This window comes from Streptomyces sp. NPDC107581, assembly GCF_055657175.1.
The window spans coordinates 228,548-279,553 of record NZ_JBVKBH010000013.1 but is presented as its reverse complement, the minus strand read 5'-3'; the positions used below and the strand labels follow the sequence as shown (position 1 = coordinate 279,553).

Sequence of the window (51,006 nt, the reverse complement as noted above, 5' to 3'; positions counted from 1 at the left end):
GGTGTTTCCGACTCTATCAGATCTTTTCTCGATCCGATTTCCTCGGTGCTTTCCAGGTTCTCGCTCTCGCGTTTCCCTTTCCGGCGGTTCCGACTTTATCAGAAGTTCTGAGCCGGATTTCCCACCCGGTCCAGGCACCCCGTGTGTCCATCAGATGAAGGACTGGGGTTCCCAACTGGGCAGGGACGTAAACGTACTGGAGCGGGGCGCCCCGATGCAAATCGAGACGCCCCGCTCCTGGTTCACCCGGACGAGGTGTCAGACCTCCACCACGACCGGCAGGATCATCGGCCTGCGGCGATACGTGTCCGAGACCCACTTGCCGAGGGTGCGACGCACGAGCTGCTGGAGCTGGTGGGGCTCCACGACGCCGTCCTGCGCGGACCGCTCCAGGGACTCCGTGATCTTCGGAAGGACGTCGGTGAAGGCCGCGTCGTCGATGCCGGAACCGCGCGCCTGGATGTGCGGGCCCCCGGTGATCTTGCCGGTGGAGGAGTCCACGACCACGAAGACCGAGATGATGCCCTCGTCGCCGAGGATCTTGCGGTCCTTCAGCGCCGGCTCTCCGACGCCGCCGACGGAGAGCCCGTCGACGTAGACGTAACCGGCCTGGACCTTGCCGGAGATCTTCGCCTTGCCCTCGATCAGGTCGACCACCACGCCGTCCTCGGCGATGACGATCCGGTCGTGCGGGACGCCCGTCAGTGCGCCCAGCTCGGCGTTGGCGCGCAGGTGGCGCCACTCGCCATGGACCGGCATCAGGTTCTTCGGGCGGCAGATGTTGTAGAAGTACAGCAGCTCGCCCGCCGACGCATGGCCGGAAACATGCACCTTGGCGTTGCCCTTGTGGACGACGTTGGCGCCCCAGCGGGTCAGCCCGTTGATCACGCGGTAGACCGCGTTCTCGTTCCCGGGGATGAGGGACGAGGCCAGGATGACCGTGTCGCCGTCGACGATGCGGATCTGGTGATCCCTGTTCGCCATCCGCGACAGCGCCGCCATCGGCTCGCCCTGGGAACCCGTGCAGACCAGGACCACCTCGTGGTCCGGCAGGTCGTCGAGGGTCTTGACGTCCACGACCAGGCCCGGCGGGACCTTGAGGTACCCCAGGTCCCTCGCGATGCCCATGTTGCGGACCATGGAGCGGCCGACGAAGGCGACCCGGCGGCCGTACTCGTGTGCCGCGTCCAGGATCTGCTGGATGCGGTGGACGTGGCTGGCGAAGCTGGCCACGATGATCCGCTTGCGCGCGCCGGCGAAGACCTGGCGCAGGACGTTGGAGATGTCGCGCTCGGGCGGGACGAAGCCCGGTACCTCGGCGTTCGTCGAGTCGGCGAGGAGGAGGTCGATGCCCTCCTCGCTCAGCCGCGCGAACGCGTGCAGGTCGGTGAGGCGGTTGTCCAGCGGGAGCTGGTCCATCTTGAAGTCGCCGGTGTGCACCGCCATGCCGGCGGGGGTACGGATGGCGACCGCGAGGGCGTCCGGGATGGAGTGGTTGACCGCGACGAACTCGCAGTCGAAGGGGCCGATGCGCTCGCGGTTCCCCTCCGCCACCTCGAGGGTGTACGGGCGGATCCGGTGCTCCTGGAGCTTGGCCTCGATCAGCGCGAGGGTCAGCTTGGAGCCGATCAGCGGGATGTCGGGCTTCTCGCGGAGCAGGAAGGGGACCCCGCCGATGTGGTCCTCGTGGCCGTGCGTGAGGACGATGCCCTCGACGTCGTCGAGACGGTCACGGATGGACGAGAAGTCGGGCAGGATCAGGTCGATTCCGGGCTGCTCCTCCTCGGGGAAGAGCACTCCGCAGTCGACGATCAGCAGACGGCCGCCGTACTCGAAGACCGTCATGTTCCGGCCGATCTCGCCGAGACCGCCGAGCGGGGTGACCCGGAGGCCTCCGGCCGGGAGCGGCGGGGGCGGGCCGAGTTCAGGATGCGGATGACTCAAAAGACTCTCCTCACCACGCGCGCCACGTACCGGTCGGGCACGTGGCGCGCATGACGTTCGTGCAGAAGCAGTTGTCGTTGTGGAGTGCAGGCACCGGTGGCCTGCGTATGCGGTTGTCGATTCGGTTGTCTCTTCAGTTGTGAAGCTCGGGTGGTGCCAAGTCTGTTGTCAGAGCTGTACCCCGCCGGCGCCAAGATCGATCTTGAGCTGAGCGATCTCCTCGGGCGAACACTCGACCATGGGGGCGCGCAGGGGCCCGGCGGGCAGGCCCTGGAGGGCGAGCGCGGCCTTGGTGGTCATGACGCCCTGGGTGCGGAACATGCCGGTGTAGACCGGGAGCAGCTTCTGGTGGATCTCGGTGGCCTTGACGACGTCGCCCGAGGTGTACGCGTCGACGAGGGCGCGCAGATCGGGGGTGACGAGGTGGCCGACGACCGAGACGAAGCCGACCGCACCCACGGAGAGCAGGGGGAGGTTGAGCATGTCGTCGCCGGAGTACCAGGCGAGACCGGACCGGGCGATGGCCCAGCTGGCTCGGCCGAGGTCGCCCTTGGCGTCCTTGTTGGCGACGATCCGGGGGTGCTCGGCGAGGCGGACGAGCGTCTCGGTGCTGATCGGGACGCCGCTGCGGCCGGGGATGTCGTAGAGCATGACCGGCAGCCCGGTGGCGTCCGCGACGGCCGTGAAGTGGCGGTACAGGCCCTCCTGCGGGGGCTTGTTGTAGTACGGCGTGACGACCAGGAGGCCGTGGGCGCCGATGCGCTCGGCCTCGCGGGCCAGCTCGAGGCTGTGGTGGGTGTCGTTGGTGCCGACGCCGGCCACGATGTGGGCGCGGTCGCCGACCGCCTCCAGTACGGCTCGTACCAGGTCCGATTTCTCCGCGTCGGTCGTGGTGGGGGACTCGCCGGTGGTGCCGTTGATGATCAGGCCGTCGTTGCCTGCGTCCACCAGGTGGGCGGCGAGCCGCTGCGCGCCGTCGAGGTCGAGTGCGCCGTCCGCCGTGAAGGGCGTGACCATGGCGGTGAGGACCCGCCCGAAGGGGGTCTGCGGAGTCGAGGTCGGAGCCATGGGTAACACGCTACTCGGTGCTCAATGCGTGGTCTGCCCTCGGGGTGTCGGGAAAGTCCGGACAAATATGGAGCCCGGCACTGCCTGCTCGGGGGTTCAAGCAGTGCCGGGTCCGTTTGATCAGGCTAGATGAACTTCTCTAAATGCCGCAATACGGACACTTCGCGACGCCGGTGCGTACATCCGTTCCGCGCGGGGAGGCAGGCTTCGTTACGGGGCCACACGGCCGTTCGTATTGAAGGCGGCGTAGGTGAGCGGCATGAGCCCGGCCCATGCCGCCTCCATCTTCTCGCCGACCATCTCGATCTCCCGCTGCGGGAAGGACGGCACCTTGGCCAGCTCGTGCTGGGTGCGCAGGCCGAGGAAGTGCATCAGCGAGCGGGCGTTGCAGGTGGCGTACATCGAGGAGTACAGGCCGACGGGGAGGGCGGCGCGGGCCACCTCGCGGGCGACGCCCTCGGCCAGCAGCTTCTGGTACGCGGCGTACGCCTGCTCGTAGGACTCGGTGAGGGTGCTGCGCACGGTCTCGTGCTGGGCCGCAGTGCCCTCGACGAAGACGTACTTGCCCGGGCGGCCCTCCTGCACGAGCTTGCGGGACTCGCCGGGGACGTAGAAGACGGGCTCAAGCTCCCGGTAGCGCCCCGACTCCTCGTTGTAGGACCAGCCGACCCGGTGCCGCATGAACTCGCGGAAGACGAAGATCGGGGCGCTGATGAAGAAGGTCATCGAGTTGTGCTCGAACGGGCTGCCGTGCCGGTCGCGCATCAGGTAGTTGATCAGGCCCTTGGAGCGCTCGGGGTCCTTCTTCAGCTCGTCCAGGGACTGCTCGCCGAGCGTCGAGACTCGGGCGGCGAAGAGGACGTCGGCATCCGACGCGCTGGACTTCACGAGCTCGACGGTGACGTCACTGCGCAGGGTGAGCGACTCGGGGGTGGTCACGGGGGTCCTTCCCATCACTTCTTCAGGTTCGCGCCCACTGTACGGGGGACCTCTGACAGACCCGAACCGTGACCTTGCCGAGGATTTTTTCGGACATGGGCACCTTTTGTGTCACCAGAGCGTCTGTATCGGTGAGGACCATACGTTCGATCCACAAGTCCACCCCCGAGAGGAGAGGTGCTCCCCCATGTTCCGTCGGCGTGAGCCCGTGCCCTTCGCCTTCCTGGCCGAGGCGGACAGGTTCCGCAGCAATGTCGCTCCCCCGCCCCGTCAGCGGGCCTCCTTCGGACAGATAGCCGGGCGCTGGCTGCTGGGCCTCACCATCGTCGCCGGTCTGGTCGGCTCGGTGATCCTCGGCATGCCCGCGCTGTCCACGCCGTCCGAGACGCCGGCCCAGCAGTCACAGGCCTCGCAGGGGCACTGACTCTTCCGGCCGCCCTAGGGTGGTGGGCCGGAATCCGGCCGGATAGCCTCACCGGGCACAGCCCAAGCAAGGATTGAGTGAGGACCAGCCGTGCCCCTGCCCTTCCTGACGGCCGACCGCACCTTCGACGCGGCATCCGAGAGCCCGCTGCCCCACGACGACCGGGAGCGCTGGCGGCGCCCCTACCGGCCCGGTCCCTGGCGGGTGGCCGGGTCCGCCCTGAGTCTGCTGCTCTCCTCGTTCGTGCTGTTCGCGGCGGTCCTCATCGCACTGACCGGTTCGGCGACCTCCGCCGGCGTGGTCCTCGTCGTGGCACTCACGGTCATCGCGAGCGCGCTGCGGATGCTGCGCATGGGCGTGTGGGTGAGCTCGCGCGGGCTGCGCCAGGTGGGCTTCCTGCTGACCCGCACGGTGGCCTGGCAGCGGGTGGTCTCGGTGCGGACGGCGCAGCAGCCGGTGCGCTGGCTGGCCCTGCCGCGCACGGTCCAGGGGCAGGCCCTGACGCTCGTCCGCAAGGACCGGGCCGCCGAGGACACTCCGCCGCTGCTCACCACGCACAGCCTGGACTTCCTGAACCGTCCCGCCGCCTTCGACCGCGCGGCGGACACGGTGGAGGCGTGGGCCGCGGAGTACCGGCACGGCTGACCCTCGCAGACATGCAGAAGGGGCCGGTCCGCAGCATCGCGGACGGGCCCCTTCTGCGTCCCGGCCGCAGGGCCTGCGCAGGCCTGGGGCGCGGGTTGGGCCGGGATGGCAGACCTCAGGCAGGGAACGCAGGGATCGGGCTTGGACGGCAGGGCTGAGGTCCGGACGGCAGACCTCAGGCAGGGAACGCAGGGCCCAGGCCTGGAAGGCAGACCTCAGGCCTGGACCGGTCTGCCGTCGTGCAGCGCGATGGCCCGCTGCATCGCCTTGCGGGCGCGCGGGGTGTCCCGGGCGTCGTGGTAGGCGACGGCGAGCCGGAACCAGCTGCGCCAGTCGTCCGGGGCCGCCTCCGTCTCGGCCTTGCGCCTGGCGAACACCTCGTCGGCCGAGTCGCGGTCGATACGGCCGCCCGCGGTGCGCTTCAGCTCGTCGACGGGCAGGCCGCCCTCGGCGTCGAGTTCGGCGGCGAGCTGGTTGGCCTTGCGGACGAACTGGGTGTTCTTCCACAGGAACCACAGCCCGATGACCGGCAGGATCAGCACCGCCACCCCGAAGGTGACGGTCAGGAGCGTGCCGGACTGGATGAGCATGATGCCGCGGCTGCCGACCAGGACGAAGTAGAACAGCAGGACGGCGGCCGTGACGAGGTAAGTGATCTTCGCGCGCATGAGGTCTTCGGGCTCGGCTCGGTTCTCGGCTCGGTTCTGAAGGCGGTTCTGGGCTCGGTTCTGGGCCCGATGCTCGGCTCAGGTCTCAGCTCAGGTCCAGGAAGTGCTCCAGGCCGAAGGTCAGGCCCGGAGTCGACACCACGCGGCGGGCGCCGAGCAGGATGCCCGGCATGAAGCTGCTGTGGTGCAGGGAGTCGTGGCGGACGGTGAGGGTCTCGCCCTCGGCGCCGAGCAGCACCTCCTGGTGGGCCAGGAGGCCGCGCAGACGCACGGCGTGGACGGGGACGCCGTCCACGTCCGCCCCGCGGGCACCGTCCAGGGCGGTGACCGTGGCGTCCGGCGCCGGGGCCGTACCGGCCAGGCGGCGGGCCTCGGCGATGAGCTGGGCCGTGCGGGTGGCGGTGCCCGAGGGGGCGTCCACCTTGTTCGGGTGGTGCAGCTCGACGACCTCGACCGACTCGAAGTACGGCGCGGCGATCTGCGCGAACTTCATGGTCAGCACGGCCCCGATGGAGAAGTTCGGCGCGATGAGCACACCGGTCTCCGGGGACTGGGCGAGCCAGCCCTTCAGCTGCGCGAGGCGCTCGTCGGTCCAGCCCGTCGTGCCGACGACCGCGTGGATGCCGTGGCGCACGCAGAAGTCGAGGTTGCCCATGACGGAGGCGGGGGTCGTCAGCTCGACGGCGACCTGGGCGCCGGTCTCCGCCAGTGTCTCCAGCTTGTCGCCGCGGCCGAGGGCGGCCACCAGCTCCATGTCCTCGGCGGCCTCGACCGCCCGCACCGCCTCTGACCCGATCCGGCCCCTGGCGCCGAGGACCGCCACGCGCAGCTTGCTCATCTGTTGCTTCCTTACCGAAGGTGATGGACCGAAGGTGATGGACCGATGGGGGACGGACCGAAGGGCGGTCAGGCGACGGCGTCGTGCAGCCGTGCGGCCTGCTTGTCCTTCAGCGGACCGATGACCGACAGCGACGGGCGCTGTCCCAGGATGTCGCGGGCGACCGAGCGGACCTCGTCCGGGGTGACCGCTGCTATCCGGGCCAGCATGTCGTCGACGGACATCTGCTCGCCCCAGCACAGCTCGCTCTTGCCGATACGGTTCATCAGCGCGCCGGTGTCCTCCAGGCCCAGGACGGTGGAGCCCTGGAGCTGACCGACGGCGCGGCTGATCTCGTCGTCGGACAGGCCGTTCTGTGCGACGTGGTCGAGTTCGTCGCGGCAGATCTTCAGCACGTCGTGCACCTGGCTCGGACGGCAGCCGGCGTACACGCCGAAGAGGCCACAGTCGGCGAAGCCGGAGGTGTACGAGTACACGCTGTAGGCGAGGCCGCGCTTCTCCCGGACCTCCTGGAAGAGACGGGACGACATACCGCCGCCGAGGGCGGTGTTCAGCACGCCCATGGCCCAGCGCCGGTCGTCCGTGCGGGCCAGGCCCGGCATCCCGAGGACGACGTGCGCCTGCTCGGTCTTGCGGCCGAGCAGCTCCACCTTGCCGGTCGTGCGGATCGTACGGCGGCCGTCGCGCGGGGCGATGGGCTGCGCGTCGATGTTCTTGAAGGCGCCCGCCTTCTCGAAGGCCGCGCGGACCTGTCGTACGACCTTGTTGTGGTCGATGTTGCCGGCGCAGGCGACGACCAGATGGGTCGGGTCGTAGTGCTTCTTGTAGAAGCGGCGGATGCGGTCGGCGGTGAGGGAGTTGACCGTGTCGACGGTGCCGAGGACGGGGCGGCCGAGGGCGTTGTCGCCGAACATGGTGTGCGCGAACAGGTCGTGCACACAGTCGCCCGGGTCGTCCTCGGTCATCGCGATCTCTTCGAGGATCGCGCCGCGCTCGACGTTGACGTCCTCTTCGAGGATGAGCGAGCCGGTCAGCATGTCGCAGACGACGTCGATGGCGAGCGGCAGGTCGGTGTCGAGCACGCGCGCGTAGTAGCACGTGTACTCCTTGGCCGTGAACGCGTTCATCTCGCCGCCGACGGCGTCGATGGCGGAGGAGATGTCCAGGGCGGACCTGCGGTCGGTGCCCTTGAAGAGCAGGTGCTCCAGGTAGTGCGTCGCACCGTTCAGGGCCGGGGTCTCGTCGCGCGAGCCCACGTGCGCCCAGATGCCGAAGGTCGCCGAGCGCACGGAGGGCAGGGTCTCGGTGACGATGCGCAGTCCGCCCGGGAGGGTGGTCTTGCGGACCGTGCCGATGCCGTTCACGCCCTTGATGAGGGTTTGGGTACGGGCGACGGCCCGCGCCTCCGAAGAGGTGCGGGCCGTCGCCTTGGAGCTACGGGACGTCACTGGTCGGCGTCGTCCTTCTTCGTCTCGTCGCTTTCCTCGCCCTCGATCACGGGGATGAGGGAGAGCTTGCCGCGGGAGTCGATCTCGGCGATCTCGACCTGGACCTTCTGGCCCACGCCGACGACGTCCTCGACGTTCTCCACGCGCTTGCCGCCGGCGAGCTTGCGGATCTGCGAGATGTGCAGCAGTCCGTCCTTGCCGGGCAGCAGGGAGACGAACGCACCGAAGGTGGTCGTCTTCACGACCGTACCCAGGTAGCGCTCGCCGACCTCGGGCATCGTCGGGTTGGCGATGGCGTTGATCGTGGCGCGGGCGGCCTCGGCGGCCGGGCCGCCGGAGGCGCCGATGTAGATCGTGCCGTCGTCCTCGATCGTGATCTCGGCGCCGGTGTCCTCCTGGATCTGGTTGATCATCTTGCCCTTGGGGCCGATGACCTCACCGATCTTGTCCACCGGGATCTTGACGGTGATGATCCGCGGGGCGTTCGGGGACATCTCGTCGGGCCGGTCGATGGCCTCCATCATCACGTCGAGGATGTGGAGACGGGCGTCACGGGCCTGCTTGAGGGCCGCGGCCAGGACGGAGGCCGGGATGCCGTCCAGCTTGGTGTCGAGCTGGAGGGCGGTCACGAAGTCCTTCGTGCCGGCGACCTTGAAGTCCATGTCACCGAAGGCGTCCTCCGCACCGAGGATGTCGGTGAGGGAGACGTAGTGCGTCTCGCCCTCGATCTCCTGGGAGATCAGGCCCATGGCGATACCGGCGACGGGGGCCTTCAGCGGCACACCGGCGTTCAGCAGCGACATGGTGGAGGCGCAGACCGAGCCCATGGACGTCGAGCCGTTGGAGCCGAGGGCCTCGGACACCTGGCGGATCGCGTAGGGGAACTCCTCGCGCGTCGGCAGCACCGGCACGAGGGCGCGCTCGGCGAGGGCGCCGTGGCCGATCTCGCGGCGCTTGGGGGCGCCCACGCGGCCGGTCTCACCGACGGAGTACGGCGGGAAGATGTAGTTGTGCATGTAGCGCTTGCGGGTCACCGGGGAGAGGGTGTCCAGCTGCTGCTCCATACGGAGCATGTTGAGGGTGGTGATGCCCAGGATCTGGGTCTCGCCACGCTCGAACAGCGCGGAACCGTGCACCCGCGGGATGGCCTCGACCTCGGCGGCCAGCGTGCGGATGTCGGTGACACCGCGGCCGTCGATGCGCGTCTTCTCCTTGATCACGCGCTCGCGGACCAGCTGCTTGGTCAGCGAGCGGTACGCGGCGGAGATCTCCTTCTCGCGGCCCTCGAACTCCGGCAGGAGCTTCTCGGCGGCCAGACCCTTGACGCGGTCCAGCTCGGCCTCGCGCTCCTGCTTGCCGGCGATGGTGAGCGCCTGGGCCAGCTCGGGGCGGACGGCGGCCGTCAGGGCCTGGAAGACGTCGTCCTGGTAGTCCAGGAAGATCGGGAACTCACCGGTCGGCTTGGCGGCCTTCGCGGCGAGGTCGGCCTGGGCCTTGCAGAGCACCTTGATGAAGGGCTTCGCGGCGTCCAGACCGGAGGCGACGACCTCCTCGGTGGGCGCCTCGGCGCCGCCCTCGACCAGCGTGATGGTCTTGTCGGTGGCCTCGGCCTCGACCATCATGATCGCGACGTCGCCGTCCTCCAGGACGCGGCCGGCGACCACCATGTCGAAGACGGCGTCCTCGAGCTCGGTGTGCGTCGGGAACGCCACCCACTGGCCGCGGATCAGCGCGACGCGGACGCCGCCGATCGGGCCGGAGAAGGGCAGACCGGCCAGCTGCGTGGACGCGGACGCGGCGTTGATCGCGACGACGTCGTACAGGTGGTCGGGGTTGAGCGCCATGACCGTGGCGACGACCTGGATCTCGTTGCGCAGGCCCTTCTTGAAGGACGGGCGCAGCGGGCGGTCGATCAGGCGGCAGGTGAGGATCGCGTCCTCGGACGGCCGGCCCTCACGGCGGAAGAAGCTGCCGGGGATCTTGCCGGCGGCGTACATCCGCTCCTCGACATCCACCGTCAGCGGGAAGAAGTCGAGCTGGTCCTTGGGGTTCTTGGAGGCGGTGGTGGCCGACATCACCATGGTGTCGTCGTCCAGGTACGCCACGGCGGAACCGCCGGCCTGCTTGGCCAGGCGGCCCGTCTCGAAGCGGATCGTGCGGGTGCCGAAGGGACCGTTGTCGATGACGGCCTCGGCGTAGTGGGTCTCGTTCTCCACTAGCGTTTTCTCCTCGTCTTCGTCCGTCGCTGCCCGTGTGGCAGGGGGACGGTTACGGAGAAGCGCGCCGTGCTGTGCGGGCCGGTCTTCGATCGAAGCTCCCGGGGCTCGCTTCCCCCCGGGGGCCACTACCGAGGACCGGCGGCGGCTAGGTGCGCTTCTCCTTGTTCGTTGTCGTGCTGTGTCGTCCGTATTGCGTTGTGCTACCACACTACAAAGCGTGAGTGACACTCCGCATGTTTCCGCACGTACGACGGAAGTTTCCGTACGCGGGGCGACGCCGCGCATACGGCAGCCGCGCATACGGCAAAGGGAGCGGCCCCCGAATCCTTTCGGGAACCGCTCCCTCCACGGCGTCCTACTTGGCGCCCGCCGCACCGCGGCGGATGCCCAGGCGGTCGACCAGCGCACGGAAGCGCTGGATGTCCTTCTTGGCCAGGTACTGCAGCAGGCGACGGCGCTGACCGACCAGGATCAGCAGACCACGGCGGGAGTGGTGGTCGTGCTTGTGCGTCTTGAGGTGCTCGGTCAGGTCCGAGATGCGGCGCGAGAGCATGGCGACCTGGACCTCGGGGGAGCCGGTGTCGCCCTCCTTGGTACCGAACTCGGTGATGATCTGCTTCTTCGTAGCGGCGTCGAGCGACACGCGTACTCCTCAATAGTCTGTGAGTGCCACCGAGTGCCCCCGGTCCACTTCTCGGGGGAGCTTCCGTAACTCGGGAGGCGGGGATCCGCTGAGCGCGGCCTCCAGGGCCTTCGAAAGGGCTCCGGGGGTGCGTACACAAACGGCCGTCGACCAGGGTACCAGGCGGTGGCGGGCACCCTCTCCCGCCTTCCGGAACGGCCCGGGTCCGGCGGGAGCGGCCACTAGGGTGAACGTGCTGATCGTACGTACGTCGGGAAGGGGTCGCTTCGGGATGGCGGAGACGGAAGCGGAGATCAAGGCGCGCAAGGAGCGGGAGCGCGACGAGCTGTACGCGCTCGACATCTCGGACGTCGAGTGGCACTGCGCGCCGGGCACGGAGGAGCACGAGGAGCGGGTCGAGATCGCGTACCTGCCCGAGGGGGCGGTCGCCATGCGGTCCTCCCTCGATCCGGACACCGTGCTGCGGTACACGGAGGCGGAGTGGCACGCGTTCGTCCTGGGTGCGCGGGACGGGGAGTTCGATCTGACGCCGATGCCGCACAACGGGGGGCTCGCGGCGGAGTGAGCGCCCCGCCGTGAAGGACACCGTCGTGAAGGGGCGGCACGCGTGCGTGCCGCCCCTTGGCGTGTCAGTGCTTGAGCCCGGCGCTGCCCACACCGATCACTGACAGGACCGGGCTCTTGGGATGGCTGTCGTCGCGTTCCAGCTGGCGGCGGGCGAAGAAGGCACAGCCCTGTTCGTAGCGGATGTCCGACTGCTCGGGGTCGCTGAGTTCGCCCTCGTCGTCCTCCGGGAGCTGGAACAGGAGGTACGGGGTCTCCTCGTCGGTCCGCGGGTTCCAGTCGACCATGGCCGCGGGCTGGACGTCGTCCATGCTGCGGCGGTAGACGATCAGGTCGTCGCCGTTCGTGCGGACGGGGACGACGAGCTGGAAGGGGCGGCCCTCGAATTCGCCGGCCTTCGTGCCCTTTCCGGCGTCGAAGGCCGTGATCCGGTCGGCGGGCTTGTCGAGGTCGCTGTTGTTCTCCTTGCTCATGACGAAGACCCGGTCGCGGCCGACCACCATTCCGTCGCACTTGTCGATGACGCCGAAGAAGGGCCCGGGGTACACCTCCTCGTCGCACTTGGGGTCGTAGCCGGCCATCGAGATGGTGGACAGCCGCCGGCCGTTGTCCGGATCGAGGGTGAGCAGGTCCGTGACCATGGTGTCCCCCGCCTCGACGGCGAGCACCGGCGGGTCGGCGGAGGGCAGGTAGACGCCCTGGACGCCGCGGCTGACCGCGTACTTCCACACGACCTTGCCGGTCCGGGGGGCGAGCTTCTCCACCCGGTACGTGGTGTTGCCGTACCCGCCGCAGGTGACGAGGGCGAGCAGAGCCCGGCCGCCCGCGTAGCCCGAGTCATGGCACTGCGAGGTGGCGAGGGTGGTGTTCCACAGCCGCTTGCCGCTGTCCATGTCGTACGCCGCCGATCCGTGGTTCCAGGCGATGGCCACGACGCCCTGGGTCAGCGCGATGTTCGTGTTGGTGACGTAGGCGGATTCGGCCGCCGGCATCTTCTTCTGCCAGAGCTTCTTGCCGGTGTCGAGGTCGACGAGGAGCACCTCGTCGCAGATGCCCTTGTCGGCGGGGTCCGGGGGCTGGACGACCACCGCGGTCCTGCCGTCGGCGGTGACGTCGCGGCTGACCGCGCAGACGTGACCGTCGAGCCGGAGCTTCCAGGCGGTCTCGTCGTAGCCGGGCTCGATCCTGTAGCCCTCGATCCGGTGGCCGACGGCCCGCGCGAGGATCTTGCCCGTGGCCCAGGTGCCGGGGGCGTACAGCGGCTTGTCGGTGAGGTCGCCCTCGTTGTGCTGGACGACGACCTGCCCCTCCGGTGAGGCGGGGGCCTTCTCCACGGTCGCGCGTATGGCGTCCGGGGCCTGCTCGACGGCCGTGGTGCCGGTCCGCCCCTTGGTGCGGCCGTCCGAGTGGTACCAGAGCAGGCCCGCGCCGACGAGCAGAACGCCGGCCACCACCGCGGCGACCACACCGATGACGCGTCTGCGGCGTCCGGCCCGCGACCGGTCCGCTGCCGGGGGTGGCTGGGTGACCATGGGCGGAGGGGGGCCGAAGCTCACGCTGACAGGTTCCTTTCGGTGGCGGCGACACGGATCGCGGGTGGCTACGGGTGTCGGCGATGCCGGCAGTGCCGGCGGTCACCGCAGTGTCGGCGGTCACCGCGGGTGCGGACGCGGACGCGAGGGCGGACGCGGACGCGAGGCCGGGTGCGGACGCGGTGTCACATCGGTGCCCGGCCACGCAGGGTGTCCGGCCCGCAGCCGTGGGCGCGCAGCGGCGGACCCGGCGCGCAGAGAGCGGTCCGCCTTCGGACAGGCCGCCGGGGCCTGGCGTTCCCGGCGGCCCGGTGCTCATTTGCTGGTCATCGCCCGCGCGGTCGCGTAGACGTCGAAGACGGCCAGGGTGAGCGGGATCAGCGTCAGGAGGACGAAGCCCTCGCAGATCTCCAGGAAGCGGCCCCAGAACGGGGTCAGCCCGCCGCGCGGCAGGATCAGGCCCAGCGCCGTCACCAGCGCCGCGGCGGCACCGATGGCCGCGAGCAGCCAGATCGTGCGGACTTCCAGGTCGGTGCGGTTGCCGCTCAGCGCCTCGATCATCACATGGCGCGGCGGGTTGAGGGCGAGTCCGAGGCCGAGCAGGACCAGGGAGCCGAGGCCGGCGGCGAGGACGGGCGCGACCTGGGCGGTGTACCGGAAGAGGCCGGCGCGCATCAGCATCGCGACGCCGGTGGCGAGCGCCAGCAGTTGGGCCCAGACGTCGTCGGAGAAGCCCAGGACCGCCGAGGCGCCGACGGCGAGGACGGCGCAGCCGCCGACGAGGCCGACGAGGAGCTCGTGGCCGCGCCGGGCCTGTGCCTCGATGCGCTCGGTGTCCACGGGCTCCGCAGCGGCGGCCTCGGTGCCGTAACCGGGGCGGGCGGGGCCGCTGCTGGGGTTCTCGAAGCCGATCGGCAGCCGGGCGAAGCGCATGGACATACCGGGCAGGAAGGCGAGCGCGCCCACGGCGATGGGCGCGCACACGCCGGCCGTCTCGGTCGGCGACCAGTTGGCCAGGGTCGCGGCGAAGACGGCGACCAGGGCGATCGCCGAGGCGAACACGAAGGCCACGAACGGCCCGTCGCCGTGCGGGGAGCACAGGGCGAGGATCAGGGCCGCGACGAGAACGGCGGCGCACGCCAGCAGGAACTGGAGTCTGCCGATGCCCTCCCCGTGGGTGAGCGGCAGCAGTCCGCTGCCCGCGACGCCGATGTTGGGCAGCGCGCCGAGGCCCAGGGCGACGGCCGAGCCGCGGTCGTCGTAGACGCGGGCGCGGACCGCGGAGAGCACGACCAGGAGGATGCCGGTGACGGCGGCGAGGATGCCGGCCAGCCCGTGCATGTCATGGCGCGGGTCGGCGGTCCAGGCGACGAACGCGAGCAGCGTCGGCAGCACCCCGCCGCCGACGAGGCCCGCGGCCCGGGTGAGGTCACCGCTCCACAGCTTGTGCTGCTTGGTGACGGCGGAGGCGACGGCCTCGGCGACGTCGTCGAAGACGGCCGGCGGCAGGGAGTCCGCGAACGGGCGCAGCGTGAGGAGCTCGCCGTCGAGAATGCGCTGGGCGGCGAAGGATCGGGCACTGTCCAGCACGGTGCCGTCGGTGCGGACGAGGTGGTAACCGACCGGAGCGCCCGCGTCGGGGCTCTGCTGGGACAGCCGGAGGATCTCCGGACAGAGGTCGGCGACCGGGACGTCGTCGGGCAGTGCCACGTCGATACGGCTGTCGGGCGCGACGATGGTGACCCGGCAGAATCCGAGTCCCGTGCCGGACCCGGCGGGGGCTCCCGTCCCGGGTCCGCCGGTGGCGGCGGCCGTCATGCTCACCTGCTGCTCCCCCTCAGTGGTGGTGGTGCGTCTGCTTCGTGAAGGTCTCGTGGCGGTTGGCCCTGTGCATGTCGGCACGGGTGCCGCACGGCAGGATTTCGGGGCCTTCCCGCCTGAGAATCAAGGGGTTTGTCCCGGTCTTTCCTGCCTGCTCGGCGTGTGCTCACGCGAACATCCGGCACCCTACCGCTCACCCGTGTGGCGTGAACTCAGTAGGATCACGCGGCGGCCTGCGCTCGCCGGACACGGGGCGGCGGGCGGAAAGCCTGGGTCGGGCAAGGGAATTGGTGAGCAGTGAGCCAGATTGTCGTCAAGCGCCCCGCTAGGGCGCTGCCGTCCGAAGTGCCCACGGAAGAGGTCGTTGTCCAGCCACCGCCCGAATTGCCGCGGGGGCATCAGGAGAGCGTGCTGATGCAGCTCCTGCCCACGCTGGGCATGGGCGGTTCGGTGGTGTTCTTCTTCACGAACGGTCAGCCGTTCATGAAGATCATGGGCATGATCATGATCGCCTCGACGGTGGCGATGTCCATCGCGATGGTGGTCCGCTTCCGCCGTGGCTCCCAGGGCCAGTTGGCCGACATGCGGCGCGACTACCTCAGCTATCTCTCACAGGCACGCAAGTCCGCCGTGCAGACGGCGAAGGCGCAGCGCGACGCCCAGTACTACCTGCACCCCGCCCCCGAACAGCTGTGGGCGCTCGTCGCCGAGGGCAGCCGGGTGTGGGAACGGCGGCCCGGTGACGAGGACTTCGCGCATGTGCGCATCGGTCTGGGCCCGCAGCCGCTGGCGACGCCGCTGGTCCCGCCGGAGATGGGACCCGTGGAGCAGCTGGAGCCGCTGACCGCGGGCGCCATGCAGCGTTTCCTCGCCACCCACAGCACCCTCGGCGATCTGCCGATGGCGGTCTCGCTGCGCGCCTTCTACCACGTCACCGTGAGCGGTGAGCCGCAGTCGGTACGCGCCACGGCCCGGGCGCTGGTCGGCTCGCTCGCCTCGCTGCACTCCCCCGAGGACCTGGTCGTCGCGGTCGCCGCCGGACGGGAGGCGCTGCCGCACTGGGACTGGGCGAAGTGGCTGCCGCACGTGCAGACGTCCGGTGCCCTGGACGGCGCGGGCACCCGCAGGCTGATCAGCGCCGACGTCCGCGAGCTGGAGGACCTGCTGTCCGCCCGGCTGAACGGTCGCCCGCGCTTCCACCCCGGCGCCGCACCGGTGCTGGACGAACCGCACATCGTGCTGGTCCTGGACGACCTGTCCCTGCTCCCCGACTCCGTGCTCGCCAACCCGGAGGGCCTGCAGGGCGTCACCGTGGTCGAGGTGGTGGCGGGCGAGCTGACCGTGGGCGGCGGCGATCTGTCCGTGGTCGTACAGCCGGGGTCCCTCAGCCTGGAGTCCGGGCACGGGATGGTCTACGAGGGCACCCCCGACGCCCTCTCCTACGAGTCGGCCGAGGCGCTGGCCCGGCAGCTGGCCCCGCTGCGCATGGCCTCCGGCGGTGACGACGACGAGCCGCTGCTCGCCAATCTGGAGTTCACGGACCTGCTGGGCCTCGGCGACGCGGCCTCCGTCGACACCAAGCGGACCTGGCGACCGCGCGCGCTGGCGGAGCGGCTGCGGGTGCCGATCGGTCTCGGCGAGGACGGCCGTCCGGTGATGCTGGACCTCAAGGAGGCCGCGCAGGAGGGCATGGGCCCGCACGGCCTGTGCGTCGGCGCGACCGGTTCCGGCAAGTCGGAGCTGTTGCGCACCCTGGTGCTGGGCCTCGCCGTCACGCACTCCTCGGAGACCCTGAACTTCGTCCTCGCGGACTTCAAGGGCGGTGCCACCTTCGCCGGCATGGCGCAGATGCCGCACGTCGCGGCCGTGATCACCAACCTGGCCGACGACCTGACGCTGGTCGACCGCATGGGCGACTCGATCCGCGGTGAGCTGAACCGGCGCCAGGAGATGCTGCGCGACGCGGGCAACTACGCCAACATCCACGACTACGAGAAGGCCCGCGCGGCCGGCGCTCCGCTGCAGCCGATCCCGTCCCTGGTCCTGGTGATCGACGAGTTCAGCGAGCTGCTCACCGCGAAGCCGGACTTCATCGAGATGTTCGTGCAGATCGGCCGTATCGGCCGATCGCTGGGCGTGCACCTGCTGCTGGCCTCGCAGCGCCTGGAGGAGGGCCGGCTCCGCGGCCTGGAGACGTACCTCTCCTACCGGATCGGTCTGCGCACCTTCTCCGCGGCCGAGTCGCGTGCCGCCCTCGGCGTCCCCGACGCCTACGAACTCCCCAACGTCCCCGGCTCCGGCTTCCTCAAGTTCGGCACGGACGAAATGGTCCGCTTCAAGGCGGCCTACGTCTCCGGCGTCTACCGCACGGGGCCGCAGCGTTCGGCCCTCGCGGGCGGACCACTGCCGGTGGACCGGCGGCCCGTGCTGTTCACGGCGGCGGAGGTGCCCGTGCAGTACACCGTCGTGCCGCAGCAGCGCACCCAGTCCGCGCCGGACGTGGCCGACGCGCTGGCCGACACGGTCCTCGACGTGATCGTGCGCCGGCTGGAGGCCCAGGGCCCGGCGGCGCACCAGGTCTGGCTGCCGCCGCTGGAGAGCCCGCCTTCGCTGGACGCGCTGCTGCCCGGCCTCGCCGCGGTGCAGGGCCGCGGTCTGACCCAGCCCGGCTATGAGGGCGCGGGGCACCTGGTCGTGCCGGTCGGCCTGGTCGACAAGCCCTACGAGCAGCGCCGCGACCGACTGCTGCTCGACTTCTCGGGCGCGGCGGGCCATATGCAGATCATCGGCGGCCCGCAGTCCGGCAAGTCCACCCTGCTGCGCTCGCTGATCTGCTCCTTCGCACTCACGCACACGCCGTACGAGGTGCAGTTCTACGGTCTGGACTTCGGTGGCGGCGGTATGGCCGCGCTGCAGGACCTGCCGCACGTGGGCGGCATCGCGTCCCGCCTGGACCCGGAGCGGGTACGCCGTACGGTCTCCGAGGTGTACGGCGTGCTGACCCGCCGTGAGGAGTACTTCCGCTCGGCCGGGATCGCGTCCATCGCCGACTTCCGGGCCCGCCGCGCGCGCGGTGACATCTCCGTCACCGACCAGCCGTGGGGTGACGTGTTCCTCCTCATCGACGGCTGGGGCAACTTCCGTACGGACTACGAGGCCCTGGAGCCTGCCGTCCTGGACATCGCCGCCCGGGGTCTCGGCTACGGCATCCATGTGGTCATCACCGCGTCGCGCTCGATGGAGGTCCGGGCGAATCTCAAGGACCACCTGATGAACCGCCTGGAACTGCGGCTCGGTGACGTGATGGACTCCGAGATCGACCGCAAGGTGGCGGCGAACGTGCCCGCGGGTGTCCCCGGCCGCGGCCTGTCCCCGCAGAAGCTGCACTTCATGGCGGCCGTGCCGCGGATCGACGGGCTGACCTCCGACACGGACCTCGCCGAGGCCACGGCGGCGCTGACCACCGAGGTCGGCCGGCACTGGCAGGCGCCCGGGGCACCGAAGGTGCGGCTGCTGCCGCGCCAGCTGGAGGCCGTCGAACTGCCGCCCGGTGACCGCTTCGTGAAGCGGGGCGTCGCCTTCGCGCTCGACGAGGAGAACCTGGAGCCGGTGTTCCTGGACTTCGAGCAGGACCCGTTCTTCCTGATCTTCGGCGAGAGCGAGTCCGGCAAGTCCAACCTGCTGCGGCTGCTGATCCAGCAGCTGACGCTCCGCTACGGCGGCGACGAGGCGAAGTTCTTCGTCGTCGACAACCGGCGCTCGCTGCTGGACATCACCCCGGCCTCGCACCTGGCCGAGTACATCCCGATGTCGAGCCAGATGGACCATCACATGACGGCCCTTGCGGACCTGATGCAGCGCCGCACGCCGACGGCCGACGTCACCGCGCAGCAGCTGCGGGAGCGGAGTTGGTGGCGCGGCCCGCAGGTGTTCGTGGTCGTCGACGACTACGACCTGGTCTCCACGTCCAGCGGCAACCCCCTCGGCGGCCTGACGGAGATGCTGCCCTTCGCCCGTGACGTCGGCGTCCGCTTCATCGTCGCCCGCTCCTCCGCGGGCGCGGGCCGGGCCTCGTACGAGCCGTTCATGCAGCGCATGAAGGAACTGGGGGCCCAGGGAATCGTCCTGGCCGGCGACCCGGCGGAGGGCGACATCCTCAACGGCGTCCGGCCGCGGCCGATGCCGGCGGGACGGGGCGTCTTCGTGTCGCGGAAGCGGGGCAAGCCGTTGGTCCAGACCGGCCTGGTGGACGTGGAGTACTGAGCGCACTGCGCCGACAGCCGCACTGACGAAGGCCCCGCCTCCGGGCGGGGCCTTCGGATCTCCTCCCTGATCGAGGGCCGGCAGCTGCACGGCGCCAAGGACGGCACCGACGATCTCGTCGGCAACGCCACCATTGCGGGATGGGACGCCAGTAGTGGGTACCTGAGCAACACGAAGGAGCGCCCCCGGTGGAGACGCCGCAGAGAAACCGGCCGCAACTCGCATCCTGGGAGAATGGGAAAGTCATCATTCTATTTCTGACAGCCCTTGGACTCCTCTGCGGCGCCGGATGGATTTTCCTGAACAAAGGCCTCTATCTACTCCCGGACAAAATGCGCGAAGGCACCCTTGAAAAGGGCACGGTCAAGCAGGTGTTGCCGCAGGCCCGATCGGCCGACAGCGGCTCCGGCACCCAGGGTGCCGGGGATCGGCTCTCCTTCTGGTGCCACGTCGACACCAGCAATGATTCATTGCTCTCCGGAGAAGCGCGGGTGCGGCCCGTCTCCCGCAAGGACTGGCTCGAATACTATCGGGATTCCAGGGCGAAGAATCAGATCGTCCGGGTCTCCGTGGACGGAATGGAAGCTCTGGCTCAGATAAATTCTGATGCGAACACTTCAGCGGTGTACGTGCCCTGTACGCCGCCGGGTGTCCCCGACCACAACGCGTCCCAGCCCTACGCAGTGGTCGGTGAGGCCCGCGTCAACGGACCTGCCGAGGCCAAGGGCGTCCCGCTGCGGCAGACACTGACCGACTTCGCCTATGAGCTCACCCAACATGCCTACGAACTGGCCGAGTGCAAGGCTCCCCGCGACTTTCCCGAGGAACTGCCGCGGTACAAGGACCACTGATGAAGGACGGCGGATCGTCGCGGCCATCAGGGGGTGACCGTGTCCGCCCGTGACGTCGCGGCCGGGGATGTGGTCAGAAGACCGGAAAGGCGATCAGGGAACCCTTGGCAGTGGCGAAGGCTCGATTGCCCGCACCCGCGAGGCCGACAGAGACTTTCACACCGAAGAACGGGGCAATGTCGTAGGTCCAGATCCCCGAGCCGTCCTTGACGCTCAGGGCGCGTAGCGTGGTGCCGTTGTACGGGTCGTCGGTCACCCATGCGCCGTTCCCCTGAACAAGAACCGGTCCATGGCCGTTCTCCGACGACGACCACTGCTCTTCACCTTTGCCGATGTGCAGCCGCCTGACCGCATCGCCGATGGTCACATACACGGAGTCGCCCAGCACCTCGGCAGGGCTCCATTCCGAGGAATCCGCGTATGTGTCCGTCACCTGCCAGAGTTCCTTTCCGTCCGACATTCTCCGTGCCGAGAGCGATTTGCCGTTGAGGTACACGACCCCGTTCCGCGCCACCGGAACGAGTTGGGTCTTCCGCGCCTGGTTGTACATCGTCCACAGCGGGCGGCCGGTCTTCGTGCTGACCGCCCAGGCATGTCCACCCGTGGTCGAGACGACCAGCGTCCGGCTGTCGGCCGCGCCCTGGGGATAGACGCTGGTCCGGAACCGGTCCGGTATCGGCACGGTCCAGCGGATCCTCGCGTCGGAGCGGCCCACGGCGCGCAGCCGGTGGTCCTTGGTCACCACGTACACGGCCTGCTCGTCGGCGGCCAGCAGTGCCTTGGCGTCCGCCTTCGCCGTCCACTTGCGCTCACCCGTGGACGGCACGAAGGTGTGCAGCGTGCCTTCGGTGTCGGCGGCCACGAGCAGACGGTCGGAGAGCGAGAGACAGCGGCTCCTCGCCGACACGTCCGAGGCCTGCCAGCGGCGTTTGCCGTCGACGACGTTGTACGCCGCGATGCCGTCGGACACGGTGTCGGCGATGACGACGTCCCGGATCGGCAGCGGAGCCGGTGACTGGGCTCCCACCACCGCGTCGTGGACCCAGAGCGGCTTCACCGGCTCACCGACGATGAAGTCGCCGTCGTCGGCGGAAAGGACGCGTGCCGCCGGTGTCTTCGCCGCGGGCGGGAGGGTGAACAGGTCCTTCCGGCTGTGGCCGCCGTCGCGCAGCAGCCACCACCCCGTGCCGCCGGTCGCCGCGAGCAGCGCGCCACCGGCCGCGAACCCGGTCAGCAGTCCTCTCCGGCTGGGCCCCGTCCCGGTCTGCGTCGTCAGCAGCGGCGCGGTCAGTTCCCGCACCTCACGCTCCCGCTCCCTGATCACCTCCGCCACCGGCCCGCGTTTCCACACCGTGCCGGACTTCTTGGGCGGCGCGAAGGCCCCGGCGATCTGCTCGGGCGTGGGCCGCCCCGCCGCGTCCTTCGCGAGACACGGGGCGATCAGGGCGTGCTGCTCGGGTGAGAGGCCGTGCCAGCGCGGTTCACCGTGGACGACCTCGTACTGGACGGCGGCCACGTGCGTGCCCTCGAACGCCCGGTGACCGGTGGCCGCGTACACGAGGACGGCGCCGAGCGAGAAGACGTCGGCGGCCGAGGTGACGCGCCGGCCGAGCGCCTGCTCGGGGGCGCCGTACCCCGGAGTGACCGGGATCTGCCCGGTTGTCGTGAGCGTGAGACCGTGCTCCGGGCGTGCGATGCCGAAGTCGATGACACGAGGACCGACGGAGGTGAGCACGATGTTCGGCGGCTTGAGGTCGCGGTGGACGAAACCGGCGGCATGGATGTCGCGCAGGGTGCCGGCGACGGACACGGCCAGAGCGCGCAGTGTCGCCTCGTCCAGCGGGCCCTGCCGATCCACCACCTGGTCCAGGGTCGGTCCGGCGAGGAACTCGGTGGCGATCCACGGCCGGCCGCCTTCGGTCTGTGCACCCAGCACGGCCGCCACACCCGGGCTGCGCACGGCCTGGGCCGCCAGCGCCTCGCGCACGAACCGTTGGGCGAGCCCGGTGTCGTGGGCGAGTTCGGGCCGGAGCACCTTCACAGCGGCGACGGTGCCCGCGTGGTCCTGACCCACGTACACCTTGCCCATGCCGCCCTCGCCCAGCACACCGAGCAGCCGGTACGGGCCGAGCCGGATCGGGTCGCCGGTCCCCAGGGGTCTCATCGCTTGTCGCCTTCTCTTCTCTGCACCGGTCGGCTCACCGCAGCGGGAAGGCCGCGAGGAAGTGACCGCCCAGCGCGATGATCTCCCCCGCCTTCTCATGGATCATGAAGCGGTCGCCGGTGGTCCTGTAGGAATGCGCCGGGGCACGGGAGGACAGATCGATCGCCCACAGCCGCGCACCTCGCCTGCTGTACACGAAGTCGGACCCGATCAAGGGCGCGGCCTGCAGGTCCGCCTTCGTCCCCTGGCCGCCCTTCTCCTGCCACTTGACGCGGCCGCTCACCGGGTCGAAGGCAACGAGCCCGAGACCCTTCTCGACGGCGTACAGGGTGCCGTCCTTGAGCGCCGGAAGGCCGTACGTGCGGCCCGGGCGCACGGACGTGGAGTCCCAGGCCACACCGCCGTCGCCGAGCCGCAGGGCCCTGAGCCGGCCGACGCCCACGTACAGGTGCTGCGCATCGATGGCCAGAGGCCTCCGCAGCTGGTCGGGGCCGATCCCGTCGAGCTTGCGGTCCCAGCGGACCGTACCCGTACGGGCGTCGCGTACGACGGCATGCACACTGCCGTCGTTGGCCACCTGGAGCGCCACGAAACGGTTCCCCACGACTCCGGCAGCCAGGAAGTACAACTGCGAGGAACCGTTGTGCCGCCTGGGCAGCGGTGCCATCCACAACCGCCTGCCCGTGCCGATGTCGACCGCGAGCACGTACCAGGACTGGGCCGCGAGAAAACTGAGGGAGAACTTGCCCCGCCCCGCAACCACATAGGCCACCCCGTCCGCGATGCACAGCGCCTGGTTCACCGGGAGGCCATTGAGATCGGAGAACTGCGCAAAAGGCTCTTTCACCTTGCCGGTGAGGGCGTCGATCGAGGCCAGGGCCAGCGGTTTCGCGTGGGAAGCGTCGAATTTGCCACCGGGGCCGATGTAGCCGTCGTCCACATTCGTCGTCACGATGATGCGCTCGCCGTCGGAGGCGGCCTGCCAGACCTCATCCGAGTCGTCCGACGTCCAGTCGGCCTTTCCGGTCCGCGCCATGACACCGTTCAGGCCCCTGTCGACCATCAGCACCACGAGGTCGGCAACGGCGTGCAACTGCGCCGGGAAGGTGGACAGGGGTTCGTCCGGGAAGTAGCCGTGGTCCGGGTCCGCCACCTGGATCTGCCACAGGGAGTCCAGTTGCTTCTTCGGCAGCAGCTTGTTGCTGGGCCCGGGCACAGGCTGTGTCTTCGGGCCGCCGGTCCACTCGCTCCAGGTCAACGCTCCCGCCGTCCCGGCCGCGACGGCCAGCGCCGCGCCTGCGCCGGTGAGCAGCATCCTCCGACGGGACCACCGTACGGGGACCGTCGGCGCGGCCGGGTCCGGATCCTCGGCAGGAGCCGGCAGGCGCTGCGGTGCGACCTGCCAGACCTCGGTCGCCCGCCGAGCGATGTCGGCGAGGAGCGCGTCCGGCAGATGATCGGCGAACTCACCGTTCCCGTCGTGCAGTTGGGAGGCGAGCCGGCCGGTCGTCGGCCGCCGGAAGGGATTCTTGTCCAGGCACTGCGCGAGCACCGGCACGAGGCTGTCCGGCACACCGCTCAGGTCGGCCTCGGTGTACTGCACCCGGTACAGCAGGTCCGCCGCCTGACCATGCCCGAACGGCGGGCGCCCGGTGGCGGCGAAGACGAGCAGACCGGCGAGCGCGAAGACATCGCCCGCGGCCGAGTGCTCCTGCCCGCTCGCCTGTTCCGGCGACATGAAGGCGGGGGTGCCGACGGCGGCCCCGATCCGGGTGAGGTGGTCGTCCCCGGCCGCGCGGGCGATACCGAAGTCGATGACCTTCGGCCCGTACGCGGCGATCAGGATGTTGGACGGCTTGAGGTCGCGGTGGACGACGTCCGATGCGTGCAACTGCCCCAGCGCCCCGCACAGCGCCGCCCCCAGCGCCCGTACGGAGGCCTCGGGCAGCGGACCGCACAGCTCCACGGCGTCGTCGAGGGGCGGCCCGAGCACGTACTCGGTCGCGAACCACGGCGTCTCGGCCCGCGGATCCGCGTCCACCACCCCGGCGCCGAACCGTTCCCCCACGACCCGCGCCGCGTCGGTCTCCAGCCGGAACCGGGTGCGGAAGGCCGGGTCGGAGGCGATGCGGGCGTGCATCGTCTTCAGTGCGACGGTACGGCCGCCTGCCGTACGCGCGAGATAGACGGTGCCCATGCCGCCGCTGCCGAGGCGGGCGATCGGACGGTACGGGCCGAGCGCTAGGGGGTCGTCGTGCGTGAGGGGGGAGGGCATGGCCGTCGTCAGTTCGGTTGAGGGAGGGGGCTGGTGGGCGGTGCGGGCGTCGCCTCGACGGAAATCTCCGCGGTGAGGACGGCGGCCGACTGGTGGGCGAGGGCGGCGATGACGCGACCGGGGAGCCAGCCGGGGGTGAGGAGAGCGGCGGAGCGGTCTGCGGCGCCGGTCCCGGTCCCCGCGTCCGTGCCCACGCACAACGCATCGATCAGCTCGGCCAGTTGCGGACGGCCGCTGGGGTCGCGCGACAGGCAGCGGGCGATGAGCGTGCGGAAGGCGGCGGGAAGTTCGTCCCGTTCGGGCGTCGTATGGCCGGTGGCCGCGTAGGCGAGCGTCGCCCCGAGGGCGTGGACGTCCCCGAGGGGACGCGGACGTCCTCCGGACGCCTGTTCCGGCGGCAGACTGCCCGCTTCCAGCCCCGGGAGCCCGGAGCGGGGCGAACCGTCCGGCGCAGCCGCGCGCACCGCGCCGTAGCAGGAGAGACGGGGCCCGTCGGCGGCGAGGAGAACGGCCGCCGGTGACACACCGGCGAAGGTCAGCCCCTGCCCGTGCAGGACGGCCAGCGTCCCGGCGAGGGCCACGCCCAGGCCGCGTACGGTCCGCTCGGGCAGCGGACCGCCGTGTACGGCGAGGGCGGTCGGCAACGGCAGCACGGGCCGGTACGGCCGGGAGTACCAGGCGGGCTCGCCCGGACCGGCCAGGGCCGTGGCCGGAGCGGCACAGGGCCCGAGCAGGTAGCGGGAGCCGTCCGCCTCGGCCAGGAAGCGCTGGGTGTCGGTTCCCGGTTGCGGCAGGGAGAGCAGGACGGTGTGCTGACCGTCGGCACTGCGGGCGATGTAGCGCCGCTCGGGGACGGGGAGCTTGGTACGCGGATCGTCCAGCGCGGTGATGAGGGTGTACGGGCCCACTCGCTGCCGCGTCCTCGCGGCTCTGCCCGCTTCTTCCCCGGCGGCCACATCCGTGGCGCCACCTGTGGAGTGCATTCCCTGTCCTGTTTGTTCCGCTGAGCCGAGTCCGTCCCGGACACGACTGGGGGCGGGCACCCTCCGTGCGTGCCCACCCCGCAGTCGCGACGCGCCGATGCTCCCGGCCGCTTACTGGAAGTAGCTGGCGGCCTTCTTGTCGCCGCCCATGTAGTCGCCGCCGGCGGCGTGCACGGCCCGGCCGATGGCGACGAGCGCCTCGTGGATGCCCCGCGCCTCGCGGTCCCACGCGGCCTGCTCCTGGACGTACGTGGTGTGGGCCTCGCCCTCCCACATGCTGGAGACGTGCTGGACCTTGGCCTTGATGGCTTCGAGGCCCTGCTCGAGCTTCTCGGCCTGCTGACCGATCTGAGTCGCCATCTCGTCGAGACGGTCGTAATGGACTTCGGTCACGCCGCTGTTGTGGACGCCCATGATTCCTCCGTTGCTGAGAAGTGGTGGTCTGGCCGGGATCAGTAGTTCGTCAGCGCCGAGTGCGAGCCGCCGAGGTCCACGTCGATGCTCTGGACCTTGGCGCGGACCTCATCCTCGGTGTGGTCGTTGATCTTCATGGTGGAGTTCATGCCCTCGATGAACTTGACCAGGATGTTGCCGATCCGGACCATGCGCTCGTTGATCTCGGTCTGCTTGGAGTTGAAGGCGCCGGCGCCGATACCCTTCCAGTGACCCTCAAGCGTGTCGATCATGTGCTGGAGGCGCCCGAGCTGACCCTTGATGTCGTCGAACTGGGTCAGCAGCTCCTTCTCCAGGCCGACAATCTGATCTTTAGTGATCTTCTGAGTGCCTGTCGCCATTTCCATGCCTTTCTTTGTGAACTGACCTTGCCGGGCGCTGGGTCAGGCCCAGCACCCATGACAAGCGGGCCTCTGCCCACTCGGCGAGTGAGCAGGTCTGCGGGAGACCACTCAGGCGTTACGACGTGCCCGCAGCACGCCGAAACCGGCGCCTCCGACGACGAGTACGGCCGCAACGGCGCCGATGATCACCCACGTCGTCGTGTCGCTCCCGGAGCCGGAGTCCTTCGCGGCGGAGGTGGGGCCACTGGTGGAACCGGTGTCCTTCGCAGGCCGGCCGTCGGACGGCGCGACCGACAGGCTCGGGGTGGCCGTGACGTCTTCGTCCGCGTCCGTTCCGTTCTCGGCGTACAGGGGATCCCTGTTGGCCGGGCCCGGGTTGATGTCCTTGTCGATCAGCACCCGGCGCGGCCGGATGAGGCCGTAGCCGAGGTACGTACTGGGCTTGTCCTTCGGCCAGGAACGACCGGCGGTGTCGAGCAGCGTCCGGAGGACCTGGTTCGCCGTCCAGTCGGGGTGAACCGACCAGACCAGCGCGGCGGAGGCGGAGGCGATGGCGGAGGCGGGGCTGGTTCCGTCGGTGTCGCAGTACTTGGTGAACGTGCCGTCGCACCAGGCGGGGATGCCGATGCCAGGGGCCGCGAAGTCCACGTAGTCGCTGCGCGTGGAGAACTTGGCCACCGTTCCGGACTTGTCGGTGGCGGACACACCGACGACGTACGGGTCAACGGCCGGATATTCCGGCTTCCCCTTTGCCCCGCTGTTGCCGATGCTGGCGAACATCAGCTTTCCCTTGGAGGCGGCGTACTTGATGGCGTCCTCTTCATCGGAGCTGGGGTACGGGCTACCGATGGACATATTGATGATCTTGGCGTCACTGTCAGCGGCAGCCTTGATGGCTTCGGCGGAGGTGGGGGCCTTCACGTCCTCCTCCCCGCCCTTCAGTGTGCCGATGTGATAGGGAACGATCTTCGCTCCCGGTGCCAATCCCTTGATGCCGCCGCCCGCTCCCGTGCCGGCAATGAGCTCGGCCATTCCGGTGCCATGGCCGTCGGAATCCTTGGTGGCACGGTACGAAACGGACTTTGGCACTTCATCGGCCAGCACCTGCCCCTTGAGCGTTGAAGTCGCCGGATTCACCCCGGTGTCGATGACCGCGACCTTCACCCCTTTACCGGTGCTGTACTTCCATATCTCATCGGCCCCCATCGAGTTCAGATACCACTGCCTCGACTGGATGTCCGATGCCGCAGCCCCTGGAGCCAGCCCCGCGGATGCAATGACCAACGTGCCCAGCGCCGAACAGACGGCTGACAGACGTCTTGCGTTACGCCTCGTCAGGAGGGCAGTCCTCATGCCGCGTCGGCCGGTCCCTGGCTTCATGCCTGCGTACGTCCTCGCTCGTTCAGTCACTCTTCGGTGGCACATCACGCCGCTGCTTCTGCGCCGCGCGATGCTGTTCCTTCTCGGCGCCCCCCGCAACGCGACCGGTCTCGCCGCCAGGGCCCTGTCGATTGCCCACCACGCCGCGACCGCGTCCCGTGTCGCCGCCATTGGTCTCGGACCCCTTGAGTCCCGAGCCGGCGTTTTTCCGGGATGCACCGATCGCACCTTCGGGGCTGCCCGCCGAGCGCAGCACCGCCTGACTCGCACCGGGCTCCGGCTTCGCCGTAGGCGCTCCGACGACCCCTCGCTGGCCGACAACACCCTTCGGCGGCGTGGAGGAAGTCGGCTCCTCGGCGCCGACGACCATACCGCGCGGCACTCGGGGATTGGACGTCGCTCCGGACGTCCGCCCGGGAACCGGCTTGCCACCCACGACCCCGCTGCGCCCAGCGCCGACGGGACCGGAGGTGCCCGCACGTCCTCCAGACGTACCGGTCATCCTCGGTGTTCCACCCGTGACACCACGGCCCATGGGCGCTCGCCCGGTTTGCTGCGTGCCCCCCTTCATGGGCGACTGCCCCATCGGAGTCGCACGCCCCGTGGCCCGTGCAGCCTGCCCCAGGGGCTCCTGCGGTACGCGTCCACCGGCGCCGCCACGCCCCACAGGCCCCTGCGGGACTCGACCGCCTCCGGTACCTGAGGGACCGGTTCGGCCCTGCGCGGACACGGGCAGGCGGCCGGTCGGGCCATAGCCGGGGGCACGTCCGACGGTCGGCGCGATCGGAGGGACCACAGGGCCCGGAATCGGCGGAGGCGTCGGCCCGCCTCCACCGGCGGTCGGCACAGTAGGCACTGGGGACGCGGGCGGAGCGGTGGGTGCCGGGGGAGGCAGTGTGTTCACGGTGTTGATTTCCGTGCCTACATCGTGCCCCGGATACCCGACGGGCTCGTGAACCTCCTTGAGGGGCGGCACCACCCCGCCTGTCGCCGTTCCGTGGGGGGCACTCACCGTCGCATGGGGAGCGGTCGCCGTGCCGTGATCGCCCGGCACGCTTCGTCGAACCATTGCCTGCGGCGTCGACGCCCCTGAGTCGATCGGGCGCCGGGCTTCGTCACGAATGTTCGGCCGGGGCACCCCGACATCCGGAATCGCCGCGATCGGCTTCGGCGGATCGTTCACCGTCAGCCCTCCCGCCGCCACCGAATAGAACGAACCCAGCCGGACCATCTGATTGATGGCGTCCTGACGATCCTTCTCGACCTTTTTGGCGAGTGTGTAGTCCGAGTTGCTCTCGACCTGCTTGGCCTTGGGCAGCGTCCAGGGCCGCTTCTGCTCGTCGGCGGGCCGGGTGTCCCGCGGCGGCATGGACTTGCGCACGGAGGCCAGGCCCGTGGCAGCGGTGGAGATCTCCGTACCCGCCATGTGCGCGTACTGCTCGAGCTCCGTGGTGAAATCGAGGAGGGACTTGGTCCAGGTGTGGAAGGTTTTGGCGCCCTCGCCCTCCCAGTCCTCCAAGACCTTGCGGATGTTCTCGCGCAGATCCGTCGCGGCGATGCCGATGGCATCGCGGGCGTCCCACAGGGCTTTTCCGGCCAGCTCCAGATGTTCGGGGTTGGCATGCTCGACCAGATCGATCATGTCGTTGAGATCGCTGTCATCGAACTGGGTCGAGCCGAGCAGCGTACCCCTGAGGAAATTCTTCACCTGCCCGAACGCCGTGGCGGCGGCGGACTGTGCGTCCACCTGCTTCATGCCGGACTGGTACTCGGGCTTCTGCTGCCAGTTGTCGCTCACTTGGAATCCACCCCCGCAGACTTCTGGTCAGTGTGCTGCCTCGTGTCCTTCCGCGGCTGCTCGTCCTTGTGCTTGCCCTTGTGGTCGTCCTCGCGCTTCGCCTTCTCGAACTCGTCGTCGAGCTGCGACTTGATCTTCCAGAAGCGACGCCTCACTTCGTCCTCGGAGAGGTCGTACGTGGCGTCGGCCGCGTGCGAGGCGAGCGTCAGAGCCTCGATGTGCAGCCCCAGGGTCCTGGAGAGGCTCTTGAGGCGCTCGTGGACATGCCCGTACCGATCGAACAGGTTGTTCGCCTCACCGAACGGGATCTGAGGGCCACTGAACGAGGCACGGTCGAGCGCATGATGGGCGATCTTGGACGAACTGCCCGGAGACTCCTCGAACCTGTTCAGGGCTTTGTCCACGTCGTCCTTGAACTTGGACAGCGCATCGACGCCGCGCTTCAGATTCGAGCCGCCACCGTCACTCACCGCGACCACTTCCCCGTCTCCCCGTTCGTACAACCGTCAACAGACCGGGCAGCGGTCACGCACCCCCCGGATCCATCCCTGACCACTGTAGTCACTGAGTAAATCGCGGCCAACTGAACTCTGCGACGGTTCAGTTGCAATGGTGTCCCGAAGTAACCGGCTCCGGAGTCACCCAAGGCCGACAAGGCGGTCAATGCAGGCAGAAGCGTCCGGACATCTGCGCAGAAGTTTCACACCCGTCCGGCGGCCGGGATCTCCGGCGCCGTCGAGACGTGAACTTTGCAATCACAAAACCTCACCCTGAAGGAAGGGCTGTCGCCCGGGCGGACGGTTCGACCACCGCCGGGCCTCGGCAACCAGCACATCTCCGCACAAGAGCCGGGCGGGTGCGACTCCACCGAACTTTCACGCACGGCAAGTCAGACATCCGAGACTTGGGGAAGATTTTTGTCGGCACGGGTTGCTAGCTTGACCTGATGCCGAAATTTCGGAACGGGGGGTCCTTCCATGGCCTGGGACGAGTGGGAGCAGCTCAAGGCACGGGCGACCGAGGGCAAGTCGGCGCGCATGCAGCTGAACCAGGTCGACGGCGGGGGCGGGTACACCGCACAGCCCAGCCGGACCGGTGACCTCAAGGTCGGGCACGACGATCTGGTGAAGATCGGCGGCGCCGCGCACCATCTCTACAACCAGCTCTGGGACAAGGCCCGCGTCGCTGTCCCCAGCAGTGATTCCGCGGCGGGCGACCTGTCGAAGCAGGGCTTCGCCGTCGGGTCAGGGCTCCAGCATGTGTCGAACCGCTGGGAGGACCAGCTGAAGTCCCTGATGGACGCGTGCGCGCAGATCTCCAATCACATGCAGGTCACCAAGAGCATCCACGCGAACGACGAGCACTACATCCAGCGGCAGATGAGCAGCATCGACACGCTGGACGCCGGCTTCGACGAGCGGGTGGGGGCTCCGGGTGACAAGAACTCCTACGGAGAACAGGACAAGAGCAAGAAGAAGGAGTAGCGGCGCCGGGAGGAGACCACGACACCACCCGTCACCCCGACCGAGACCGCTACCCCCAGGGAACGAGACAGCCAATGGACTTCAGCGCCCTGTTCCAGGCCAACTTCAAGCTCCTCGACGATGCCGTCACCGACTGGTCGACGCTCGTCGGGCACCTGGAAGAACTGAAGAAGGACGCCGAGGGCGGCCTGCACAAGGCCGCGAACAAGGCCGACTGGGTCGGTGTGAACGCCCAGGTGTCCAAGGAGTTCATCGGCAGGACCGCCGGTGAGTTCACCGACGCCCACACGCAGGCCACCACCATCAGCAACATCCTGAAAGACACCCGGGACGAACTGAAGGACTACCACCGGCAGCTGACCGAGGCGGTCTCGCGGGGGCAGGGCAAGAACCTCACCGTGATCGACACCGGCCACGGCGGATTCACGGTCACCGGCAGCACCCGCCCCGACTGGCAGTCGGACCCCAGCGGCAACACGAGCGCGACCAGTCAGAAGGACGTGGACGCCCTCCGCGACGAGATCCAGGGCATCCTCAGCAAGGCCACTGAGAGCGACAACTCGGCCAGGACGGTCCTGACGGCAATCGCGGACCAGAGCGCGACGGGCTTCTCCGACGCCGCCTACAAAGACCGGGATGCCGCGGCGGACGCCGTCAAGGAGGCCGACGAACTGGCGAAGCTGGCGAAGAAGGACCCGGACGACCTCTCGGTCAAGGACTTCGACCGGCTCAATGCGGGGCTGAAGAAGTACCACGACGATCCGCTGTTCTCGGAGCGCTTCGCCAGGGACCTCGGCCCCGAGAAGACCCTGGCCTTCTGGGCCGGCGTCAGCGACCCGGCCGTCGCGCCGGACCTCACCCGGGAACGGCGGGAGCAGCTGGGCGAGTTGCAGAGGAATCTCGGACTCACCCTCGCCACCGCCAGCCAGAGCGACTCGGCCGGCATGACCGACTGGAAGCGGCACATGGTCGACATCGGCGACCAGCCGGTGCAGGGCAGACGCGGCAACATTCTCGGTTTCCAGGTCATGAGCAACCTCATGCGGGCCGGGGACTACGACGACGACTTCATGAAGCAGTACGGCAAGAGCCTCATGGAGACGGAACGGAAGTTCACCGGCGACGGCAAACACGTGGCTTGGCAGCGGCTGGGCTTCGACCCGTATCTGAATCACATGCCGGGCGACTCCGGCTGGGATCCGATGTCCGGTTACCTCAAGGGCCTCTCCAACAGCCCCGACGCCGCGACCGACTTCTTCAACGACGACTTCATCCCGAAGGACGGCGACCACAAGAGCGCCGTCTCCAACTTCAAGTACCTCTTCGAGGAGCGGCACTGGCCGCACGAGAGCAACAGCGACCTCAGCCGGGGGGAGAGCACCGACGGCCGCGACAACCTGGCCTCGGCGCTGGAGGCGGCCGCCACCGGGCATCCCGCGGGTGAGCTGCCGACCGATGACACACCCGCGCACAATCCGGGCCAGGCCAAGCTGTTCGAGAGCATCGTCTCGTCGGTCTCGGACGACGACGGACGGCTCACGGACCACAGTTACATGTCCGACAGCATCGGTCAGATCGCCTCCGAGTACCTTCCGGACATCGACCGCGCGACAACCGATGTGGACCAGCACCCGAGCAAGGGCGACGACGACGGCCGGACGGCCTGGGACCGCGTTCAGAAGCTCTACCCCGTCCAAGGCGCGGGTGCCGAACTCGACCGCCGCGAAGCGACGCGGTTCCTGTTCGCCGTCGGCCAGGACCCCAAGGGATATGCGGCCGTCGAAGTGGGCCAGAAGAACTACATGGGCAAGCTGATGGAGTACCACCTCAATCCGGACCTGCCGGAGAGCCAGCGCCCGAATCAGGACGTGGAGCTCACGATCCGGGACGTCGCGCGCCACTCCGGGCAGGTTTCGGGGACCTTGGCCATGGGCCGGAACGAAGCGGTCGCGGGTCCGGCCGATGCCAAGGACAAGGACTTCGACCACTCGGTGGCCCAGTGGAAGAACCTCTTGTCCGGAGGAGTCGGCACCGGCGTCGGCGTCGGCACGTCCTTCATCGCGTCTCCCGCGGTCGGCGCCGGAGTCGGCGGCGCCGCGGGAACGGCGACCAGCATGATGCTGGAGGAGCTCTTCAAGGACGCCGAGGGCAGCGCAAAGGACGATGCCGGTGGCGAGATGGGCAAGAACTGGCAGGACGGCAACGAGAACAACATGAAGTACACAAGGAAGGCCGCCTTCGACGCAGCCAGGGCCTATCACCTGTCGAACACCGGTGATGTGTCCACTTGGGCGGAGGATTCCTCCTCGCAGGGATTCCTTGAAGGCGGCAGCTACATGGAGCGAGTCGGAGCCGAGCTCGTCACGGACATCTGATGTCCGTGACGAGCCGGCCGAAGGAGGCAGGACACATGGTGGCTCGTCGGGCCGCGGCGGTCACAGCGGTGCTCGCGGCGTTCGGTGTGCTCGCCGGATGCTCGGGCCCCTCTGCGAAGAAGGAGTACGACGTCCCCACGGCGCTGTGCGGCGTCTCGGTCGATCCGGACCTGGTCTCCCCCTTTCTCCCCGCCGGCAAGAAGGTCACGGTTGTCGAGACGCACCTCGTGCCCTCCAGGAGGCTGTGCCGGGTGGACGTCGACGGCAAGTGGGCGGTGATGGCGAACCTCCAGTGGTGGGCGGACGACGTGTCCCTCGACACGGTCGCGTACGCCAATCCTCAGCTGGGGAAAGCCGAGCAGTCCGCCGACGACCGCTTCCTCTACAGCGGGACGGGCGCCGTGAAGCTTGTCGACGGATGCAGGGAATCCGGCCGCAGCGGCCATCTGCTCTACACCTCGGTGCGGGTCCGCGTCCCGGACCTCGGCGATGCGCCGGCCATGAAGAAGCTGGCGACCACGTACACCGAGGCCGTCGGGCGCTCCGACGCATGCTCGTAAGACGTCCGGTCCGTACCGCTGTCGGAGGCGGCTGGGCACGGCCGAGTGTTCACAGGGCGGCTGCCCTCAGCACTCCCCCGCCCGGCTCGTCATCGTGAGCACGCACGTGTGTCGCGGGTACGTCCGGCCGGCGCGTCCTGGGTGGGCCTTCCGCACGCCAGGGCCGTCGGGCCCGCGGGCAGGAGGAACAGCAGGACGCTCATGGACGTCATGCCCGGCCCTCCAGGGAGCGCCGCCTCCTCCGCGTGTCCCGCAGTGCCACCGCTCCCCCGCCCAGGGCCGCCACCAGCACCGCGACGCCGATGGCCACGTAGGTCGCGATGCGGGCGGTGCGTTCCTGCGGGGTTTCGCCCAGAGTGAGCTTCGCGGCCGTGGGAGCCTCCGCGTGGCTGAGGCCCGAGTCCGGATGCGGTGACTCGATCGGGTGATCGTCCTCGGTGAGGGCGCGGACCGGGTCCACCACGCCCCAGCCGACCCGGATGTCGTGGCCGGGGATGGAGCGTTCCGCCGTCTGTTCGATCTGGGCGACGACCTCCGCAGGGGTCCACTGGGGGTGTTTGGCCTTGATCAGCGCGGCCACGCCGGCCACGTACGGCGCGGAGAAGCTCGTACCGTTGTCCGAGCAGTGTCCGCCCTTGGGCACCGTGGAGATCATGTCGACGCCGGGGGCGGCGACGCCGACGAAGTCGCCGGACTGGGAGAACGCCGCACGCTCGTTGTTGCGGTCCGAGGCCGCGACGGCGAGGACTCCGTCGAACGACGCGGGATACGTCTTCTTCACATTGCCGCCCACGCCGTCGTTGCCCGCGGAGGCGATGACGACGATCTTGGCGGCGAGTGCCTCGTCGACCGCGCGGTGCAGGTCGTCGTCCGGCTTGATCGCGTTCGTGGTGTCCTGCGAGACATTGATGACCTGGGCCTTGACCTGGATCGCGTGCCGGATCGCCTTGGCGAGGGTGCCGGACGTCCCGTGGCCCTCCGCGTCGTTCTGCTTGATCGGGATGATCGTGGCCTTGGGAGCCAGGCCGACGAAGCCCGTGCCCTGCATGGGGCGGGCGGCGATGATGCCGGCCACCCGGGTGCCGTGGCCCACCGTGTCCGTGGTCGGCTTGGACTTCGCGCCCTCGACCGGCTTGCCCTTGCCGTCCTTCGTGGGCAGGTAGTTGGCGCCCAGGGATCCGTCCACCGCGTGGGTGAGCTGTGGGTTGCTCGTGTCGACGCCGGTGTCGATCACGGCGACCCTGACGTTCTCGCCCTTCGACTGGGTCCACAGTTCGTCCAGGTTGACGCGCTGCAGGGCCCAGGGAGTGCTGGCGTACTTGTGGTTCGTCTTCGAGAACGTGCACTGGTCCGAACCCTCGTCCGCCGCTGCCTGCGACGCCGGGAGGAGGACGGAGGCGGCGGTGGCCAGGGCCGCGGCCAGGGCGGTACGGGTGCGGAGGCCGGGCCGCGTGGTGCTGCGCGTGGACGACATCGGATGCCCCCTTACTGGCCCTGCGGCTGGCGCGCCGCCGACGTGGACAGGCGCGGGCCCGTCGGCAGGAATTCCGACCAGGCCGCGGGGATCGGCGTGGGATCCACATCGCCGTACCCGAGGTGGGTCTGCGCCAGCTTGGCCTCCTGCTGGAGCTCCTGGCGCTCCTTGGCCGTGGTGCCGATGCCGGCGTCGTTCGTCGCGCTGTCGTCGTTGGACTGCAGGGCGTAGCGCAGGCCGGTGTCGGTGGCCAGGAAGACCGGGCCCGCCTTGGTCTCCTTGTTCTGGAACTGGCGGTAGAGCTGGCCGGAGCCGGCGGTGACGTACGCGCTGGAGGAGCCGGTGGGCAGGACGGCCGGGAACTCGGTGCCCGCCCAGGTGCTCAGAGTCGTTTCGCCGGTCTTGGCGTCGACGTCGCGCAGGACGTTGCAGATGGTGTTGCGGCTGCCGCCGGCCGTGGAGGCCTCGTTGACCGCGCTGGGCATCTCGGTGGGCCACTTGTGCTCGGCGCCGAACGGCTGCCCCGGGTTGATGGCACCCGGGCTGACCTCCAGTTCGTGCCCGGCCTGATTGAGCTTCACCAGGGGCTTGCTGGCCAGGAGCAGTCGGGCGACGAAGTCGGAGATCGGGGCGACGCGGCCCGGCAGGACGACGTAGTACTTCTCCTCGCCGTTGACCGGGGCCCTGAGCACCATGCCGACGCGGTTGGCCTGGCTGTCCAGCTGGCCGGGGGCGTGGGCCGGGGCGGTCGGTGTGCCGTCGATCGGCGGGAACGTGATCTGGTCGCCGGGGTGCAGGGTGTCGATCCACTCCCGGGTCACGTGCTGGGGATCGCGGTTGGCGCCCACGAGGGTTTGCAGCAGCAGGGGGTCGGTGCTGTCCACCTTGTACGCCCAGCCCCGCGCGTCCACGACGTAGCGGGTCTTCTCGGGCGTGACGACGTAGAGGAGTTCGCCGCCGTGCAGCTTCTGCTTGGCGCCCTCGGTCTTCTGCATGTCGCGCTTGGCCAGGACGAACGCGGCCTTCTGGATCGAGTCGCCGCTGCCGCTCGGGCGTTCGCAGACGGCCCATCGCTTGGCCGCGCCGGCCTCCTGGCTGGAGGGCAGCCGGTCGGGGGCGTAGGGGATGCCGATGGTGACGCCGTGCGGGATCTTGCCGCTGTCCAGGATCGACTCGTCGACGGTGACGACGTCGACGTCGCTCTGGCTGCTCAGCACGAGTTTGGCCGACGCCATGTTGAGCACCGGATGCAGCTGGACCTTGCCCTTGGTCCGCAGCACCACGTACCGGGTGGTCGACTTGCTGGCGATGATCACCTTCTGGCCGGGATCGTCCCAGCCCTGCGGGGCGGTCGGCTTGAACATGCCCCAGGCCCCGAAGGCCGCCAGGACGACCACGCCGACGATCGTGCCGGGCAGGACGGCGCGCAGCGGCCGCGGCGCGCCTTCGTCCGAGGCATCCGGTGACGACTGCACGAACGACGCGAGCATGCGCCGCTTCGCGAAGGTGTAGGCGTTGAGTTGGTCCCGCCGAGATGCCATCTGTGCCCGTTTCTCCCCGTGTCTCACGCGAAGTGCGCTCGGGGAACAGCTCCCCCGCCCTCCGTTGTCGGACCCGGCCCCTACTATGCCTGGTACGGGGCGAGTCCTGTGGAGCGGGTAGGGTACCTGGGCCTTCAAGGGTCGTGTGCAGGCGCCTGGTTCCAGCGAGTTGTGAGCAAAACGGGGGGGATGGAGTGATGGCTTCCGGAACGCGGACGCGATCGCGCGGCCGGTCGGCGGCACGCGGTCGTACGGATGCGTCCGCGTCGGCGCCACGTGAGGCGTCGGCTCGGCGCGGCGCGGCGCAGCAGCCGGTCACGCTCGGCCTCCGGCCCCGACCGGGCCAGGCCGGTTCATTCCGTTTGCAACGGATCGTTCTGGTGGAGATCGCAGCCGCCGTGCTGCTCGTCGGCTGGGCCGTGGGGATGGTCGCGATGGCGCCTGCCGCGGTCGTCGCCGTGGCCCTGGTGCTCCTGGCCTTCGCCCGGCGCCGGGGCCGTTCGCTCCCGGAATGGCTGGGCACGGCACGGGAGTTGAAGGCGCGTCGGCGTCGGGCCGCGAACACCCCGATACCGCCGGGTACGGAACCGGCCCTGGTGCCCGCGCTCGAATGCGAGCCCGCGCTGCGGACGTACTCCTACAGGGCGCGCGACCGGCGGCCGGTCGGGATCGCCGGGGACGGGACCTTTGTCACCGCGCTGCTCCAGGTGGAGGCCGACGCGACCGCGCTGCGGGCCGAGCGGACCCGGCAGCCGCTGCCGCTGAGGCTGGTGCAGGACGCTCTCGACGTGGACGGGATCCGGCTGGAGTCGGCGCAGATCGTGCTGCACACACAGCCGGCACCCGCGCTGCACCTGCCGCAGCAGTCGGTGGCCGTGTCCAACTATCTGCCGCTCCAGGAGCAGACGGGCGCCCCGGCGGTGCGCATCACGTGGATAGCGCTGAAGTTCGATCCCGAGCTGAGCGCCGAAGCCGTGGCCGCGCGCGGGGGCGGACTGCTCGGGGCGCAGAAGTGTCTCGTACGGGCGGCCGACCATCTTGCCAGCCGGCTGACCGGGGCCGGGTTCCGGGCCCGGGTCCTCGACGAGGAGGAGCTGATCGCCGCACTCGCCACGTCGGCCTGCGCCAACCCGCTGGTCACCGCCGAGGCGGGACGCAGCGAGGTGCGGGAGCGGCGGACCGAGGAGTCCGGACGCAGCTGGCGGTGCGACAACCGGCGGCATACGACGTACTGGGTCAGGCGGTGGCCCCAACTGGGCGGCGGCCGCGGCGAGTCGCTGCCGCAGTTCGTCGCACTCGTGACGGCCATACCGGCGCTGGCCACCACCTTCAGCCTCACCCTCGCGCAGGGTGAGCGGCAGGAGGTGTCGCTGTGCGGACATCTGCGGGTGACCGGCCGCAGTGACGACGAACTCGTGGCCGCGCGGCGCGCGTTGGAGAGCGCGGCGCGGCAGGCCGGGGCCGGGCTGGCCCGGCTCGACCGTGAGCAACTGCCCGGCATGCTGGCCACGCTGCCGCTCGGAGGTGTGCGATGACCACGATCCCGACGATGACGACGGCTCCTTCCGGGGCTCCGGGCACGACGGAGACCTCGACGGCCTCCGGGCTGCGACGGGTGGGAGACCAACTGCGGCACGGACTCGGGCTGATCGGACCCCGGCATGGACGGCACTCGGTGCCCGTGCAGCACCTGGAGATGCTCGCCCTGCCCATCGGGGACGACGGCGTGGTGGCCGGGGTCGATGCCGAAGGGCAGCCGGCCGTGCTGGGGATCAACCGGCCCACGCCGTACGACGTCGTGCTGATCGGCGGGCTGTGGACGGCACAGGTGCTGGCGCTGCGTACGGCGGCCACGGGGGCGCGGGTCGCCGTCGAGACCGGTCGGCCGCAGGCCTGGATGCAGATGGTGCACGCCATGGGCGGCGGCCAGAACGGGCTCGCCGTGTACGAAGTGGGGCGGGTACCGCCGCAGGGTGCGTCGGCCGGGACGCCGGTGCTGGTGGTGCGGGACTGCGGTATGCGCCCGCCGCGCGGGCGCGTGGTCTCGGGGCCCTGGCAGTCCGTGCTGACCCTGCTGCCGTATCTCAGCCCGGTCGCGCCCAGACTGCTGCGGCAGGCGCGGCTCGCCGGTATCCAGCGGGTCTCGCCGGACGAGGCGGCGGAACTGGGACGCACCATGGGGCTGTCCCGGACCGAGGTGGAGTCGCTGCCCGCGCTGCCCGACGGTGTGACGCTCTGGTGCACCGACCGCGACCGGCAGTATGTGATGACGCAACCCACCGATGCCGAGACCGGATTGTTGGGCACACCGCGCCGGATGGACTGAACTGGCCTTTCTTGTCCCATTTGTTCGCCGCGTGCTCGTCACTCGTGCGTGGTTTCTTCGTGGTTTGTTCGCAGCTTGCACCGATGCGCGTGGGTTGAGAGGCGGGCGGGCCTGCCGAGGTGTGCCCCGTGGTGATTAGGCTGGGAGCGGGCGCGATGCCAGAACCCGTGGACCAGGCGTCGTCGGCCCAGGGGGAAGGCCGGTGGATCGGACTGCCTCGAACGACAACGGACGACGTGAACGACACGACATGGTCGCCCCGGCACGGCATGAGGGTGCTCGACCACATCAGGAGGAACTGTGAGCAGCGATCGGGACGGGATCCGCGGGGGCTGGGCCACACCCGGCGATGACCAGCCCGACGCGGATTCGGCCTTCGAGACCACCGGCGAGTTCACCATCGACTACGCCCCGCCCGCCTGGTACACGCAGAACGCGTCCGGGACGACCGGGGCGTCGGGGGGCTCCGGCACCACGGACGGTGCGGCACCGGCCGCCCCCGGTCCCGGTGGTGCGAGTGGCACCGGCGACACGAGCGGTTCCGGCGGTTCGGGCATGCCGGGCGGCCCGGCCGGGTCCGGTGCCGCGCCGCTTCCGCCGTTCCCTCCGCAAGCGCCCGTTCCGGGGCCGACTCCGCCGCCGCACGCCACTCCGGCGGCCGGTACGGCGGCGCCCGGGGCCCCGTTCACCCCGGCGGCTCCGCCCGCCCCTCCCGCGCCTCCCGCGTCCGCGTCCGGCGCGCCTTTCGCTCCGTCCACTCCGGCCACGGGCACGCCCACTCCGCCCGCTCCCGCCCCGGGGGCCCCTTACGGTCCGCCCACTCCCGCCGCAGGGACGCCGTACGGTCAGACCACTCCCGCCGCAGGGACGCCGTACACCATGCCGGCTCCGGCCGCGGGTCCCGGGACGCCCTTCGCTCCTCCCGCGCCGCCGGCCGGCAACCCGCTTCCGGTGCCGCAGCTTCCCCAGGGGTTCGAGCCGCAGCAGCCGCAGCAGACCGGGCCGTCCCAGCACGAGGCCCCGGCTCCGGCCGCTGCGGCCATGCCCGAGCCGGACAACGGGGACCTCGAGAGCGGGGCGACCATGAGGTTCTCCGCCGTGGCCCTGAAGCGTGAGATGGCCGAGATCGCGGAACGCGCGGCTGCCGAGCAGGCGGCCACCGCGGCCGGGAACGCGGGTTCCTCGGCCGACTCCGCCGAGAGTGCCGGACCGGCCGGCGGGGACGACACGGACGCCACCGGCGCCGAGGGTGCCCGGAGCGACGGGGGCGAAGCGGAGACCGCCGCCTCGGCGGACGGCTCGGGTACGGACACCTCCGGTGCGGACAGCTCCCTTGCAGACAGCCCCGTTGCGGACGGCTCCGGGCAGAGCGCCGGGGGCGACGGCTCCGAGGGCGCCGCGGCTACGGATGCTGGAAGGACGGATGGTGCAGGGGCGGGTGACGGAGGGACGGATGCCGGTGCCGCGGTGACCTCCGAGTCCGCCGGGAGCGAGGTCGAGCGCAAGGCCGCGGGCGACGGCAACGCCGAGGATGAGCGAAGGGCCGAGGGCGAGGGCAAGGCCGAGGGTGGCGCTGTCGCCGAGGATGCCGCCGGTCCGTCGCGGGACAGCGCCGCAGCCGATGCCGCGTCCGGCGCCGATTCCGACGCACCGAAGTCCACGGACGCGGTGCCGGCGGTACCGGCGGTGCCGCCGGAGGGCGCGCCCGAGAGTGGCGCCGTGCAGGACGCTGCCCCGGCCGCCCCCGCCGCCCCCCAGGACGCACCGCCCGCCTGGGCTCCCCCGCCGGCGCCGCAGAGCGGGATGCCCCCGCTGCCGCCGTCGTACCAGCCCGCCGCCCCGGCTCCGGCGGCCCAGTGGCCCGCACAGGCCGCGCCGCCGCAGTCACAGCCGGGCCCGATGCCCGGTCAGCCGCAGCCGGCCGCCGCGCAGGGGCCCGCGGGCGTGCCCGGGCAGCAGCCGCCGTTCCAGCCGCAGGCACCGCAGCCCGCCCCCGCCGCCTGGAACCAGCCGGGCGCCCCGACTCCGCCCGCTCCCGCGCAGCCCGCGCCGCAGCCCGGCCAGCCCTACGCCCCGGGAGCCCCCGGCGTCCAGGGCCCCGCGGCCGCCCAGCCCGGGGCCGCCGCACCGGCACCGCAGCCGGCCCCGAGCGGACCCACCCCGCCCTCCGGCTACGGCTTCCCGCAGCCCGGCATGCCCAACCCCCCGGCCCAGCCCGGCGGTTACGGCTTCCCCCACCCGGGACAGCAGCCGGCCCCCAACGGACCCGCCCCCCAGTCCGGCTACGGCTTCCCGCAGCCCGGCATGCCCAACCCCCCGGCCCAGCCCGGCGGTTACGGCTTCCCTCAGCCGGGACAGCAGCCGGCCCCGAGCGGACCCACCCCGCCCTCCGGCTACGGCTTCCCGCAGCCGGGACAGCAGCCGCTGCCCCCGCAGAACCCCGAGTCCGACCCGGCCGCCCAGGTCCCGCAGCCGCCCGCCGACCCGCGTGCCGGTGCCGCCTGGCCACAGCCCATCCAGCACGACCAGCGGCAGCCGACCAACCCGGGTGCGGCCCCGCTGGGTTACACCGCGGCCGTGGAGCTCTCCTCGGACCGGCTTCTCAACAACCGCAAGCAGAAGGCGAAGAGCGGCCGGCCCGCTGCCGCCGCGTCCCGTTTCAAGCTGGGCGGGAAGAAGGAGGAGGCCGAGCGCCAGCGGAAGCTGGAGCTGATCCGCACGCCGGTGCTGTCCTGCTACCGCATAGCGGTCATCAGCCTCAAGGGCGGTGTCGGCAAGACCACCACGACCACCGCCCTCGGCTCGACGCTCGCCTCCGAGCGGCAGGACAAGATCCTCGCCATCGACGCCAACCCGGACGCCGGCACGCTCGGCCGCCGGGTGCGCCGTGAGACCGGGGCGACCATCCGTGACCTGGTCCAGGCGATCCCGTACCTCAACTCCTACATGGACATCCGGCGGTTCACGTCCCAGGCGCCCTCCGGTCTGGAGATCATCGCCAACGATGTCGACCCGGCCGTGTCGACCACGTTCAACGACGAGGACTACCGGCGCGCCATCGACGTACTGGGCAAGCAGTACCCGGTGATCCTCACCGACTCCGGCACGGGGCTGCTGTACAGCGCCATGCGCGGGGTGCTCGACCTCGCCGACCAGCTCATCATCATCTCGACGCCGTCCGTCGACGGGGCGAGCAGCGCCAGTACGACGCTGGACTGGCTGTCCGCGCACGGGTACGCCGACCTTGTGTCACGGTCGATCACCGTGATCTCCGGGGTCCGCGAGACCGGAAAGATGATCAAGGTCGAGGACATCGTGTCGCACTTCGAGACGCGCTGCCGCGGCGTCATCGTGGTGCCCTTCGACGAGCATCTTGCCGCCGGTGCCGAGGTCGACCTCGACATGATGCGGCCGAAGGTGCGGGAGGCGTACTTCAACCTCGCCGCCATGGTCGCCGAGGACCTCGTACGGCACCAGCAGTCGCACGGGCTGTGGACCAGCGACGGCAACCCGCCGCCGGTGGCCGCCCCGCCGATGCCGGGCCAGCCGATGCCCGGACAGCCGATGCCGGGGCAGCCCTACCCGCAAGGTGGACAGCCCTACCCGCAGGGGGGACAGCCCTACCCGCAGGGGCAGCAGCCGTATCCGCCGCAGCAGGGCCAGCCGTACCCGCAGGCCCCCGGTCAGGAGCTGTACACCGGGCCACAGCAGGCACAGCCGCAGCAGCAGCACCCGCAGGCCCCGGGCCAGCAGCCCTATCCGCCGCAGGCTCCCGGCCAGCCCTACCCCCCGCAGCAGGGCCACCCGCAGCCGCCGCAGGGGTACCCCCAGCCTCAGCAGGGGCAGCAGCCGCCCCAGCAGTAGGACGGCATGAAAGAGGGCGGCCGGTGCGTGTTCCGCACCGGCCGCCCTGTCGTTGCGCGCAGAAGGCCGAAGAAGGCCTACTGCTCCGCCGCCACGATCTCCCGGCACTGCTTCACGTCTTCGGCCATCTGCTCCAGCAGGGCCTCCAGCGAATCGAACTTCGCCTGGCCGCGTACGTAGACCAGGAAGTCGACGGCGACGTGCAGCCCGTACAGGTCGAGGCCGACGCGGTCGATGGCGTACGCCTCCACCGTGCGCTCGGTGCCGTCGAACTGCGGGTTGGTGCCGACGGAGATCGCGGCCGGCATGATCTCGTCCTGCGCATGCAGATAGCCGGCGTACACGCCGTCGGCGGGGATCGCGGTGTGCGGCAGCGTCTCGACGTTGGCCGTGGGGAAGCCCAGCTCGCGGCCCCGCTGGGCGCCGCGGACGACCACGCCCTCCACCCGGTGCGGGCGGCCCAGGATCTCGCGGGCGCCGGCCACGTCGCCCTCGGCGACCAGGCGCCGCGTCATGGTGGAGGAGAACGGCTCGCCGCCGCCCGCCTCGCCGGTGACGTACAGGTCCACGACCTCCACCTCGAAGTCGTAGATCTTGCCCTGCTCGGTGAGGAACTCCACGTTGCCGGCCGCCCTGTGCCCGAAGCGGAAGTTCGGGCCCTCGACGACCGCCTTGGCGTGCAGCTTGTCGACCAGCACCTTGACGACGAACTCGGCCGGCGACAGCTTCGAGAACTCGGTGGTGAAGGGGAGGATGAGCACCGCGTCGACGCCCAGCTCCGTCATCAGCTCGGCACGGCGGTGGTGCGCGGCGAGCAGGGGCGGGTGGCTGCCGGGGCGGACGACCTCGCTGGGGTGCGGGTCGAAGGTGACCACGACGGCGGGGACGCCCAGCTCGCGGGCGCGGTCGACGGCATGCTTGATGATCAGCTGGTGGCCGCGGTGGACGCCGTCGTAGGAACCGATGGTGACGACGCTGCGCCCCCAGTCCTGGGGGATGTCCTCCAAGCCACGCCAGCGCTGCACTGTGACCGCTCCTCGAACCCGTGTCCGTGTCTACCGTTGACCTGTTGTGCAGGTCTAAGGGTGCCATGCCGGGTGCCCCGGGCCCGCATCGGCATGGGGGCTGTGACCGGGCGCACGTTCGCGGCCCGGCTCAGGCCGGTACCCGCACCCCCGCCAGGTTCTCGATCATGCGGCGGGCGCTGGGTCCCACCACCACGGCCCAGTCCTGAGGGGTCTCGGCCAGCCAGCGGGCCATCCGCACGGCGAATCCGGGCACCTGCCGGGCCAGGACGACCAGGCTCCAGTCGAAGCGGGTCGCGCCGTCGGGGGTGCGGACGAGGAGCAGACCGGTGCGGTGGACCAGCGCGCGCAGATCCGCGTCCCGGCCGTCGCCGTGCGGGGCGGCCGCGCGCAGGAGGGCGTCCAGGACGTCCGGGTCCTGCTCGCGGGCGAGGAGGAAGTCCAGCAGCTCGCGGCGCAGCAGCCGGGAGGCGGGCGCGCCGGGGGCGGCGAGCACCGGGGCGAGGGCCACCCGGACCTGTTCGGGACCGCCGTCGAGGAGGCCGGTGACCAGCGGCAGCAGGACGGAGCGGACGGCGGGCCCCTGGTCGAGACAACCGTCCACGTAAGCGGCCACGTGCCCGGCGGTCTCCGGCCGTGCTCCCACCGTCTCCCGGACGAGGGCGGCGACCCTGCGGGCGAGGGCCGGGGTGGTGACGTCGGCGAGCGTGCGCAGGGTCTCCCCCGGGTCCGGACCGTGGTGCAGACGGGCGCGGAAGGCCTGCAGGACGGGTTCGGTGTGCGAGGTCAGGGCCGGGACCAGGGCGCCGGGCGGGATCTGCGGGTCGCCGTCGGCGAAGTGCCGCAGGGCCTCGGTGAGATGACGGTCGCGGGTGTGCGGGTCGCGGACCAGCAGGGCGAGGGCACCGCCGTGCAGGGTGCAGTCGGCGGGGCGGGAGAGCAGGGCGAGGGCGGCGTAGCGCAGCAGTTCCCGGTCGGGCGCCGAGCGGACGTGGGGGGCGGCGCGCAGCGCGAACGCCACCGCCGCCACCCGGCGGTCGGGGCGCTCGTCGTGCGCCCAGCGGTCGACGGCCCGGCAGACCGCCGGGGTCTCGTCCTCGGCGAGGACGGTGAGCAGTTCGTCGGCCCTGCGGTGGGCGCTCGTCACGAGTACCTCGGTGAGGTTGTCCAGGGCGCCGCGCCGGTGTGTGTGCAGCAGGGCCTGTGCGGCGGTCGCCACGGTGGCGTGCGGGGTCGCGGGCAGCGGCCGCTCGTCGTCGAACCAGCGGACGAGGTGCGGCTGCACGGCGGCGGGGTCGGCGGCGAGCAACCGTGCCACGGCGTCCAGGTACCGCTCCTCCACAGCCGTGTCTTCGGTGGCGCCATCGCTCTCCTCGGCACCCCGGTGCCTGCTCGCACCCGTACTCTCCTCGGTACCCCGGTGCCTGCTCACACCCGTACGCTCCTCCCCGCTCTCACGCTCCTCCCCGCTCTCACGCTCCTCCGCTCCCTCACGCTCACCCGCCCCGCCACGCTCACCCACGCCGCCACGTTCTCCCGCGCCGCCACGTTCTCCCGCGCCGCCCGCCTCCGACGGCGCCCCGTCTCCGAGGACCAGCTCCCGCAGCAGTGCGAAGCGCTCGGTGTCGGAGACCGGCAGGGCAAGCCAGAAGGCGGGGCCGAACTCGGCCGGTACGGGCCGCTGCGCGCGGCGCCGGTGGACGATGCGGTCGGCGAGGAGACGCAGCACCTCGGTGTACGGCGTCGCGTCGGGGAGCTGGAGCAGGGTCCTGGTGAGCAGCCGGGCGGCCCACCAGGAGGTGGGGTCCAGGTCCAACGCTCCGGTCAACTCTCCCAGGCGGAGGGAGAGTTCACGGTGGCCGTACTGGCGGCCGAGGAGCAGCAGGGCCTGGACGACCGGGCCGATGCGGTGGTGCGGGACGGGGAGCGGGTGGGCTCCGCGCGGGGTACGGGGACGGTGCACGAGGGCGTGCAGGGCCTCGTCCAGATCGAGGTGCATGCCCTGGATCCAGTCGGCCAGTTCCTCGTACGCGAAGCGATAGCCGCTGCCGGCCGGGACCAGAAGGCCTTCGGTGAGGACGGCGGAGGCCCAGCCGGAGCCGCCGCCGAGCCGGGCCGGGGCGGGCCCCCAGGGGAACACCGCCTCGAAGTTGGCCCGGTCCAGCTCGCCCTGGCCCGGGCCGAGGCTGCGCCGGGCGGCCTCGTGCACCTGCCCGGCCACCCGGGCGGCGAGCCGGCGTACGGCCGTGCCCCGCAGCCCGTTCTCGGCGGCGAGGCGGACCGCGATGCGCAGGCACATCAGGTCGAGGTGGGCGGCGAAGACCTCGTGCCGGTCGACGGGCCGGGCGGGCGGGGCGTCCGGGAGCGCGGCGCGGACCTCGGACAGGAGGCGCAGCGTGAGCGGGTGCCGGGCGTCACGGCCGGTGAGGGCGCCGTCGGGGATGCCGTAGCGGGAGCGGGCCCGCCGGGCCTGCTCCTCGGTGAGGTCCGCGAGCCGCACGCACGACGGAAGGCGGGCCCCTCCGCCCGCCGGCGCATGGCGGAGGTCCGCCGGGAACTCCGCTCCGGCGCGCTCCCAGTACTCCTCCCGGCAGGCCACCACCAGCCGGGCCCCGGTCGCCCGCAGCCACTGGGCCGTCCCCCTGGTCCAGGCGGACAGCCGGTGGGCGAGGACGGGCGGCATCTCCTCGGGGCTGTCGAGGAGGAGCAGCAGCGGCCGGCCGGCCCGTCCGGCGAGGCGGGCCAGGCGCTCGGGGGTGAAGTCGCCGAGGTCGGCTGGGCACACGGAGCGGGAGGCGGCGACGATCCGGGCCGCGCGCTCCAGGGTGCGGCGGGCGGCGTCGGCCACGGAGCCGTCGGCGTCCTTCAGGTCGGCGCCGCGCAGCCACAGGGTGGGGGCGGGCCGCTCGCTCCGGTTGCACCGGGCGGCAAGGGCCGTGAGTTCGGTGGTACGACCGCTGCCCGGGTCGCCGACCAGACCGAGCACGGTGCGGTCACTGCCGATGAAGGCGTCCAACTCACCGAGGACGTCGGCGCGTTGCACGGGTCGCACCGGACCGGGACCGGCCGCCCCGACATACCCGGCGAGGGCGCCCGGCGGGCCGTCCTGGCCCACGGAGGTGGCGGTCAGCTCCAGGACGCCGGCCAGATTGAGGTCGGCGCCGTACGCGGGCACGGTGGCGGCGTTGCGGGCGAGCAGCTCGGCCAGCGGACCGTCGGCCGGCCGCAGCGGGGCCGCGAAGCCGGCGTCGCGCTGGTCGGAGTGCAGGGCGGTGCCGAGGATGCCGAGCACCGCGCCGGTGGTCGCATCCAGCACCGGTCCCCCGGCCGCGCCGCCGCCGAGCCGCAGCGCGTCCCGGCCGGCCGTGCCGATGGCCAGTTCGAGGGCCTCGTCGAGGAGGTGGAAGCGGTCGGTGGCGGCGTACGTCACCCGGGTGGCGGCCAGCACCCGCGCCTCGCGCCAGCAGCCCGCGGCGATCCGGACATAGGTGCCGGCCTCGATCCGGTCCCGGACGGTCAGCGCAAGGGGGTCCACCCGCAGGCCCTCGGTGCGCACCAGGGCGAGGTCGAGCGCGGGCAGCGCGGTGACGGCGTCGGCGCCGACCACGCAGCTGCGGCCCCCGGCGGCCCGCAGCACCAGCCGGGGCAGGCCGTCCACGGCCTCGTGGCTGGTGAGGAGGGTGCCGCGGTGGTCGGCGAGGAAGCCGATCCCGCGGGGACGGCCGGCCAGATCGTGGATCCGGACGAGGACGTCTGTGCCGGCGGGGCCGCCGGTGCGGTCACCGCCGTCCGGACGGCCCCGGTCCCGGTCCTCGGCCCGGCTCGCCCTGCGGTTCTCGGCCCTGCTCGCTTCACGGTTCTCGGCCCGGCTCGCTTCCCGGTACTCGGCCCCGCCGGCTTCCCGGTTCTGCCCCCGGTGTTCTTCCCGGGTCCGGCCGAAGACGCCGGTACGGTTCGTATCGCCGCCCCGACCCGCCATGCCGTACCTCCCCGCCCGTACACACGTGCCCTCACCTTTGACGGTAGGCGTGTAGTGATCAGCGGGACAGCTCGCGGGGCGAAAGCGCCCCCTTCCGCTCCCCCGCTTCACTCCGAGCGCCTGCCCGGTCGGGTGAATAGGACGGTACGGCTGGATACACCCTAGAGGTGGGGGAACCGAGGGGGGACCGTGGAGCGGCGGCAGTGGCAGGACCCCGTGGCCGCCGCTCCACGGGCAGGCCCCCAATGTGACCTGGCACGACCCGCTGCGGACCGAAGGGGCCACGTGGGCCGGACGTAACCGGTGCCGGCCGGGAGCCGAATGGATGCCGAACGGGCGCCGAGTGGATGCCGAACGGGCGCCGGACGAATGTGACCCCGCACAGACCGCAGCCGACCCATGCGGACCGACGTCGCCCCGCACAGACCGCAGCCGACGTTACGGACCGACGTGACCCCGCACAGACCGGTGCGGAGCCGCGCGGTCCGGCTTTTGGCCCGGCACGGAGGTGCCTGGCCCGGCTCGGACCGGCACAGCCCCGCACGGGCCGGTGTCGGCCCGTGCGGATGCGGGTCTGCGGATCGCGGGTCAGCGGATCGCGGGTCAGCCGAAGACGGCCAGGCTCTTGGCCTTGCCCTTGTGCTCCTCCACCAGCGCGAGGAAGCGTCCCTCGGGATCGAACACCGCGACGGTGCCCGCGCCCGCGTACTCGTCGGGCATCTCCAGCCGGACGCCGTTGAGGAGCAGCCGGGAGCGCTTGGCGTCCACGTCCCAGCGCGGGAACGCGGCCGCGGCGGCCTCGGCGATCGGCATGACGGTCAGCTCCGTCTGGAGCTGGTCCAGCGTCCTCGCGGAGTCGATCTTGTACGGCCCGACGCGGGTGCGGCGCAGCGCGGTGAGGTGGCCGCCGACGCCCAGGTCGGCGCCCAGGTCGCGGGCGAGGGCACGGATGTAGGTGCCGGAGGAGCAGACCACCGAGACCACCAGGTCGAGCACGGCGGTGCCGTCCTCGGCCACGGCGTCCCGGACGTCGTACACGGTGAAGGAGGAGACCGTCACCGGCCGGGCGGGGATCTCGAAGTCCTCGCCCTCGCGGGCCCGCTTGTACGACCGCACGCCGTCGATCTTGATGGCGCTGACCTTGGAGGGCACCTGCATGATGGCGCCGGTGAGCTTGGCGATGCCGGCGTCGATGGCGTCCCGGGTCACCTTGGACGCGTCGGTGGAGGAGGTGATCTCCCCCTCGGCGTCGTCGGTGACGGTGTTCTGGCCGAGCCGGACGGTGCCCAGGTACTCCTTCTCGGTCAGGGCGAGGTGCCCGAGGAGCTTGGTGGCGCGCTCCACACCGAGGACGAGGACGCCGGTCGCCATCGGGTCGAGGGTGCCGGCGTGTCCGACGCGGCGGGTGCGCGCGATGCCGCGCATCTTGGCGACCACGTCGTGCGAAGTGAAGCCCGACGGCTTGTCGACGATGACAAGGCCGTCGGGCGTGGTGTGCTTCTGGGTCATTCCGCGGCGTCGCCGTCCGTCTCGGCCGTCTCGGCGCTCTCGTCCTCGGCCGGCTTGCGGTACGGGTCGGCGCCGCCCGCGTAGTTCGCGCCCGCGGAGGCCTCGCGGACCTTCTCGTCGGACTGCCGTGCCTTGTCGAGGAGGTCCTCGATGGTCCGGGCGGTGTCCGGGAGGGCGTCGGCGACGAAGGTGAGGGTCGGCGTGAACTTCACACCGGCCGCACGGCCGACCTCGGAGCGCAGGATGCCCTTGGCGCTCTCCAGGCCGGCGGCCGCGGCCGTCCGCTCCTCGTCGTCCCCGTAGACCGTGTAGAAGACGGTCGCCTCCCGCAGGTCACCCGTGACCCGGGTGTCCGTGATGGTGACGTGCGAGCCGAGCCGCGGGTCCTTGATCCCACGCTGCAGCTTCTGGGCCACCACCTCCCGGATGAGGTCCGCCAGCCTTTTCGCCCGCGCGTTGTCGGCCACTGGTCCGTCTCCCGTTCTTTCTTCTTCTTGCGTTCTGTGGTCAGTCGTCGTCGCCGTGGATGCGCCGTCGTACGGACAGCAGCTCCACTTCGGGGCGGCCGGCGACCAGCCGTTCGCACCGGTCCAGTACGTCGGTGAGGTGCGCTGCGTCACCGGAGACCACGGCCAGGCCGATGATCGCTCGCCGGTGGAGGTCCATGTGGTCCACCTCCGCCGCGCTCACGGCGTACTTCCGCTGGAGTTCGGCGACGATCGGGCGGACGACGGAGCGCTTCTCCTTCAGCGAGTGGACGTCGCCGAGGAGGAGGTCGAAGGACAGAGTCCCCACGTACATGTGTGTAGCCGGTTCACCCGCCGGTACGGGATCGATGGCCCCGGGTCCGTGTGGCCGGGGACATCAAGAACGGTACCCCGTTCCTGCCGGAGGCTCGACGGGGTTTTACCGGCCCCGTACCGCAGCCCCCGCCCGACTCGATCGGCTGCGAAGGGGGCTCCTTCGGCCTGCCGAGTCGGGTGGTGGGTGGGCGTGAACCCGGGTGTCCCCGGGGGCACCGCCCCCGGGAACGGCGCGCTGGCCGGCGGAAGCACGCTCCCGCCGACCAGCAGCAAACCGTCGGCCGTCAGGCCCGCGGCTTCTCGCGCATCTCGTACGTCGCGATGACGTCGTCCACCTTGATGTCGTTGAAGTTTCCGAGGTTGATACCACCCTCGTAGCCTTCGCGGATCTCGGTGACGTCGTCCTTGAAGCGACGCAGACCCTCGATGTTGAGGTTCTCCGCGATGACCTTGCCATCGCGGACGAGGCGCGCCTTGGTGTTGCGCTTGACCTCGCCGGAGCGGATGAGAACACCCGCGATGTTGCCCAGCTTGGACGACTTGAAGACCTCGCGGATCTCCGCCGTACCGAGCTCGACCTCCTCGTACTCCGGCTTGAGCATGCCCTTGAGGGCCGCCTCGATCTCCTCGATCGCCTGGTAGATGACCGAGTAGTACCGGACGTCCACACCCTCGCGCTCGGCCATCTGCGCCGCGCGGCCGGCCGCACGGACGTTGAAGCCGATCACGATGGCGTCGGAGCCCATGGCCAGGTCGATGTCCGACTCCGTGACCGCACCGACGCCGCGGTGCAGGACGCGGA

Annotated in this window: 37 protein-coding genes (1 of these 37 running past the window's edge); 11 read left to right on the top strand and 26 right to left on the bottom strand. The window is 70.7% G+C overall.

What is annotated here, in order from left to right:
• Positions 1-258: 258 nt before the first annotated feature.
• The 3 genes from ACZ7P3_RS30435 to thyX form a co-directional block, all read right to left on the bottom strand.
• Complete coding sequence (locus ACZ7P3_RS30435; protein ID WP_472086492.1) at positions 259-1,944, bottom strand: ribonuclease J; 1,686 nt, start codon at positions 1,942-1,944, stop codon at positions 259-261.
• A 168-nt stretch (positions 1,945-2,112) separates the two neighbouring features.
• Complete coding sequence (gene dapA, locus ACZ7P3_RS30430) at positions 2,113-3,012, bottom strand: 4-hydroxy-tetrahydrodipicolinate synthase (protein WP_472086490.1); 900 nt, start codon at positions 3,010-3,012, stop codon at positions 2,113-2,115.
• A 210-nt stretch (positions 3,013-3,222) separates the two neighbouring features.
• Positions 3,223-3,966 carry an FAD-dependent thymidylate synthase gene (gene thyX / locus ACZ7P3_RS30425; RefSeq protein ID WP_472086488.1) on the bottom strand — a complete coding sequence of 248 codons (744 nt, stop codon included), beginning with the start codon at positions 3,964-3,966 and terminating at the stop codon, positions 3,223-3,225.
• 172 nt (positions 3,967-4,138) lie between these two features.
• On the opposite strand from thyX, the gene ACZ7P3_RS30420 reads away from it, so the two are divergent.
• Positions 4,139-4,375 (top strand): hypothetical protein, encoded by a 237-nt coding sequence (locus tag ACZ7P3_RS30420; RefSeq protein ID WP_472086486.1) that lies wholly within the window; start codon positions 4,139-4,141, stop codon positions 4,373-4,375.
• A gap of 90 nt (positions 4,376-4,465) precedes the next feature.
• Positions 4,466-5,020: a hypothetical protein gene (locus ACZ7P3_RS30415; RefSeq protein ID WP_472086485.1), complete on the top strand. Its 555-nt coding sequence runs from the start codon at positions 4,466-4,468 to the stop codon at positions 5,018-5,020.
• A 215-nt stretch (positions 5,021-5,235) separates the two neighbouring features.
• On the opposite strand, the gene ACZ7P3_RS30410 is transcribed toward ACZ7P3_RS30415, so the two are convergent.
• From ACZ7P3_RS30410 to rpsO, 5 genes are all read right to left on the bottom strand, one after another.
• Entirely contained in the window at positions 5,236-5,688 is a 453-nt protein-coding gene (locus tag ACZ7P3_RS30410) for a hypothetical protein (RefSeq protein WP_472086483.1), read from the bottom strand.
• An 85-nt stretch (positions 5,689-5,773) separates the two neighbouring features.
• Positions 5,774-6,526 (bottom strand): 4-hydroxy-tetrahydrodipicolinate reductase, encoded by a 753-nt coding sequence (gene dapB / locus ACZ7P3_RS30405; protein ID WP_472086482.1) that lies wholly within the window; start codon positions 6,524-6,526, stop codon positions 5,774-5,776.
• A 68-nt stretch (positions 6,527-6,594) separates the two neighbouring features.
• Positions 6,595-7,974, bottom strand: a complete 1,380-nt coding sequence (locus ACZ7P3_RS30400) for a M16 family metallopeptidase (RefSeq protein ID WP_472086481.1) — start codon at positions 7,972-7,974, stop codon at positions 6,595-6,597.
• Positions 7,971-10,190: a polyribonucleotide nucleotidyltransferase gene (locus ACZ7P3_RS30395; protein WP_472086479.1), complete on the bottom strand. Its 2,220-nt coding sequence runs from the start codon at positions 10,188-10,190 to the stop codon at positions 7,971-7,973. Before ACZ7P3_RS30395 ends, ACZ7P3_RS30400 begins: the two co-directional genes overlap by 4 nt.
• A 358-nt stretch (positions 10,191-10,548) precedes the next feature.
• Positions 10,549-10,836, bottom strand: a complete 288-nt coding sequence (rpsO, locus tag ACZ7P3_RS30390; protein WP_005479656.1) for a 30S ribosomal protein S15 — start codon at positions 10,834-10,836, stop codon at positions 10,549-10,551.
• A gap of 271 nt (positions 10,837-11,107) precedes the next feature.
• Here rpsO and ACZ7P3_RS30385 point away from each other — a divergent pair, with 271 nt between their 5' ends.
• Entirely contained in the window at positions 11,108-11,401 is a 294-nt protein-coding gene (locus tag ACZ7P3_RS30385; RefSeq protein ID WP_472086477.1) for a DUF397 domain-containing protein, read from the top strand.
• A gap of 64 nt (positions 11,402-11,465) precedes the next feature.
• Here the strand turns inward: ACZ7P3_RS30385 and ACZ7P3_RS30380 are convergent, their stop codons facing one another.
• On the bottom strand, positions 11,466-12,956 hold the full coding sequence (locus tag ACZ7P3_RS30380; RefSeq protein WP_472086476.1) for an outer membrane protein assembly factor BamB family protein: 1,491 nt from the start codon (positions 12,954-12,956) through the stop codon (positions 11,466-11,468).
• A gap of 291 nt (positions 12,957-13,247) precedes the next feature.
• Positions 13,248-14,750: a type VII secretion integral membrane protein EccD gene (gene eccD, locus ACZ7P3_RS30375; RefSeq protein ID WP_472086502.1), complete on the bottom strand. Its 1,503-nt coding sequence runs from the start codon at positions 14,748-14,750 to the stop codon at positions 13,248-13,250.
• Positions 14,751-15,050: 300 nt separating this feature from the next.
• On the opposite strand from eccD, the gene eccCa reads away from it, so the two are divergent.
• Both eccCa and ACZ7P3_RS30365 read left to right on the top strand, forming a co-directional pair.
• Positions 15,051-19,016: a type VII secretion protein EccCa gene (gene eccCa / locus ACZ7P3_RS30370; RefSeq protein WP_472086474.1), complete on the top strand. Its 3,966-nt coding sequence runs from the start codon at positions 15,051-15,053 to the stop codon at positions 19,014-19,016.
• A 188-nt stretch (positions 19,017-19,204) separates the two neighbouring features.
• Entirely contained in the window at positions 19,205-19,867 is a 663-nt protein-coding gene (locus tag ACZ7P3_RS30365) for a protein kinase family protein (protein WP_472086472.1), read from the top strand.
• 73 nt (positions 19,868-19,940) lie between these two features.
• Here the strand turns inward: ACZ7P3_RS30365 and ACZ7P3_RS30360 are convergent, their stop codons facing one another.
• The 8 genes from ACZ7P3_RS30360 to ACZ7P3_RS30325 form a co-directional block, all read right to left on the bottom strand.
• A complete protein-coding gene (locus tag ACZ7P3_RS30360; RefSeq protein WP_472086471.1) occupies positions 19,941-22,031 on the bottom strand; it encodes a protein kinase domain-containing protein in 2,091 nt (696 codons plus the stop codon).
• Positions 22,032-22,065: 34 nt separating this feature from the next.
• A complete protein-coding gene (locus ACZ7P3_RS30355; protein ID WP_472086470.1) occupies positions 22,066-24,306 on the bottom strand; it encodes a protein kinase domain-containing protein in 2,241 nt (746 codons plus the stop codon).
• Positions 24,307-24,314: 8 nt separating this feature from the next.
• Entirely contained in the window at positions 24,315-25,289 is a 975-nt protein-coding gene (locus ACZ7P3_RS30350) for a protein kinase family protein (RefSeq protein ID WP_472086469.1), read from the bottom strand.
• A 111-nt stretch (positions 25,290-25,400) separates the two neighbouring features.
• The gene (locus ACZ7P3_RS30345) at positions 25,401-25,703 is read right to left on the bottom strand and encodes a WXG100 family type VII secretion target (protein ID WP_472086467.1); all 303 of its coding nucleotides are present in this window, start codon (positions 25,701-25,703) and stop codon (positions 25,401-25,403) included.
• Between the two features lie 38 nt (positions 25,704-25,741).
• Positions 25,742-26,083 (bottom strand): WXG100 family type VII secretion target, encoded by a 342-nt coding sequence (locus ACZ7P3_RS30340; protein WP_472086466.1) that lies wholly within the window; start codon positions 26,081-26,083, stop codon positions 25,742-25,744.
• 111 nt (positions 26,084-26,194) lie between these two features.
• Positions 26,195-27,439, bottom strand: a complete 1,245-nt coding sequence (locus ACZ7P3_RS30335; protein WP_472086465.1) for a S8 family serine peptidase — start codon at positions 27,437-27,439, stop codon at positions 26,195-26,197.
• Positions 27,440-27,488: 49 nt separating this feature from the next.
• Positions 27,489-29,264, bottom strand: a complete 1,776-nt coding sequence (locus tag ACZ7P3_RS30330) for a hypothetical protein (protein WP_472086464.1) — start codon at positions 29,262-29,264, stop codon at positions 27,489-27,491.
• The gene (locus tag ACZ7P3_RS30325; protein WP_472086462.1) at positions 29,261-29,743 is read right to left on the bottom strand and encodes a hypothetical protein; all 483 of its coding nucleotides are present in this window, start codon (positions 29,741-29,743) and stop codon (positions 29,261-29,263) included. Before ACZ7P3_RS30325 ends, ACZ7P3_RS30330 begins: the two co-directional genes overlap by 4 nt.
• 498 nt (positions 29,744-30,241) lie before the next feature.
• On the opposite strand from ACZ7P3_RS30325, the gene ACZ7P3_RS30320 reads away from it, so the two are divergent.
• The 3 genes from ACZ7P3_RS30320 to ACZ7P3_RS30310 all read left to right on the top strand — a co-directional run bounded on the left by ACZ7P3_RS30320 (position 30,242) and on the right by ACZ7P3_RS30310 (position 33,683).
• Positions 30,242-30,748 carry a hypothetical protein gene (locus ACZ7P3_RS30320; RefSeq protein WP_472086460.1) on the top strand — a complete coding sequence of 169 codons (507 nt, stop codon included), beginning with the start codon at positions 30,242-30,244 and terminating at the stop codon, positions 30,746-30,748.
• A 74-nt stretch (positions 30,749-30,822) separates the two neighbouring features.
• Entirely contained in the window at positions 30,823-33,123 is a 2,301-nt protein-coding gene (locus tag ACZ7P3_RS30315) for a hypothetical protein (protein WP_472086458.1), read from the top strand.
• A 35-nt stretch (positions 33,124-33,158) separates the two neighbouring features.
• A complete protein-coding gene (locus ACZ7P3_RS30310; protein WP_472086456.1) occupies positions 33,159-33,683 on the top strand; it encodes a hypothetical protein in 525 nt (174 codons plus the stop codon).
• A gap of 208 nt (positions 33,684-33,891) precedes the next feature.
• Here ACZ7P3_RS30310 and mycP read toward each other — a convergent pair whose 3' ends face one another.
• Together mycP and eccB are read right to left on the bottom strand one after the other, a co-directional pair.
• Complete coding sequence (gene mycP / locus ACZ7P3_RS30305; protein ID WP_472086455.1) at positions 33,892-35,157, bottom strand: type VII secretion-associated serine protease mycosin; 1,266 nt, start codon at positions 35,155-35,157, stop codon at positions 33,892-33,894.
• Positions 35,158-35,168: 11 nt separating this feature from the next.
• A complete protein-coding gene (eccB, locus tag ACZ7P3_RS30300; protein WP_472086453.1) occupies positions 35,169-36,698 on the bottom strand; it encodes a type VII secretion protein EccB in 1,530 nt (509 codons plus the stop codon).
• A 197-nt stretch (positions 36,699-36,895) separates the two neighbouring features.
• Between eccB and eccE the strand changes: the two genes are divergently transcribed.
• The 3 genes from eccE (at position 36,896) to ACZ7P3_RS30285 (ending at position 42,888) form a co-directional block, all read left to right on the top strand.
• On the top strand, positions 36,896-38,233 hold the full coding sequence (gene eccE / locus ACZ7P3_RS30295; protein WP_472086452.1) for a type VII secretion protein EccE: 1,338 nt from the start codon (positions 36,896-36,898) through the stop codon (positions 38,231-38,233).
• Positions 38,230-39,024, top strand: coding sequence for a hypothetical protein (locus ACZ7P3_RS30290; protein WP_472086451.1), 795 nt, complete (start codon positions 38,230-38,232; stop codon positions 39,022-39,024). The genes eccE and ACZ7P3_RS30290 overlap by 4 nt, the downstream gene beginning before the upstream one ends.
• Before the next feature lie 300 nt (positions 39,025-39,324).
• Positions 39,325-42,888 carry an SCO5717 family growth-regulating ATPase gene (locus ACZ7P3_RS30285; RefSeq protein ID WP_472086450.1) on the top strand — a complete coding sequence of 1,188 codons (3,564 nt, stop codon included), beginning with the start codon at positions 39,325-39,327 and terminating at the stop codon, positions 42,886-42,888.
• A 77-nt stretch (positions 42,889-42,965) separates the two neighbouring features.
• Here the strand turns inward: ACZ7P3_RS30285 and ACZ7P3_RS30280 are convergent, their stop codons facing one another.
• The 6 genes from ACZ7P3_RS30280 to infB form a co-directional block, all read right to left on the bottom strand.
• Entirely contained in the window at positions 42,966-43,913 is a 948-nt protein-coding gene (locus tag ACZ7P3_RS30280) for a bifunctional riboflavin kinase/FAD synthetase (RefSeq protein ID WP_472086449.1), read from the bottom strand.
• A gap of 130 nt (positions 43,914-44,043) precedes the next feature.
• Positions 44,044-47,892: a trypsin-like peptidase domain-containing protein gene (locus tag ACZ7P3_RS30275; protein ID WP_472086448.1), complete on the bottom strand. Its 3,849-nt coding sequence runs from the start codon at positions 47,890-47,892 to the stop codon at positions 44,044-44,046.
• A gap of 603 nt (positions 47,893-48,495) precedes the next feature.
• Complete coding sequence (gene truB, locus ACZ7P3_RS30270) at positions 48,496-49,401, bottom strand: tRNA pseudouridine(55) synthase TruB (RefSeq protein WP_472086447.1); 906 nt, start codon at positions 49,399-49,401, stop codon at positions 48,496-48,498.
• Positions 49,398-49,868 carry a 30S ribosome-binding factor RbfA gene (gene rbfA / locus ACZ7P3_RS30265; RefSeq protein WP_472086445.1) on the bottom strand — a complete coding sequence of 157 codons (471 nt, stop codon included), beginning with the start codon at positions 49,866-49,868 and terminating at the stop codon, positions 49,398-49,400. Before rbfA ends, truB begins: the two co-directional genes overlap by 4 nt.
• A gap of 40 nt (positions 49,869-49,908) precedes the next feature.
• A complete protein-coding gene (locus tag ACZ7P3_RS30260) occupies positions 49,909-50,202 on the bottom strand; it encodes a DUF503 domain-containing protein (RefSeq protein ID WP_359061716.1) in 294 nt (97 codons plus the stop codon).
• Between the two features lie 286 nt (positions 50,203-50,488).
• Positions 50,489-51,006, bottom strand: the 3' portion of a protein-coding gene (gene infB / locus ACZ7P3_RS30255; RefSeq protein WP_472086443.1) for a translation initiation factor IF-2. Its footprint extends 2,593 nt past the window's final position; 518 of the gene's 3,111 nt are visible here — the last part of the coding sequence; the start codon falls outside the window, past its right edge; the stop codon is at positions 50,489-50,491.

What these genes read in the sequence shown, in the direction of transcription:
- dapA (WP_472086490.1), bottom strand. Translation starts at nt 3,012, where the DNA reads ATGGCTCCGACCTCGACTCCGCAGACCCCCTTCGGGCGGGTCCTCACC.
- thyX (WP_472086488.1), bottom strand. Translation starts at nt 3,966, where the DNA reads ATGGGAAGGACCCCCGTGACCACCCCCGAGTCGCTCACCCTGCGCAGT.
- ACZ7P3_RS30420 (WP_472086486.1), top strand. Translation starts at nt 4,139, where the DNA reads ATGTTCCGTCGGCGTGAGCCCGTGCCCTTCGCCTTCCTGGCCGAGGCG.
- ACZ7P3_RS30410 (WP_472086483.1), bottom strand. Translation starts at nt 5,688, where the DNA reads ATGCGCGCGAAGATCACTTACCTCGTCACGGCCGCCGTCCTGCTGTTC.
- dapB (WP_472086482.1), bottom strand. Translation starts at nt 6,526, where the DNA reads ATGAGCAAGCTGCGCGTGGCGGTCCTCGGCGCCAGGGGCCGGATCGGG.
- ACZ7P3_RS30385 (WP_472086477.1), top strand. Translation starts at nt 11,108, where the DNA reads ATGGCGGAGACGGAAGCGGAGATCAAGGCGCGCAAGGAGCGGGAGCGC.
- eccD (WP_472086502.1), bottom strand. Translation starts at nt 14,750, where the DNA reads ATGACGGCCGCCGCCACCGGCGGACCCGGGACGGGAGCCCCCGCCGGG.
- ACZ7P3_RS30360 (WP_472086471.1), bottom strand. Translation starts at nt 22,031, where the DNA reads ATGAGACCCCTGGGGACCGGCGACCCGATCCGGCTCGGCCCGTACCGG.
- ACZ7P3_RS30355 (WP_472086470.1), bottom strand. Translation starts at nt 24,306, where the DNA reads ATGCCCTCCCCCCTCACGCACGACGACCCCCTAGCGCTCGGCCCGTAC.
- ACZ7P3_RS30350 (WP_472086469.1), bottom strand. Translation starts at nt 25,289, where the DNA reads ATGCACTCCACAGGTGGCGCCACGGATGTGGCCGCCGGGGAAGAAGCG.
- ACZ7P3_RS30345 (WP_472086467.1), bottom strand. Translation starts at nt 25,703, where the DNA reads ATGGGCGTCCACAACAGCGGCGTGACCGAAGTCCATTACGACCGTCTC.
- ACZ7P3_RS30340 (WP_472086466.1), bottom strand. Translation starts at nt 26,083, where the DNA reads ATGGCGACAGGCACTCAGAAGATCACTAAAGATCAGATTGTCGGCCTG.
- ACZ7P3_RS30335 (WP_472086465.1), bottom strand. Translation starts at nt 27,439, where the DNA reads ATGAGGACTGCCCTCCTGACGAGGCGTAACGCAAGACGTCTGTCAGCC.
- ACZ7P3_RS30320 (WP_472086460.1), top strand. Translation starts at nt 30,242, where the DNA reads ATGGCCTGGGACGAGTGGGAGCAGCTCAAGGCACGGGCGACCGAGGGC.
- ACZ7P3_RS30315 (WP_472086458.1), top strand. Translation starts at nt 30,823, where the DNA reads ATGGACTTCAGCGCCCTGTTCCAGGCCAACTTCAAGCTCCTCGACGAT.
- ACZ7P3_RS30310 (WP_472086456.1), top strand. Translation starts at nt 33,159, where the DNA reads ATGGTGGCTCGTCGGGCCGCGGCGGTCACAGCGGTGCTCGCGGCGTTC.
- mycP (WP_472086455.1), bottom strand. Translation starts at nt 35,157, where the DNA reads ATGTCGTCCACGCGCAGCACCACGCGGCCCGGCCTCCGCACCCGTACC.
- eccB (WP_472086453.1), bottom strand. Translation starts at nt 36,698, where the DNA reads ATGGCATCTCGGCGGGACCAACTCAACGCCTACACCTTCGCGAAGCGG.
- eccE (WP_472086452.1), top strand. Translation starts at nt 36,896, where the DNA reads ATGGCTTCCGGAACGCGGACGCGATCGCGCGGCCGGTCGGCGGCACGC.
- ACZ7P3_RS30290 (WP_472086451.1), top strand. Translation starts at nt 38,230, where the DNA reads ATGACCACGATCCCGACGATGACGACGGCTCCTTCCGGGGCTCCGGGC.
- ACZ7P3_RS30275 (WP_472086448.1), bottom strand. Translation starts at nt 47,892, where the DNA reads ATGGCGGGTCGGGGCGGCGATACGAACCGTACCGGCGTCTTCGGCCGG.
- truB (WP_472086447.1), bottom strand. Translation starts at nt 49,401, where the DNA reads ATGACCCAGAAGCACACCACGCCCGACGGCCTTGTCATCGTCGACAAG.
- ACZ7P3_RS30260 (WP_359061716.1), bottom strand. Translation starts at nt 50,202, where the DNA reads ATGTACGTGGGGACTCTGTCCTTCGACCTCCTCCTCGGCGACGTCCAC.